This is a genomic window from Maridesulfovibrio sp. (assembly GCF_963678865.1).
Taxonomy (GTDB): Bacteria; Desulfobacterota; Desulfovibrionia; order Desulfovibrionales; family Desulfovibrionaceae; genus Maridesulfovibrio.
The window spans coordinates 786886-844556 of the sequence record NZ_OY787459.1; the positions used below are offsets into that span (position 1 = coordinate 786886).

The following is a 57671-nucleotide window of genomic DNA, read 5'->3' on the forward strand; positions in this document are numbered from 1 at the left end:
GATATTGTGTATCCCTTTGTCCCACCGGTTGAGGATAAAGATAATGACGACCGTTTCATCCTGCGCGAAAAAGACCTTAGCCGTCACCTTGAAAATAACGGCAAGGACAAGAAAAAGAATAATACCAGAGATGACAAAGCCAAAAAAATGCTTGATAGAGATAACCAGCTCAGACTGGCCCTGCAGATGGTAAAACAGCTTCCGCGCCTGAAAGAAATCAAGTAATATCAAGGTCTAGCAAAGTGGATCAGAACAATCCCGAACACAATGAACAACCCGAAATCCCGGCAACAAAGCCGGGATTTCGGGCTTACCTTTCCAAGCCTGCAGCCATTGTCTCCCTGACTGTTGCGGCTGCCGCAAGTATCTGCCTGATAATTGCCCTGCTAATTTCAGATTCTCCGGAAAGCAATGCATCTTTACAGATTGCTGAAAACGAACAACCGGTTTCCGTTTCTACGCAACTTTATGAAGAACCCATGGAAGGAGATCTTGACGATCTGGTTAAGCAGATTGACCTGAGTCTGATCAATACCCTTAAGAAATCCAAAATTTCCATGAGCGAACTGCGACTGGAAGATGTCTCCCTAAAAAAACATCAGGGACGGGATTACCATTTCCAACAGCTCAGCTTTCCTGTTTCAGGTAATAAAGAGAACTTTGTCACTGAGATACAGAAAGGTCTTGATGCCACTCAGCTCAACGCCAGCCTGCATGAGGTCGCTGCAGACAGCTGGCTGATCAGCATCAACGGCGTACCGACCCATAAGTTTTCAATCTTCACTCCGAAGCCGATGAAACTTGAACCTGCTCCGGTTAAACTTGATCCCAATGCCCCTAAAATGGCTATAGTCATTGATGACATGGGCGAGGATCTGGAACTGGCCAAAGGACTGGCTGCGTTAGATGCAAAAATAACCTTTTCCATCTGGCCCAACAGTTCACATGTTAAAAAGACCGTTGCCATTGCCCGGAAAAGCGGAAATGAAATTATGGTCCACCTGCCCATGGAACCCAAGGGCTACCCCAAGGTTAATCCCGGTAAAGATGCTCTTCTGATACAAATGAACGCCGATTCAATCAGCAGGATAACCCTTGCCGCAATCGCAAAAGTGCCCGGAGCAACAGGATTAAACAATCACATGGGTTCCCGCTTTACCGAATTTAAAACCGGCATGAGCGTAGTCATGACCCAATTGCACAAGAAACATCTCTTCTTTCTTGACAGCCGGACCACTCCTGAAAGCGCCGGCCGCAAAGCAGCATCCAAAGCTGGTGTAACCTTTTATGAACGCAATATTTTTCTTGATAACGTAAAAAATGTCGGTGCCATTAAATACCAGCTTTCAAAAGCCGCTAAAATCGCCCGCAAACGAGGACAAGCAATTGCAATAGGACATCCGAATCGAGAGACACTCAAAGCCATCCGCCAATGGGTTGCCGAGAACAAGGGCAAAATAAGAATTGTTCCCGTAAGTTCGTTGCGCCCCAACAGCTAATGAACCGCCGCAGGTATGTCGCTGAATAGAGACAAATACGTTATTTAAATCTGCGGCAAAATCTATAATCGTAAAAAATATTTTTGTTCCTGTCTTGACTTAAAAGTCATTTTAAGGGCAAATTCAATTTAATAAATAATTACTTTAAGAAAGGGTTGTATCAGGATGAAAAAAATCCTCCTATTTCTCGTACTGCTGTTCATGGTTACGGTCCCCGTAATCCATTCAGCCCAGACTTACACAGTCTCTATTTCACAAATTGTTGAACATCCCTCCCTTGATGCCATGCGGGACGGTTTCAAAGACCGTCTCAAAGAAGCCGGATTCGATGTTATTTACAATGAGCACATAGCTCAGGGAAATCAGGCGACCAATATCCAGATTGCCAACCAGATAAAAGGCGAAAATCCCGATCTGGTGCTGACAATCACCACTCCGTCCTCACAAGCCGTAGCCCAGAAGATCAAGGACATTCCCATATTATTCACCGGCGTAACCGATCCCGTGGCAGCCGGACTTGTGAAAAGTCTCATGCAGCCGGGCAAAAACATTTCCGGTATGACAGACATGAGCCCGGTTCTCCGTCAGGTTGAGCTGATCAAGGAATTCATGCCCGAGGTTAAAACAATCGGTACTATTTACAACGCCGGAGAAGCCAATTCCATTGTGTTGACCAATCTGCTTAAAGAAATCTGTAAAGATTTCGGCATTAAGGTTGAGGAAGCCTCCATTGCAAACTCCAGCGGTGTTTATCAGGCCGCCAAGAGCCTCGTAGGTAAATGTGAAGCTATCTATATCCCGCTGGACAACACTGTTGTTTCCGGGCTGGAAGCAGCCATCAAAGTCTGCCGCCAGAACAAGCTGCCCATTTTTTCGGCAGACACCGATTCCGTGAAACGTGGAACCGTGGCCGCACTGGCTGTCGACTATTACCGCATGGGGTTGCAGACCGCTGACATGGCAGCCCGCATTCTCGGGGGTAAAGCCAAAACAGCAGACATGCCTGTTGAAACTCTTCAGAACCTGCGCCTTTTTGTAAACGAAAAGGCAGCAGCCCAAATGGGTGTAAAAATCCCCAGACAAGTCATGGAACGGGCAGATAAGATCATTAAGTAAATATTTGCAAATCTTCCATATAAGAGTTAAAGGCGCAGTACATACTGCGCCTTTTTCTTTTGCCTTCGGCGGCCCTGCCGGTGGCCTTAAACCCTTTTTGTAAAAAAGGTTTAAGAATCCCAAAAACTTTTATTAGTTTTCAACTGTTATACCTTTTAAATATCTCGCTATTTAAAAGAATTGGTTTTATATTTATGATTAGTCTTTATGCTTTCATGGGGGCCATTGAACAAGGTTCTGCCTTTGGTTTGATGGTTTTAGGTGTATATCTCACGTTCCGGGTACTCGACTTTCCCGACCTCACGGTGGACGGAAGCCTGCCCTTAGGAGCTGCGGTCTCGGCAGTGGCAATCAGCAACGGCTATCACCCACTCATAGGAATGGCGATGGCTCTAGCAGCAGGGTTTATTGCCGGAGCGGTTACCGGAATCCTGAACACCAAATTCAAGATACTGCACCTGCTGGCCTCAATCCTGACCATGATTTCCCTTTACTCCATAAATATCCGCATCATGGGCAGGCCGAACATGACCCTGCTCGGAGAAGACACCCTCATTGACCAGTTCATTGAATTGAGCGGACTTGCACCCCACTATTCCACCCCTATACTTTTCGCGCTTATTTCCGGGGTGGCTCTGCTGACCCTGATCTGGTTTTTGAAAACATCCTTCGGGCTGGCAATGCTCGCCACTGGAGATAACCCAAAAATGATCACCAGCCTTGGCGTTAACCGGGATATGATGATCATATTCGGAGTAGGTCTCTCAAACGGCATGGTGGCGCTTTCCGGCGCTCTGGTAGCCCAGAACCAGGGAGCCGCAGATGTGAACATGGGTATCGGAACCATTATTGCCGGACTGGCTTCGGTCATCATCGGGGAAACTCTTTTCGGCAAACCCAACGTAACACGGGCCATGCTTTCCGCCCTGCTGGGATCTGTGGTATACCGCATCGCCATAGCACTGGCACTGGGGGTTCGTTTCGGTGATTTTGCCTTCACTCCCAGCGACCTGAACCTTGTCACCGCCGCACTGGTGGTTGTGGCACTGGTCTCCCCGCAAATTAAGTCAGGACTGCTCAAAAGGAGGGCTGCATAATGCTTAAAGTGGAAAAAGCAGCCAAAACCTTTAACCCGGACAGCGTAAATGAAGTGCAGGCCCTGCGCTGTGTAGACCTTCAGGTTAATGCTGGAGAATTCATTACTGTCATCGGCTCCAACGGGGCCGGAAAATCAACTTTTCTCAATTCCATTGCCGGAACCTTCATGCTCAGCAGCGGTAGCATACATATCGCGGGCAAAGACGTAACCAGATGGCCGGAACACAAACGAGCGGCCAATCTGGGACGCGTATTTCAGGACCCTCTGCTGGGGACCTGCGGATCACTTTCCATAGAACAAAACATGGCTCTGGCCCTCAAACGCGGCAAACGTAGAGGGTTAGGGCTGGGCGTGAAAGCCCGTGACCGAGAACTGTTCAAGGAGCAACTGGAGACACTCGGCCTCGGTCTTGAAGACAGGCTGGAAGACAAGGTTGGATTGTTGTCCGGTGGACAAAGGCAGGCGTTAACGATGCTCATGGCTACAATTACAAGGCCAGACATATTATTACTGGACGAGCATACAGCCGCACTTGACCCCAAGACAGGACGCAAAATTCTTGATATAACCGACGCCGTTGTGCGCCGTGACAACCTGACCACGCTTATGGTTACCCATAACATGAATCAGGCAATCAACATGGGCGGTAGATTAATCATGTTCCATCAGGGCATGATAATTCTGGATATTTCCGGGAAGGAAAAGAAGGGACTGAAAGTAGAAGATCTGCTGGATCGGTTCTACTCCCTTCGAGGCGAGGATGTGGCCACGGACAGGATGCTTTTTTCCTGATTGCGGCTACATAAACTTCCCGTTCAGGGTTAAACCTGAGTAATGCGAAAATCCGCAAAAAAGAATACACTTGGAGGACTTAAACAATGAGCGAACTTACTTTTTCCATCATCAAACCTGATGCAGTTAAAGCCGGCAAAATCGGCGACATCCTGAAAATGATCTCCGATGCAGGTCTTAAGATCAAGGCAACCAAGATGATCCACATGACTCAGACACAGGCTGAAGGTTTCTACGCTGTTCACAAAGAGCGTCCCTTCTTCGGCGAACTGGTCGAGTTCATGATTTCCGGTCCCTGTGTGGTTTCCGTTCTTGAAGGCGAAGACGCTATCAAACGTTACCGTGACCTCATGGGCGCCACTAACCCCAATGAAGCAGCAGAAGGCACCATCCGCAAGGCTTTCGGCGCTGGAATCGAAGCTAATGCTTGCCATGGCTCCGATGCTCCTGAAACCGCAGCCATCGAAGTACCTTACTTCTTCAGCAACCTCGAAATGGTAAACTAAAATGACTACAAAAGTTGGATTTATCGGCACAGGCAATATGGGCGCCGCCATAATCAGAGGATTGGCTGGCAACGACAGCATCAACCTGCTAGGTTCCGACCTTAACAAAACGGCACTTAACGCCCTAGCCGAAGAGACCGGGCTCATTCAATGTGAGACTCCCCGTGACCTTGCCAGGGAATCCGACTTCATCGTGCTGGCGGTCAAACCACAGCACGCTCCCGCTGTTCTGGAAGAAATAGCTCCTGAACTCAACGAGTCCAAATGCATTATCTCCATTGCCGCAGGCCTGACCGTACAGAAGCTCAAAGAATCCTGCGAAAACCGCTGTCCTGTTGTCAGGGTAATGCCCAACACTCCCGCTCTGGTAAATGCGGGTGTGTTTGCAGTCTGCATTGATGACAGCCACCTCAGCGAAGAACAGGCAAACTTCACTCGCGAGATGTTCACCCCTCTTGGAGATGTCTACGTGCTGGCGGAAAACCAGTTCGACACTTTTACCGGTGTTATCGGATCCGGACCGGCCTATGTCTTCTATTTCATTGAAGCCATGATCGAATCCGCGGTTGAGCTGGGATTACCCCGCGAGCAGGCCACAGCTATGGTCCAAAAGTTGTTCGAAGGTTCCACCAAACTGGCGCAGGAAAGTAAATTCCATGTCAGCCAGTTACGTGAAATGGTCACCTCCCCCGGAGGAACAACCGTCAAAGCCCTTGTACATCTGGACCGCACTGCTACCCGCGCAAACATCATTGATGCGGTACGCAAAAGCTATGAGCGGAGTGTGGAACTCGGGAAAAAATAAAAATGCATCCGGCGTCTGGGGAAGGGAACCTTTTAAAAGAGCTTCCCTTCCCCAGACCTATACCTTCAAAACATTTTAATGGTTTTGATCAACAAACCCCGGAACGGCATGTAATATTTACGAAAAAGGAGATTTGAATTATTTCAAATCTCCTTTTTTATTAACATGAAAAAACCGGAATCCCGTATGCACGGAATTCCGGTTCGTTGTCAGCATTATAGCTGATTAATTTTAGTGTACTACCTGAGAAGCCCAGACCATTACAAAGTAAATGTCGAGCAGTACGGCAGTAAAGATTGCGGTGGTCATAACCAGAGAACCGAGTCTCTTCAGCTTCAGGGAAGTCCATTCACCAGCCTCGGGACCGATGACAGGCTTTTCTTTTTCTTCACCGAAATAAACAGCCTTGCCGCCCATGGAAGCACCGAGCAGCCATGCTGCGGGAGCCATGGACCAACCGGCGTTGGGGCTTTCGGTCTTGTTGGCATCATCGATCAGGTTATCATAAGCTGATTCCCAGTCGAACTTCATGATACGACCAGCAGCAAGCATCATGAATCCGGTTATGCGTGCGGGGATGAAAGCAAGAATATCGTCAGCTTTTGCTGCATAGCACCCGAAATCCTTGTATTCTTCATTTTTGTAGCCCCACATGGAATCCATGGTGGAGATAGTCTTGTAAACCCACATGCCCGCAGGGCCGGTTACGACAAGATAAAAGAAAGGAGCAACGAAGCCGTCAGTCAGGTTTTCGCTGGTAGATTCTGCAAGAGCTTTACGCAGACCGTTTTCGTCCAGATCGGAAACATCACGACTGACAAGTTCTGCAATTGCAGAACGAGCGTCTTCAATTTTGCCGCTATCCAGAAGGGAGGCTGCATTCTTATGCTCTTCAAGCAGGGAACCGAGGGCCAGACCTGCGTAAGCAAGGTACAGGGCAATCAACACACCGATAAAGGGGATTGCCAGAAAAATCTTGAGTACGCCCCAGACCACTATTGCGAAAACCAGTACACCCAAGCCGCCCATAATTTTACGGGACATGCCGGTGGAATAAACCCAGTTTTTATACTTGTCCAAAGCCATTCCGATATACCGTACGGGATGGGGGAACCACTTGGGATCTCCTAAAACGAGATCAAGGACAAGTGCGATAACAGGTACAAGAAACAAAACAGTAGAATTGTCCATCAGATATTTATCCTCAAGTCTTAAAGCGTTTCGACCGGAAATATTAATTCCGGCATACAGGGACAGCCGGGGGCAAGAATCTCACTATTCCACCCTTTACAAGGATAATAGAACCCCGCGTCCGATCCTTCCCACAGAACCGGACGTTTGCTGACTCTCCATCATATAAAAAAGCGGCACAGACAACAATCCGTACCGCTCTCTTATTTTAATTTTCGTAGTAGGAACGCAGTAATGCACTCCGAACAGGGTGGCGCAGTTTCCTGAGGGCTTTGGCCTCAATCTGCCTGATACGCTCACGGGTGACGTTAAACAATTTACCGACTTCCTCAAGAGTATGGTCGGATTTTTCTCCAATACCGAACCGCTTACGCAGAACCTGTTCCTCACGGGGAGTCAAGTCTGAAAGAACGGTTGCGATCTGTTCACCTAGTTTGGTGCTGACCACTTCTTCGGCAGGCGCTGCAGCCTTTTTATCTTCAATAAAATCGCCGAGACTCGAATCCTCTTCATCACCGATAGGTGTTTCAAGGGAAATGGGTTCCTTGGCGATCTTGAGAACTTTCTTAACCTTCTCAAGCGGATAATCCATACGCTCGGCAATCTCTTCCGGGGAAGGATCGCGTCCCAGTTCCTGCACAAGGTAACGGGAGGTACGGATGAGCTTGTTGATAGTCTCGATCATATGGACCGGGATACGGATTGTGCGGGCCTGATCCGCAATAGCGCGGGTAATGGCCTGCCTGATCCACCATGTGGCGTATGTGGAAAACTTATACCCACGCTGGTATTCGAATTTATCAACCGCCTTCATCAGACCTATGTTACCTTCCTGAATCAGGTCGAGAAACTGCAGTCCGCGGTTGGTATATTTTTTGGCAATGGAAACAACAAGACGAAGGTTGGCCCGGATAAGTTCCTGCTTAGCACGCATCGCGCTACGGTTACCGTGCTTGATTCGCCAGAGCACTTCCTCAAGATCATGAACATTGTGACAACATTTATCCTGCAGGCGGACCAGAATCTCCATTTTACCGGAAATCATTTCCTTAAAGGAAAAAAGCTCGTCCACAGTAAGCCCCAATTCATCTGAGGCAGCCACAGGATTGATTTCACGAGCATCGATCTGCTTGAAAAGATCCTTGATCTCCTGCTGGGTTTTCCCGGTGGAGAGAATGTAGGCGGAAAGGTCACGCTGGCAGTTATGCATCTGCCTTACGTAGTCACCTACGGTCTCAATGATCTGGTCAATGAGAGTCTTTTCAATCTTGATGTCACGCAGTCTTTCGACAATATCCTGCTTGTAGGCGACAATCTCGTTCTGCTGCTTGGCGACCTTTTTGTCGAGACGGGCGCAGTCGTCGAGCTTGCCGTACAAACTTTTCTTTTTATTGTAGAGCTTCTTGACTTCATCAAGAAGGAAGATGACTCGCTGACGCTGGTTCATCTCATCTTCGCTGGGGTCGTCTTCCTCAATGGTTTTAACGACGTCCTTCAGCTTGATGCGGGATTCGTCAAGATCTTCACCGACGCTGATAAGTTCTTCGATAGCCACAGGGATTTCAACCAGAGCATAAAGAACTTCCATTTCGCCGTTTTCAATTTTCTTGGCGATGACAACTTCGCCCTCACGGTCAAGTAAGCCCACAGCCCCCATCTCGCGCAGATACATGCGGACAGGATCAGTGGAACGGGAAACGTAATCTACGCTTTCCTCTTCACTTTCGGTGAGATCAATTTCATCATCATTGTCCACCCCGGCATCCATAATTTTTTTGCCGTCTTCGGGTGTATTGACGATCGCAATATTCAACTGGTCGAAAATCTTGATAACATCGTCAAGCTGATCGGCCTTGTTGAACTCGGCAGGCAGAGCCTTACCCAGCTGTTCAAAGGTCAGAAACCCCTGTTTCTTACCCTCAGAAATCAGAGTTTTAATCGCCTGAATATCCTTAATGTTGCTCATCATCCCTCCATACAGAGTCGTTCAGGACTTTAAGATACGCGTTTACGCGTTCGGTATCGCCTTGAGCCTGAGCACGGCGCAAGGCATCGGTGAGCTTTTTTCGGCCCATATCGTACCGCCGCCGGGCAATTACCTTACAGACATGTCGCCATTCATCTTCCAGTTCTTCGCCGGACAGAGCTTCCTCCATCCTGCAACCGGCATAGAATCTTTTTTCAGAATCATCGAGTAACGGGATAATGTCCTGCCCGCTGTGAGCCACAATTTTAGACCACAGTGTTTTGCCCCAGTGCGAGGTCAGGACCTGAGCTACTCCCCTTTCCGATAATTCGACAACATATTCTGGATGCTTTACCGCATACCTCAAGAAATATTTATCATCTTTAACCTGGCCCCCCACCGGAGTCGCAGCACTTGGTTGCTGTCTCAGAACAGAATTCTGCTGCTGCGGAACCGGCCCGTTGAGGGCACCGGAAAAAACCGACCTTAACTGCGCTTCAGCCACCCCCAGGCCGGATGCGACCTTGGGCAGATAAAAAGCACGCAAAGACGCACTGGCCATCCCCTTCAGGAACCCCTGCGCCCATTCCATAACTTCACGGGGAGAAGCCCCCGTCTGCAATGTTTCCAGACTGAATTCCAGACCGTCACGGGCCTGATCCAGAAACACTTGAAACCCTTCGGCCCCATCGGCCTGAAGGATACTATCCACATCCTCACCATCAGGGAGGACGACTACACCGCAGGAGACACCCTGCGTAAGAATCATTTCAGTACTGCGCAGGGCCGCTTTCAGCCCGGCTGCATCACCGTCAAAAACAAGGTTGATTTTTGAACAAAACCCCGAGAGCCGTTTTACCTGATCCGGGGTAAGTGCCGTTCCCAGCACCCCGCATGAATTAGTATATCCGAACTGGTGCAGAGAAATTACATCCATGTAACCTTCGGTCAACAAAGCCTGCTTGGTGCGGGCTATAGAGTTCCGGGCCGTTGAAAGGCCATACAGGTGCTCTCCCTTTTTATAGATGGGAGTATCACTGCTGTTTAAATACTTCGGTTCTCCATCAGTAATTATTCTTCCGCCAAAAGCAATAACCCTTCCCGATAAATTTGTTATGGGAAAGATCAACCTTGCACGAAACCGATCATAGGTCCGCCCTTTGGCGTTCTGAGAAAGCAGTCCGGCCTTGACTCCCTGTTCGGTTGTATAACCCTTGGAAATCAAAAACTTTTCCAATCCCTGCCAATCATCGGTACTACACCCCAGACCGAAAGATTCAACCACAGAGGGATCCATCCCCCTGCCTTCGAGATATTTTCGGGCTTCACGCCCTTCCGGAAGCTTGAGCATACGGCTGAAATACTTGGCCGCATGTTCATGCATATCCATGAAAATTTTACGTTCCGAGCTTCTTTTAGCTGCCTGCGGGTCCACTTTGCCCGGGGTGAGCTCCACCCCGGCTTCTGCAGCAAGCTGCTCAAGAGCATCCTTGAATTCAATCCCGTTGATATGGGAATAAAAATCAAAAATATCCCCGGACGCCTGACAACCGAAGCAGTAAAAAAAACCTTCTTCGCCGTTAACACTGAAAGAAGCTGTCTTTTCATTATGAAAAGGACAAAGTCCCATCCAGCGCCCGGAAACAGGTTTCAGTTCTACATACCTGCGCACGATATCGACTATGTCAAGGCGATCTTTGATGGCTTCTATGGCAGCTCTATCCAAAGGTCCCTCCATAACAGCGTCGAAATATTTCGAACCAGCTGAAATAATGCATAATCACTACGCCAGAACATCCATAGCACGGCATGCAATAATTTGCACTATACTAATTCGACCTCAGTCATCCCGTCGCCGCCCCGATCTTCCGGAGCAAGGCTGTACCCGGCAACCGCAGGGTTACCGTCAAGAAAGATATGCACTTCACGGCGCAAAGCACCAGTCCCGCGACCATGAACAATTTCAAGCTCGGTAGCCCCGCGTAATAAAGCCTGATCAAAGAAACGAGCCAGCTCGCTGATAGCCACATCTGCCCGTTTTCCACGCAGGTCAACCTTAAGGGTCATTTCACCTTTAGGTGCTTTTGTGTCATCTTTTTCGATAACCTGACGTACTTTTTCCTGCACAGCCTTTTTCCCGACAGGACCAAGCTGATCAGCGGGAATCCACATAGCTACGCCATCCATATCAACTTTTACCCGCTTTTTGCGATCGTCTTTTTCCAGAACAATGCCTTTACGGTCCCAGCTGATATTCAAAATGGGCTTGCCGACCTTGATATCTTCAAAAGAAAAAGGTTTCACGTCAGGCGTTGCTTTTTCATCGCCACCAATGGAGCCACGGGCCTCAGAAAGTTTTTTCAAAGCCTGCTTACGTCCGATCTTCCCGTCCTGCCACTCTTTAAGCACATTCTGAGCCTGCTTTTTCACATCCGCAAGCACAGCAAGGCGTTCACGCTCAAATTTTTCTTCCAGCTTGGCGCGTTTGGACTCCAACTTGGCCTTGATGCGATCCATTTCTTCAAGCTCTTTCTCGCGAGTGACCGCAAGTTCGTTGAGCCTGTTCATAACTGAACCGGAATCGGAACCTTCCATGAGCAGGTATTGCTCAGCCTTAGCCAGCAAAGACTCAGGAAAGCCGTGCTCTCTGGCAACATCCAAGGCAATGGAAGCCCCGACCTGATCGTATGCAATTGAAAAAAGCGGCTTCTTGGTAGAAGGATCAAAAAGCACACTGGCTGCACGAACACCTTCAGTCACAAGAGCGTAAGTCTTAAGCGCCGGAAAATGCGTTGCCGCGAAACAAGTCACCCCGTTTTCCAGCAGTCCGTCCACCACAGCCTGCGCAAGGGCCGCACCCTGTGCCGGATCAGTACCTGAACCGAATTCATCAAGAATAAACAGAGTTGAAGAATCCATTGCTTCCCAAATACGGCTGATAGACTGAATCTGGGCTGAAAAAGTACTTACGTTATCCTCAAGAGATTGCTCGTCACCCATGATGACAAAAATTTCTTTGAACAGCGGCAGCACGGAACCTTTTTCCACCGGGACAGGAATTCCGCTGAAAGCCATGGCGGAAAGGAGCCCCACAGTCTTCAGGCAGACAGTCTTACCGCCGGCGTTACCACCGCTGATAATGAGTACTTTCTGTTCTGTGGGCAACTCGATATCGAGAGGATGAACCCCGCCTTCAACAGCAGCAAGCAAAGGATGACGAGCACCCTTAAGATCAAAACCGGAACCTGACTGTACATCCACGGCCACAGCTTTCACAGCTGCTGCGAAGTTGATCTTGGCCTGAAGGACGTCATAATCAACCAGAAAACCATACGCAGCCACACACTGGTCATACTCAGACCGGACCAAACCGGTAAGATAAGTCAGAATCTTGAGCTCTTCGGTTCTTTCCTGCTGCTTGAGTTCCTGCATGGTGTTATTCAATTCCACGAGGAACATGGGTTCAAAATAACAGGTTTCGCCGGTATTGGAATAATCGTGAACAATCCCCTGCAGGCGGCCCTTGAAATTTGTTTTCAACGGCAGAACATAGCGGTCATTAGTGATGGTCATGAAATCATCCTGCAGAAAACGGGAAATATCTTCTCCGTGGATGAAATCACGAACTTTCTTGGAGCAACGCTGGTGCAGGGACCGGATTGACTGACGGATATCGTAAAGCTCAGGAGAGCTTTCATCCTTGATGTTACCGTCCTGATCAAGGCAGCGCTTGAGACCGGAAAAAGTCTTTTCAGGCCAGCTTACACCTTCGAGAAATTCAAGAATTGTATCCCACTCTCGCTTCTCGGCAATCTCAAGAGCTTCCTTGAGAGTGCGGGCCTGTCCAAGAGTCTGAACCAGAGCATAAAGGGCATCCGCATCAAGCACATTGCTGGGCTTGACCAGGTACTGGAACAATCCTTCCAAAGGAGGAAAAGTGCCGAGCCTGAATCCGCTTTCTCTAACAAAATTCTGGCCCTGCCTGAAAAATCGTGCTGTAGAATTGATGGAATCTGCATTATCCATAGGCAACAGGGCCAGACAAGCCTCTGCGCCTGATGTGGAAACACAATGGCCGGAAAGGACATTCAGAACTTTCGGAAATTCAAGTAGCTGGAGAGATCTTGGCTCCATGGGATTCCAGTGTAGAAAAGTGTTTAATCATGCATCCCGCTGAACCGGGATACCAATACAGAAAAAACGGCAAACAGCCCCGGAGAAACTCCGGGGCCTGCCGTTAAAATTCAGCTTAAGCTGATATCAGGAGAGACGGGCGCGAACAAGGCCGCTGACGACCTTTCCGTCAACCTGTCCTTTATAAGCTTCAGTGATGGCTTTCATCACCTTGCCCATATCCTGCATGGATGATGCGCCGAGATCGGCAATCGCTTTATCTATGGCAGCGGCAACTTCCTCTTCAGAAAGCTGCTCCGGCATATAGCCGGACAGGGCTTCGACTTCAACAGCCTCTATTTCGGCCAGCTCCGGACGACCGGCAGCATTGTACTGCTCAATCGAGTCCTTACGCTGCTTAATCTGCTTTGCAACAAGATCAAGTACGTCGTCGTCGGAAAGGGCATCCCCTTTCACTTCAACAATGCGATTTTTGATGGCAGTCTTGAGATGCCTCAAAACTGTCTTCTTAACATCATCTTTGGCCTTGTAGGCCGCAATGTAGTCTTTATCAATCTGCTCAATGAGACTCATATACTAACCCATTGACATTTTGCGCATTTTTTTAATGAGCCTTTTGCGGGCAGCAGCTTTTTTCTTCTTGCGCTGTACGCTGGGCTTTTCATAGTGCTGACGCTTCTTGAGTTCAGAAAGAACTCCAGCCTTTTCAACCTGCTTCTTAAAGCGGCGAAGAGCTATTTCAAAGTTATCAGAATCTTCGAGATAAACACCGGGCAATCAAATCACCCCCCTGAATTAATCTCGCACAAAAATGTGCGGAAGAGATTTTTATTAACCCTAAAAACGACTCAACGTCAAGGATATTTCCAAAAAAAATTCAGCATCTACATATGCAGATGCTGAACGAAAAATCACTTGAAAAGTGAAATTAGTGAGCAGCGGTATCCTTTTTGGAATCCATCCATGCCTTTACAGCACAGTAAGCCATTCCGGCACCGAGAATACCGAGAACAACGTAAAGGACGCCGAAGAAAATAAAATGATCGGGCTGCCACCAAGGAAGATCCATCGGAAGAGGACTATGAACAGTTTCACCATGCAACATAATTCAAATCTCCTTGACTACTTTACAGCGTCTTTAAGAAGCTTACCGGGACGAAACTTTACAACCTTGCATGCGGGAATCTTGATTTCTTCACCGGTGCGGGGGTTACGTCCTACGCGTTCTTTTCTTTCATCAACCTGAAATGTTCCGAAACCTGTAAGAGTCAGTTTTCCTTCATTCACGAGAGTTTCTTCCACTGTATCCAGAAAATAATTCAGGCAACGCTCTGCATCAGCTTTGGTCATACCTGCTTTTTCAGCAATTTTAACCACCAGTTCAGCCTTTGTCATCAGTCCTTCCTCCTTGAAACGGAAAATGATTATTGCGGCACGTTATCGTGCCTGGCACTAACCTCGCTAAAAAGCGAGAGTTGGGTTCATAATACTTGCGACGGAAATATTCCCGTTCTGCAATTTGTTTTGCTAACACCCACGGACGTTTAAAACAAGCCCCCTATCCCGCATTTTCCTTGGAAATAAAGCAGAATCGCCAGATCAAACGTCCTTGATGAAAATCTAAAACAAAATTTTAGCCAACAAGTCAAGAGGGAAAATCGTTTTTAACGCATTTATAGAGACTCTGAAATTGCAGTGGTGACAAGGCTTCAGGGCGATCTTTGAGCGTAACCCCCTCAGCTTCAGCCCACTCATGCACAGAGTCAGAAATGAATGATTTCAATATCTTACCCAATTGCTTGCGCCTATACTGAAAACAGTATTTGACCAGCTTGGCAAGCCCTTCAATATCACTGGGTTTTTCCTCTTCAGGCAATGGGAAAAATTTTATTACAGCCGAGTCGACCTTGGGTTTCGGCTTAAAAACCGTGGGAGGAACCTTGAAAAGGTAATCCGTTTTGCAGAAACTCTGCACCCAGACACTGATTGCTCCATATTTTTTCGACCCCGGACCTGCAGTGATGCGCTCCGCAACTTCATGCTGAACCATGAAGACACAAACTGCACTGCATTGTGCCGCAATATCCCACATGATTTTAGATGCCACATTGTATGGCAGATTCCCAACAATCTTCCAGTTTTTTTCAGGATCAAGCCCGGCCCAATCAAATTTCAAGGCGTCCTCAAGCTCAACCGATGCTTGCGGATAATCCTCCTCCAATGCCGGAGCGAGATCGCGGTCTTTTTCAATCAAGGTAAGACTTTCAGGACCTGCTTCAAGAATAAATTTTGTCAAAGCACCCTGCCCCGGACCAATCTCAATAATTGAATCTTTCTCTGTAATCTTGAGGCTATCTACAATTTTACGTGCTATATTGGCATCTTGCAAAAAATTCTGCCCAAGGCTTTTCTTAGCTCTGTGTCTTGTCTGCACAAAAAACTCCACTTATATTTTAAAAAAAACGACCTTAGCTTCTGAATGGTGTATCAGGCAAGTCTGAGGTTGCCCGGACTTCCTGTCAACGGCCTTATTTCTGCAGGCCTATATCCCTAAAAGCCCTAAAGTTTCCTCAAAAACTACCGAACCATATGATACAATTGATTATAACACCTGAAAAAGAGGTTATTTATATGAGTTTTAACTTTCGTATCGGCGCCGACGCGCAACAATCATACGCAGTTTCAACCGCACAGACCAATGCGTTGCAAGAAACGGAAAATGAAAAGACAAGACTGACCATGGGCCAAGACAAAACCGGGGATACTATTTCCATTTCCCAACAGGGCAAAGATAAACTTGCTGCCATGCAGGCAGGATCTCAGTCTTCGGAATCAACCGACAGCAGTTCCGACCCAAGCTCAAACATTGATCAACAGATCGAGAAGGTCAAAGAACAGATTGAAAAAGTCAAGGAAGAGATAGAAGAACTGCAAAAGGACCCGGAAAAGAACAAAGACCAGATTTCCGCCAAGCAGAATGAATTGATGCAGCTGCAAGGCCAGATCGTTGAGCTGCAAGAGCAACAGAACAAAGCATCCGGCACCAGCTCCAAGGGTGGAACCCGCGCTGAAGGCATGGGCAACTCCCTGACATAGACAGTATTTTAAATATTTTTAGCACCCCATCCAGACAAGTTCTTGGTGGGGTTTTTATTTTTAAAATCTACCTATCGCAAAAAAACCTTAAGTCAATATAAAGATGTTACACTTTTAGTCGATATTAATAACATGACCACCCACGCCAAGAGAGGTAATTATGGGATTCGATCTAAAAGTTGGAACAATGACGGCAGACCAAATTGATAACTCAACTTTCAAAATGACCCCAATCAAAACCGAGGAGGACACTACAGCTCCTGATAAATCAACACTTAAAATCAAAACCGGGGACGGGGACTCGGTAAATATATCAGCAGAAGGCCTCAAAAAATCAAATGAGGTCAATGAAAAATCAGCCAAAGAAGTCGCCAGTGAGGTTTCTAAAGAGAACGATACAGAGGAAATGATAAGAAAAAAAATCAAACAACTGGAAAAAGAGCTCAAAGAATTAAGACAGAATCCTGAACAAAATAAAAAAGCAATAGAGATGAAAGAGCAGGAACTGCAACAATATCAAGGAATGCTCTTGGACATCCTCAACAAAAGGAAAGGAGCGGAAAGCTCAGGTGGAGTTGGAGGCGGAACCCCTGCTCAATCAATTGACAGCTCATTAACAGAAGTACCCAAGGGAATGTTGTGCGAAGTACGTTTTTAATCTCATAAACAGGTAACTACTGAATCCTCCACCTTTGACAAAGTGTACAAAAATACATAAGCAAATTTTTTAAATAACCGATGGAGGAAATTCATGAACCTGAGGGATTATATACGCGACGTACCCGACTTCCCCAAGGAAGGAATCGTATACTTTGATATTACCCCGCTTTTGGCTGAGCCTAAAGCTTTTCAATATACTATCGACAAGTTGGCAGAACGTTTTGCCGATTACAAAGTTGATAAAATCGCTGCAGCAGAAGCACGCGGTTTCATCTTCGGAGCACCTCTTGCCAGTAAGCTCGGCATCGGGTTTGTGCCTATCCGTAAGCCCGGCAAACTGCCTTATGAGACAATCTCCGTAAGCTACGATCTTGAATACGGGACAGACAACCTGAGCATGCACATAGATGCAGTTGCCAAGGACGAAAAAGTCCTGCTCATCGACGATGTTCTCGCCACGGGCGGAACAGCAGAAGGGATGGTCAAACTGGTGGAAAAAGCCGGCGGAACAGTTTCCGCCATGGGCTTCATTGCCGAGTTGAGCTTCCTTGACGGGAAAAGCAAACTCAACGGCATTGATACCAGCAGCCTGATCCAGCTCTAATCAAGATAAGTCAGAACTCCTGCCGCAGATCACTGATCGCAGCAGGAGTTTTTCTTTTTTACATTCGCAGACAAGGATAAAACCCATGGCAATAATCGGCATCATCGGCGGCAGCGGTCTGGATAATCCTGATATTCTGAAAGATGCTAAGGATTCGGATGTTTCCAACAAATGGGGCACACCGAGTTCTCCCGTAAAGTCCGGAACCATAGCCGGAAAAGAGGTTCACATTATAGGACGCCACGGACGCGAACACACCATCCCGCCCACTTATGTAAATAACCGGGCCAATATACAAGCCCTTAAAGACCTCGGCTGCGACTGCATCCTTGCAACCACTGCCGTAGGGTCACTGCGTGAGGAAATCGACCGGGGGCATCTGGTTATCATTGACCAGTTCATTGATTTCACCCGCAAACGGGAACTCACCTTTTTTGAGAAGTTTGAACCGCATGCTCCGGCCCACACTCCCATGGCCGAACCGTTTGATGCGGATCTGCGCACTAAAATGTACTCAGCATGCAAGGAACTCGGGGTTACCGTTCACGACAAAGGCACAGTCGTAACCATCGAAGGTCCCCGTTTTTCCACTCGCGCTGAATCACATATGTTTCGCGCATGGGGAGCGGATATCATCAATATGTCCACAGCTCCCGAAGCCATTCTCGCCAACGAAGCCAGAATTCCTTATGCAGCCGTAGCCATGTCCACTGATTACGATTGCTGGAAAGCCGACGAAGCACCAGTCACATGGGATGACATTCTCGCTATTTTCAAGGCTAATGCCGAGAACGTGACTTCCATGCTGATCAAGACTATTGAAATGATTTAATACCTCCGGTAGCCCTTCGGGGACCAAAGAACCCTTTTGAAAAAAGGCTCTCTGGACTCTCCTAAAACTTTTGTCAGGGCTTCGCCGATACTAACGCAAAGATTGTGCGGGGTTACTATGCAGCCTGATAAATGTGATTTGATTATCAAAGGCTCTTACATTCTCACCCAGAATGAGGAGCGCGAACTGATTGAAGACGGGGCTGTTGCCGTCAGCGGCAACTATATTTCCGCTATCGGCAAGCAGGTTGATATTGCCAAAGAATGGATTGCGGATGAGACCATTGACTGCGGAAAATCGGTCATCCTGCCCGGCCTGATCAATTCACATACCCATGTGCCCATGACCCTCATGCGCGGGGTGGCAGATGATCTGCCCCTGCTCGAATGGCTGCACAATTATATGTTTCCCATTGAGTCAGGGCTTACTAAAGATTTAGTTGAACTGGGGGCGCGGCTCGGATGCGCTGAAATGGTTGCCAGCGGAACCACTGCAATTTTTGACGGCTATATGCATGAAGATGTGGTTGGTAAGGCTGTCGATGAAACCGGCATGAAAGCTGTGCTCGGGGAAGGATTTTTCAAATTTCCTTCACCTTTTTTCAAAAAAGCTCAGGATGCATGGGATGCGATCGAAGCCTTGCATGAACAGTTTGCCGGGCATGAACGCATCAAAACCGCAGTTACGCCCCATGCTGTATTCACTACCGATCCGGACCAACTGGCCGAGAGCATGGGGCTTGCAGAACGGCTGGGCCTGCTCTGGCAGATTCATGCAGCGGAATCCGTACCGGAAACAAAGCTGACTCTGGATACATTCGGGAAACGGCCTATCCAAATATTGAAAGAATACGGATTACTTCGGGAACGCACCCGCCTGCACCATTGTGTGGATGTAACTGACGAAGAAATTAGTTGGATCAAAGAGAGCGGGGCCATGATCGCCCACAATCCGCAATCCAACCTCAAGTTGGGCTCAGGCATCTGCCCACTGACAAAATTTGTTGAAGCCGGAATTACTGCCGGGCTGGGAACTGACGGAGCTGCCAGCAATAATAATCTGGACATGCTTGATGAGATGCGCACCGCAGCCATGCTGCAGAAAGGCTTTCTGCAGGACCCGGAAGCAATGCCGGCGCAGGCTGTCCTTGATATGGCAACCCTTTCCGGGGCCGAATTTCTGGGATTTGAAGACATCGGTTCACTTAAAGCAGGAATGAAAGCGGACATCATCGCCTTAGATATGGACAAGATGCACCTTAAACCTGTATACAACCCCCTCTCGCACGTAATTTACTCTGCCGGAGGACAGGATATCTGCCTTACGGTATGTGATGGAGAGGTTATTTTCCGGGATGGACATTTTCTGACCGTAGACGTGGAAACAATTTCACGAGAAGCGGAAAAGGCCGTAGAATGGGCTTTGCAGCGACTTGAAAACCGCTGACCGGATATATTTTTAGAACCCTGAATGCGTTTTTCCCTTGACAACATAGGGTAAGACTGCATATGGATTTGTGCTTTTCCAAGCAAAGCAATTTAAGATAAAACTAACGCTTGTTCGCAAGCGACTTGCCAAACAGGAGGCGCTACATGGCTAAAAAGAATGCAAGAGTACACGCACTCGAAGGTGCAGAAATGACTGCTGAAGGTCTTTCTTACAAAGGCGTAATTCTCGAAACCGTTGTTGAACAGTGTGACGGTTGTGAACGCGCAGTTGAATTCGAAGGTTCCAACTACTGTCCCAGCTACGCTCAGCCCGCTAAAAAGTGGTCCCACAGCGTATGCAACTTCGCCACCCACGTGCGTGCCGGTGTTGACAAAGAAGGTAAAGTCAAAGTTAACCCGCTTAAAGCATCCAAGCGTGCTGCACGCGGTCGCTAGTACAGCATCGACTGAATTTAAATTCTGTTCACATTTTTTTGTGAACACGATGCCAGTTTCAAGCGAACACTGTCTTTTCAGGCAAGTCGTTAACTGCATATTACCTGAAAAATATTCATACGGATATTTTTCAACTGATTCATTTCGTGTATCATGGGAGCCGGACTTGTTCCGGCTCTTCTCTTTGGTTCGCCGAGACACAAACCGATTAACACAAACCTGTATCTAAATGCATAAGCGGAGAAATACCCATGCCCACTCAGCTTCTTTCAAAAATTGACAATATGAAAGACGCAGCCCTCGACCTCCATACCAAGCTGGTTGCCATTCCCGCCATCGGTCCCACCAATAATGGAACCGGTGAAAAAGCAAAAGCTGATTTCCTGACCGAATATCTCAAGGAAAACGGCTTCGGTGAAATAAAATCATATAATGCTCCGGATGATCGAGTCGAGTGCGGATACAGACCGAATCTGGTTACCGTAATCCCCGGACAAGACAGCTCCAGAACACTCTGGATCATATCCCACATGGATGTTGTGCCTGTTGGCGACCTCAGCCTCTGGGACACCGATCCTTTCAAATTGGTACAGGACGGAGACACCCTTTACGGGCGGGGAGTTGAAGACAACCATCAGGGACTGGTCAGCTCCGTAATGGCAGCCAAAGCCCTTATGGACTCAGGCATGACTCCGGGCATCAATCTCGGGCTCATCTTCGTTTCCGATGAAGAAACAGGCTCCCACTACGGGCTTGAGTACATGGTCAAGGAACACGGGGACCTTTTCAAGAAGAATGACCTTTTCCTGGTTCCAGACTCTGGAGAACCGGACTCAAAACTTGTTGAAATAGCAGAAAAATCTTCAATCTGGTTCAAAGTTACCGTTGAGGGCAAGCAGTGTCATGCCTCTACACCGGAACAGGGCGTAAACTCCCTCGTGGCTGCAGCTGCGATGATCATGGAAGTTCCGGACCTGAAATACCATTTTGACGAAGAAGACGAACTTTTCTCCCCGCCCTACTCCACCTTCGAACCGACCAAGAAAGAAGCCAACGTCGAGAATATCAATACCATTCCGGGTAAAGATATATTTTACATCGACTGCCGCATCCTGCCCAGCTACGACCTTCAGGAAGTGATTGACCAGGTCAAAGGAATGGCTCTGTATGTAGCTGAAGAGTACGATGTAAAAGTTTCTGTGGATATTGAAAGTAAAAGTCAGGCTGCTCCGCCCACTCCAGCTGATGCCGAAATAGTGGAAAAAGTAGTTTTCGCAGTCAAAGAAGTTTACGGTGTGGATGCCGAGCCCGGCGGAATCGGTGGCGGTACAGTCGCCAAGCATCTGCGAGTCCTTGGATATCAAACAGTTGTCTGGTCCACCCTGCTTCATCAGGCTCATCAGCCTAACGAAAAAGGATCGATCAGCAATACCCTGAACGACGCAAAAGTAATGGCACTTCTGCCTTTTTAAGGCTTCGGCAAGCCTGCCGACGCCCCCTCCGGGGCGCCAGAGAAACTTTTAATAGTTCTATTGATTACTACCTCCTTAAGTCTTGCCTTAGCAAAGATGAATAGGGAGGTAGGTATTAAGTCCACAACAAATTTAATAAGCCCTCTCAGCGAAGCCCGATAAAAAATTTTGAAGGGAGAGTCCAGAAAGGGAAACTTTTCCAAAAAGTTTCCCTTTCTGGCCGCCGGAGGCATCTCAGACCATGATCAGAAAAGAACCTCCGCCGAGTAAATTCGATCTTATAGTTGCAGGTGCAGGCCATGCCGGTTGTGAAGCTGCCATGGCTGCTGCCAATCTGGGCCTGAAAACCCTGCTTTTGACCATCAATGTGGACCGCATCGGACATTTGTCCTGCAATCCGGCTATCGGCGGACTTGCCAAAGGACACATGGTCAAAGAGATTGATGCATTGGGGGGCTACATGGGGCTCTGGTCCGATAAGGCCGGAATCCAGTTCCGTATTTTAAATACCCGTAAAGGACCGGCGGTTCGTGCCAGCCGTGCCCAGATGGACCGCAATGAATACATGCGTGTGGTTCAAAAGGATATATTCTCGCAGGAAAATCTCTGGGTCCGGCAGGATATTGCCGAATCCCTGATCATTGAGGACGGCAAAGCCGCAGGAGTTGTTACCCGGATCGGCGAACAATTCCATTCCCGTGCCGTGATGCTGACCACCGGAACATTTCTGCAGGGCTTAATCCACATCGGGCTGGAAAATTTCAGCGGCGGACGCATGGGCGACCCAGCTTCTGTCGGCATGTCCAAAAGCCTTAAAGAGGCGGGACTGACTCTGGGACGCCTCAAAACCGGAACAACTCCCCGGTTGCTTAAAGATTCCATTGATTACGACAAGCTGGAAGAACAGCGCGGAGATGATCCGCCACAGCCATTCAGTTTCCGGACAACTGAAATCAAACTGCCGCAGGTAAGCTGCCACATCACTTATACCAACGAAAAAGCCCACGAAGCAATTCGCAGCGGCTTCGAGCGTTCCCCCATGTTCACCGGGGTGATCAAAGGTACCGGAGCACGCTACTGCCCTTCCATTGAAGACAAGGTTGCCAGGTTCCCGGAAAAGGACCGCCACCAGATTTTTCTTGAGCCTGAAGGTTATGAAAGCCCGGAAGTATACCCCAGCGGCATTCCGACCAGCCTCCCGTTGGACGTGCAGAAACGCATGATTCACTCCATTGAAGGGCTTGAACAGGCTCAGATTGTACGTCCGGGATATGCAATCGAATACGATTTCGTACCGCCCACCCAGCTGTTGCCGACCCTTGAGACCAAAGTGCTCCCCGGCCTGTATCTGGCTGGGCAGATCAACGGAACTTCCGGCTATGAAGAAGCTGCTGCACAGGGACTCTGGGCGGCCTGCAACGCATTCTGCAAGCTCACCGGGCGCGACCCCTTCGTGCTTTCCCGCGATCAGGCTTATATTGCCGTTCTGGTCGATGATCTGGTCACCAAAGGGACTCAGGAACCGTACCGCATGTTCACATCCCGTGCGGAATACAGGCTGCTGCTGCGCGAAGGCAACGCAGACCTGCGCCTAACTGAAATAGGACGAAAACTGGGACTGGTCAAAGATGACCATTGGGCGCTCTATTCTGCCAAGAAGAAAGGTTTGGATGAAGTTCTGGAATTGATAAATTCTATCCGCATAAGACCTGATCAGCCCACACGAGAAATCATCGGCAAAATAGGTGGAACCGCTCCCAACAAATCTGTCCCCCTTGCAGCTTTGCTGCGCCAGCCGGAACTTTCCATAGCAGACATGACCCACTTCAAACCTGAAATTGAAGGATATGCGGAAGACATCCTTGCTGAAGCTGAAACCCAGATCAAGTATGAAGGCTACCTTGTACGTCAACAGGAATTAGTTGAAAAATTCCGCAAAATGGAATCGGTAACTATCCCTGATTCCATTGATTATTCTGAAGTAGCCGGACTCACGCGTGAAGGAGTTGAAAAACTGACAGAAGTACGACCCTTGACCCTTGGGCAAGCCAGCAGAATTTCAGGAATTACTCCGGCAGCTGTTTCCTCCATTGAAATTCACCTTAAAAAAATCGGAGCCATATAAACCGAAGCCATCGGGTTAAAGCATTTACTTTTCAAAAGAATAAAAAAAAAGTATCATAAAAAAAATGCTTTAACATTTAGCAAGGCTATAGCAGATGGCGGTAGATCAGGAATTTTTATATAAGACCCTGCGCGGGTTCGGAGATACGGGTCTCCCCCAGCAAACAGTCAACATGCTGATTGTTGTTGGATTTTGTGTCGTAGCTATTGTGGCGGCAGTGCTCTGGTACAACAACAAGGAACTGAAAAAAAGACTGACCTCGGTACCGACAAGCTGGATTACGGACAAAAGTCAGCTTGAAAAAATCTTTGAAACAGCTCTGGTATACCGTTCGAAAATAGATTTAAGTTTCCATTCCACATCAGAAAAAAGACGCACAATTGCTTGCGCCATAGAAGACGTCGCCGACAGCCTTATACTTGAAATACCGGCAACAGGTAAGGTCGGTAAATCATGGGTGGGGCGAGAGGTGACAGGTTTTTTCCATGTACCGGCCAAACAGGCGGGCATGATAATTTTCTATAACTTCAACTCGGTAATAACTGAAATAAAGACCAAAGGTTCTCAATACTACACCCTGATTATCGATTTTCCCAAATATATCGAGCAAACCCAGAAACGCGAATTCCTCAGGGTTTCGCCGCCCTCCCGGAACTATGATTACGTAAACGTAATCCCGGATACCAAACAAGGTATGGCCGCAGGACTGAAATTCATAGCCACCAATGGCGAATACGCCCCCGGTTATATGGGCGGCAAAGACGCGAATGTCTTTCTTGCCGATATTTCCGGTGGAGGACTCTCTCTTGAACTGAGCCAGATGTCCTCAAAAAAAGCCTCCCAATTCAAGTTGAAAAAAGGACAGAATTTTTTAGTCCTGCTAAGTCTTGTTGATTTCGGCAACAAAGGCATTATTCGCTACCTTTTTGTTACCAAAGTCAGAAGGGTCTTCATAGATCCTACTCAGGGTCGGGCACAGCTGGGCCTTTCATATGAAGCACAATTTATGGGTTTTACTGAAGACACTAAAAAGCCCAAATGGGAACGGGTCAGCCAAAACGGGTGCCCGGAAATGGATGACTGGACTTACAACCTGTATCTTGAATTGTATAGAGAAGGTAACGATTAATTAAGCCGGTTGACACCGGCATCACATAATCATTAGATATAAAAGTAAATCTGATTCCCAGTTTAAAACATATGTATCAACCATAAAAAGGAGCATTGAATTGGACGACGGTTCTGAAGGCCGATTGTGGGCCAAAATGGTCAATATTTTCAAAAAAACAGACGCCCCCCTTGAAGAGCACATTCTCGAAGCCAGTGAAGACGGTGAAATCAAGGAAGAAGTCGTTTGCATGCTGCTCAATGTCCTTGAACTCAAAGACACTGAAGCAAGCGAAATCATGATTCCCCGCACGGATATGATCGGTGTTGAGATAGACAGCGGACTTGCTGAAGTTGCAAAACAGATCATTGAACACGGACATTCACGCATCCCTGTCTTTCACGATTCCAAGGATAAAATCGTAGGCATTATTCACGCGAAAGACATTATCGCCCCCCTGCTTCACGGCAAGACCGATACTCCGCTTGACGCAATAATGCGGAAACCTTTCTTCGTGTCCGAAAACATTAAAGTAAAATCCCTGCTCAAGGAATTTCAGACCGGACGGATTCATATGGCTATCCTGCAGGACGAATACGGAGGAACCTCCGGCATGCTGACCATGGAAGACGTGCTGGAAGAAATCGTCGGTGATATTTCTGATGAACATGATGCTGACCGTCCTTCGGACTTCAAAGTGCTGGATAGCGGCAAATTCCTGATTTCAGGCAGAGTTCCCCTGACCGAAGTTTCAGAAAAATTAAACCTTACTCTGGATTCAGAACATGTGGAATCCATAGGCGGTTACATTTCCGAACTGACCGGACGGATCCCTCATGTTGGGGAATTCATTAATATTTCAGGCTACAAATTCACAGTCCACGAAGGAGATGCCAAACAGATTATCTCCATCCTGATAGACCCTCCCACTGGAAATTAGAATGCACCCAGCTGTTCCGATCATTATTGCACTGTTTTCGGCTGGAATCGGTTATGCCAATCCCCTGCTTCATTTACCTGCTGCAATCCTCGCATTTCCGCTGGCTCTCGGCTTCATCGCCATTTCAGCAGAATCACCACGCAAGGCATTGAAAAGAGGCTGGATTGCAGGATCTCTGGCCGCTATGGCCTGCATGTACTGGATAGCATATCCAGTAGGTGTATATGGAGGACTGCCGTGGGCTCTTGCGATACCCTGCCCAGTTCTTGTGGGTATGATTGTGGGTGCATACTACGCACTATACACATACATACTTCACCATGCGGCGAGGACTTTACCGCCTTTTGCGCTCTGTATTTTCAGCGGTCTGCTCTGGACCACCATGGAAACGGCGCAGGGAGTGCTGCTCAGCGGCTACCCCTGGATGACTCTCTCTTCCGCTCTGGCCTTCAGGCCGGAATGGATTCAAGGGGCCGCTTTTATCGGTGCTTACGGACTTTCCGGGCTGCTGGTTTCCGTGGCAACAGCCATTCTGGTCTGGAAAATATCAAACCCGGTCAAAATCTGGGCTGTAGCGGTAGTTGCATTGATCATCATCCTCGGAGGTGTTCGCACTACCCCGCAACAGTTCACCTATCTTGAAAAAACCGGAGAGACATCCATCGGTATAGTTCAAGGCAATATTAATCAGGCCAGAAAATGGGATGCCAAATACAAAAAAACTACCTTTGAAAAATACCTGAACCTGAGCCGAAAGATTACAGACAACAGCGACCTCGTTGTCTGGCCGGAAACAGCCATGCCATTCTATTTACAGGATAGAGGGATCATGCGTGCGGAACTCGTTAATTTCGCAACTGAAACAAAAACTCCGATCCTGACAGGTGCACCCGGTTACGTAATGCACAGCAAGGGAGACTTTTCCCTGTACAACCGGGCCTTTCTTATCTCTCCAGACAAAATAGACATGGACTGGTATGACAAATCGCATCTGGTCCCATTTGGCGAATATATTCCGTTTAAGGAATTCCTGCCCCTGGGGAAACTGGTGCAGGGAGCAGGAGATTTCCTGCCCGGATCAGACGCTTCTCCGCTGCAAAGTGGTGACCTTGCTATGGGTATGCTCATTTGTTATGAAGGTATTTTCCCCGAACTGGCGCAAGAACGGGTGGAAAAAGGAGCAAACCTACTGATAAACATCAGCAATGATGCATGGTACGGCAAAACTTCCGCTCCCCTTCAGCACCTGAATCTGGTTACAATGAGGGCAGTTGAACAGGGGCGTTACATGATCAGGGGGACAAATACCGGCGTTTCAGCGTGCATTGATCCGCTGGGACGGGTCAGCCATGCCACTGGGCTGTTTGTCGATGCGGCAGTAGCAGTGAAAGCCGAACTTATGAACGGTGAGACTTTCTACCATGCAAACTATACAGCTGTAACTAGCACCCCGCTGGTGCTGACCCTGCTCTTTTCAGTATGGATAATCATAACCTGCCGCAAAAATTCGGCAGGAATTAAAATATAAAGGAACTATACCAACACATGCTTCAATTTTCAGACCTCAAATCCAAGGCTTTAACCAGTATTGAAAAATTTCAATCCCTTTGGGGGCGTCTTTGACCACGCACAGAGCAAGGAAAGACTGGAAGAAATAGAACACGACCTGAGCAAGCCCGGAGCATGGGACAAACCGGACGCACTTACTCCGGTTCTGCGCGAAAAAGCCATGCTTGAAGAGAAGGTCTCCTCATACGATGCCCTTTCCGCCAGCAAAAATGATGTTGAAGAGTGGCTTATGATGGCTTCAGAAGAACAGGATCAGGAAATCCTTGAAGCCCTTTTTGAAAATGTTGAAAAACTGGCCAGCCTGGTAGAACAGACCGAACTAGCAGCACTGCTTTCCGGACCGGAAGACAAAAGCACTGCCATTCTTGAAATTCACCCCGGTGCGGGAGGAATAGAATCGCAAGACTGGGCTGAGATGCTCTTACGCATGTATCTGCGCTGGGCAGACAAAAGAAACTGGAAGACCAGCTACCTTGATTACCAGCCTGACGACGAAGCCGGGATTAAAAGTGTAACCCTGCGGGTTGAAGGGCTCTACGCATACGGTTTTCTTAAAGGTGAAGCCGGAATTCATCGCCTGATCCGCATATCTCCTTTTGATGCCTCCGGGAGAAGGCATACCTCTTTCGCCTCTGTGGATGTTTATCCGGAAATTTCACAGGACATTGAGATTGAAGTCAAAGACGACGACATCCGTGTTGATGTGTTCCGGGCAAGCGGTCCCGGTGGGCAGCATGTCAACAAGACCAACTCTGCAGTTCGCATAACCCACCTGCCCACAAATATTGTTGTTCAATGCCAGAATGAAAAATCGCAGCTGAAAAACAAAGAAACCGCAATGAAGGTCCTCAAGTCCCGGCTCTACGAACAGGAACTGAAGAGGCAGGAAGAAAGCAAAAAAGCTGACTACGCCACCAAAGATTCCATCGGATTCGGCAGTCAGATCAGAACATATACTCTGCAACCTTACCGGCTGGTCAAAGATCATCGCTGCGGAGCCGAAGACGGCAACGTCGAGGCGGTTCTTGACGGTGAACTCGACGGGCTGATCAGAAAATTCATGCTTGACGCATACGGCGGAGAAAATGAACGCTGAGTACATCGCTGAAAATGAAGCCAGCCTTCTGGAAGAACTTCTTTCCGTGCGGGATAAATTCTGCAATGAGAAAGAAGTCTGCCACTCACATGAATGTCCAGAAGGACTGGCCGTATTACGGCTCTGTCCGGGCATGACCTTGAAGGCATGGGAAATCCTATCGGAACGGCACGGCCTGAACGACTGGCTGACTATGCCACTTGACCGGAACATGGCTCCACACCTGAGCCATATTCAATCCGTGCTGCAAGAGCTTTCCTACAAAACCGAACACGACCCCCTGACCGGACTTTCCAATCGCAGGGTCTTTGAAAGGACACTAGATCAGGAAATTGAAAGATCCAGACGGAACAAAACACCTGTAAGCCTCGCCATACTTGATCTGGATAATTTCAAGCAGGTCAACGACACATGGGGCCATCTCAAAGGTGACGAAGTTCTCATCGACTTTGCAGACCTGCTGGCCCAGAATTCAAGACGTTACGATCTTGTAGCCCGCATCGGCGGCGAAGAGTTTGCGATAATTTTCTCCGGTGTCGGACTGATTAAATCCCAGCAATTACTGGAAAGGCTTCTAGCCAAAGTCCGGGACCTGAGCTTCTCCATACCGGGAACCACTGAGAGATTTTCAGTGACCTGCTCTGCCGGAGTATCCTGCTTCAAAGGCATGGTGGATATTCAAATGCATGAACTGATAAACAAAGCGGACAAAGCTCTTTACGAGGCAAAAGAATCCGGTAAAGATCGGATTCACACTGCCGATATTCTGGACTTTGAATCTGTGACCAAGGAATCCCTTGTTCATGCCAATGAAAAAAAATTCTTGTTCACAGGCAACTGATTCCTTGCTCTCAATATTTTTTAAATTTTAATATAATTAATTCATCATGTTATACGATGAAGGAAAAGATAAGACATGATCAATGCCAACAAAACATTAAGCCTTGCTATCATGAGCGGTAAGGGCGGAGTCGGAAAAACCAACCTTTCCCTTAATCTTTCCTATGCCCTGAACGCAGGCGGTAACAGCCTGCTGCTTATGGACTGCGACCTCGGGCTGGCTAACCTTGACGTACTGCTGGGGATCTCCCCGGAATCAAACATGCAGGACCTGCTGACCAGCGGAGCCAAACCTTCCGATATCGTAATTCCCATTGAAAAAGGCAAAAATTTTGACATCCTGCCCGCAGCATCCGGCGTTCCCGAACTGGTGGAAATGGATGAAGACATGCAGGATCTGTTGTTCAGTAAAATTACCAAGTTGGTAGGCAGTTACCAGTATCTGGTCCTAGATCTTGGCGCCGGAATTAACGGTACAGTTATGTCTTTTGCTTCCATGACCCAGATGCGGATAGTGGTTATCACTCCTGAACCGACCTCGCTCACTGACAGCTATGCCCTGATTAAAGTTCTGCACTCTAAGCATAATGTCAGTGATTTCAACGTAATAGTAAACCAGGCAACAAATGAAAAAGAAGCGCGGAATACTTTTGAGCGCCTCAATATGGCCTGCGAAAAATTTCTTAATATTAAGTTGAAAAATATGGGGTATGTGCGCTATGATCCCACGGTAACTGAAGCTGTAAGGCGGCAGATTCCTTTTATTAAGTTTGCACCAAAATCTGATGCCAGCCGGGATATCCTGAATATTGCGGTTAAAATTCAGAAGATCAGGATGGAAAATATGGGCAGACTAGGTGAAAGACCTGTCATGAAAAAATTTCCGACACTGGCAGACTAAATATGCTTGACGAAAAGGGTAACTTTTCGGCATAGTTGTATTAGAAGTAGTAAAACACTGACTTGTCACACTCAACACGATTTGGGAGAGGACATGAACAAAAGCGAACTGATCAAGAATCTTGCGGAAGAAAAAGGACTCCATGTAGATGAATCTGCTGAAATTGTAGATGCATTTGTCGATGCCATCAAAGAAGCGCTTGTTCGCGGCGACAGAGTTGAAATCCGAGGATTCGGCAGCTTTAAAATGAAAGAATACAAAGGCTATACCGGCCGCAACCCCAAAACTGGTGCGGTAGTAGATGTAACCCCTAAAAAACTTCCTTTCTTCCGGCCCGGTAAAGAACTGAAGGAATATTTGAACGGTTAATGCGGCTTTTCATACTTGTCTTTTTCATCCTTGCCAGCATGGGAACTTCAATAGCCCATGCTGGCAAGGATGTGCTGTTGTCTATTGCCGACACTGCTAATACATTCGGTACTGTAAACCCCTGCCCTACCTGAGGACACAAAACCCTTGGTGGACTGGCCCGGCGGGCCGGTTATTTTCAGGATTTGCGGGAAGCACAGAAACACGATGTCCTTATTTTAGGCGGTGCATTTGAATTTCTGCCGACCTCCGGCGATAAAATTTCCAATAAAAAACGAATTGCGCTGCCTAGGGCTTTCCAAATCATTAATTATGATTTAGGAATTTTAAGCCCTAATGAAATGGTTTTTCTGCAAAATTCACCTAGTGGAATTCTGAAAAACTGGATCGATTGCAAGGAAGCACAGGTGCAATTCAAGCCTCTTGCTAATGGCAAAAAGGCAGCAATAATCGTACTTCCTTACCTTGAAAAAGGAACCGACACAATTTCCCCTGATCTTATTGATAAATGCGCCACACTGATTAAAGAGAACAGGGAAAAAGCGGATCTGGTAATTGCCATGAGTTCATGGGGTTACTTTAGGGAAAAGAAATTTCTCGCCAACCCGGTTATTGGCGAGACTCCACCGGATATTCTTCTGGGGAGTGGGGACGGACCGGGAATGTCCGGCAATCTTGCCGCTAATGGCAAGACGTTGTGGGTTCGCAGCTACCCGACCGGGAAAGCGGTTAACAGGATTGATATTCTGCAATGGCCGGAAAGATCAAACGACTTTAAATGGTCTTCCGGACAGAATGTGAAGTGGTTCCTGCAAACCCTGACCGACAAGCTCCGTGAAGAGCCTGAGGTCGCAAAGCTGCTCAATGGTATTTCGGACGATAAGTAAATTAAATTTGGAGGCTTAAAAATGACATTCCAAGGAGCATTCACTGCTCTGGTCACTCCGTTCAAGGACGGAGAGATTGATCAGGACGCATTCCGCGAACTGATCGAGTGGCAGATTGAACAGGGGATCGACGGTCTTGTACCCTGCGGTACTACCGGCGAAGCGGCAACAATGACCCATGACGAACAAGGTGAGGTTATTAGAATCTGTGTCGAGCAGGCCAAGGGACGTGTCCCGGTCATCGCCGGCGCGGGTTCCAACAATACTAAAGAAGCCGTAAACCTGACTAAGCTTGCTAAACAGGCAGGCGCTGATGCCGCCCTCCAGATAACCCCTTACTACAACAAACCGACTCCTGCGGGCTTGCTGGCGCATTTCAAAGCCCTTTCCGCTGAGGCTTCAATGCCCTTCATCCTTTACAATGTACCCGGAAGAACAGGCCTTAATGCCCTGCCGGAAACGATCGCCATGATCGCGAATGAAGTTTCCGATGTGATCGGTGTAAAGGAAGCGACAGCAAATCTTGGACAAGTCTCAGATGTAATAGAAATGTGTCCTGAAGGCTTTACAGTTCTGTCAGGTGATGATTTCACGGTACTGCCTTTGCTTTCACTTGGCGGGCACGGCGTAATTTCCGTTGTTTCCAACATTGTACCCAAAATGATGTCCGACATGTGTGCTGCTTTTAAAGCCGGAGAACTGAAAAAGGCTCAGGAACTGCACTTCAAAATGCAGCCCTTGAACCGGGTTATGTTTGTTGAAACCAACCCCATCCCGGTTAAAACAGCACTGGGCATGATGGGCAGATTAGAAACTTCATTCAGGCTGCCGCTGGTTCCGCTTATGGACGGAAGCAAGGTAAAGCTTGAAGCACAGCTCAAAGCAAGCGGCCTGATCTAGACTGCTCTTAGCAATACAATTGTAAAATCCCCGCACGGTTTTCCGTGCGGGGATTTTTTTTTCACACCATACGTTTTGAAATGAATAAACGTTTTCAACAAAATATCAGAAAGCCTCATCCAGCGTATTTATGCCTTTATTTGAATACTTCAGGAGTATACCCTTTCGGAAGATGGGCTGTTCCTTTGGTAACAGGAATACCTGATTCTGCTGCCGCTTTTCCAGCCAACTCATCTATTTTATCGCAGAATCCATTTCCAAGCTTCCAGCCGTCCTGTTCTTTTTTAGAAAAAGAACAAGTAACAACATGTACAGATTCAGCACCTTTGGCTTTTAAAATTTTGACCATATCCGTAAAATTATCTCCCGGACAACGGCAGGTAAAGACTCCCGTCAAATTGCATTCATCATAATTACTAAAGCCCTGCACGGTTTGGTCATGAGATTTAATACAACTAGTCAGCGGGCATTTAGTTTCATTCTTTTCACATCTAATAATTCCGATTTTAGGCATGCGTCACTCTCCCGGACTTAAGATCTGCGGCCCATTCCGCCGCCTCCCATGCCACGGCCTCCACCGCCCATACCACGTCCTCCTCCGCCCATTCCCATTCCACGTCCTGTTCCGCCCATACGGCGGCAACCACCGCCAGAACGGCTCAAGCTTTGCGGAGAACGCTTAAGATCAGCTACCGGCTGCCCTTCACTGCAAAACTCGGATAAATAATTTTCTGCCAATTCACGCACAGTACCCGAATTCACGGTAACCATCTCAATACTGCCAGCCCGTAAAGCCTCTTCAGCCTTAGGACCAAAAGTACCGGAAATTGCGACATTCACACCTTGATCGGCAAGCAATTGCGCGGTCTGTATACCAGCGCCCTGTGAAAGTTGGCTGTTCCCGCCATTATCAACAAAATGATTTTCCCCGGTTTCACTGTTAAAAACAACAAAACCTGAGGCCCTGCCAAAACGAGGTTCAAACGGGCTATCCAAATTAGAATTATTTGCACTTACAGCGATAAGCATAATGCCTCCTGTTCTGAAATTAATTATTCTTTTCAATTATAACTGCATAAAAGAGGCCAACATAATCAGTACTGTAATATCAATCAATTAAGCAAAAACAACAAAATCCTTTGGCTAGAATCGAGCCTAAAGCGCAACAAAAAAGGACGCATTTTGCGCCCTACAAAAACAGATCAATTGCCATTGGAACTGACTGTTATAAAATTACGCCACCTCTATGTGGCAGCTTAAATGGGAATGAGGTTAATGTTTTTTATGAATGAAAAAAATCAACAGGGAAGGGAGCCCTTATGACGTAAGTACATGGGGTTCCCTTCCCTGAGGTCGTCAAAAACGACTAAAGATTCTTAATAACGGCTTCGCCCATTTCAGTGCAGCCTACAAGCTTGCCACCCTCATCCATAATATCTCCGGTGCGGAGACCTTCGGAAAGGGTCTTTTCAACTGCGGCTTCAATACAATCAGCTTCTTCAGCCATGTTAAAGGAGTAACGCAGCATCATGGCGATGGACAGAATGGTAGCCAGCGGGTTGGCCTTGTTTTCGCCAGCGATGTCCGGTGCGGAACCGTGGATGGGCTCGAACAGTCCGGGGTTCGATGCTCCGAGAGATGCGGAAGGAAGCATGCCGATGGAACCGGTGATAACGGAAGCTTCGTCGGAAAGGATATCGCCGAACAGGTTTCCAGTTACAATAACATCAAACTGGGAAGGATCGCGCACCAGCTGCATAGCGGCGTTATCCACATACATGTGGCTCAGTTCAACATCGGGGTAATCTTTGGATACTTCAATTACGATTTCACGCCATACACGAGAGACATCAAGCACGTTAGCCTTGTCTACAGAGCAAAGACGCTTTTTACGTTTCTGGGCAGCTTCGAAAGCAACTTTGGCGATACGTCTTACTTCGTGTTCGTAGTAAACCATGGTGTTGTAGCCCATGCGTTCACCGTCTTCTTCTTTGGTGCCGCGGGGTTCACCGAAATAGATACCACCGGTAAGTTCACGGACAACCATGATGTCGATACCGTTAGCAACAATATCGGGACGCAGAAAACAGGCATCCTTCAGCTGCGGAAACAACGCTGCAGGACGAAGGTTTGCGAACAGGGAAAGTTCCTTACGGATGCCGAGCAAACCTCTCTCAGGACGGATTGCAGGATCAATGGTATCCCATTTGGGACCGCCGACCGCACCGAGAAGTACTGCGTCAGACTCCTTACAAGCCTTTACGGTCTCATCAGGAAGCGGAACACCGGTAGCGTCGATAGCTGCACCGCCGATCAGGGCTTCGGTTGTTTCAAATTTATGACCGAACTTTTCGCCGATGATGTTCAGGACCTTAACGCCCTGAGCCATGATTTCCGGCCCGATACCATCACCGGGCATTACGCATATTTTCATTTTTAAAATCCTATTTGGATGCGCTTCGCGCTATTTTAAAATTATTTAACCCGCGGCCATAGAAATTTTTTAAAATTTCTATGGCCGTTTCAAAAACTTTTATTAAGTTCAACTGCCGGGACGCTAGGGGTAAGACCTAACACAACGGCCTAACTTACATCGAAGAAATTGACTATTTTGCGAGACGATCTTTAACGTATTCTACCAGTCCACCACAATCGAGGATACCCTTCATGAACGGAGGAACCGGGGCACAGGTAATAGTTTCACCTGTGGTTACATTCTTGATTTCGCCTTTTTCTGCGTCAACTTCAAGCTGGTCACCATCACCCAGTTTTGCAAAATCATCCCCTACTTCGAGGAGAATGAGGCCCATATTGAAACCGTTACGGTAGAATATACGTGCGAAGCTCTTGGCTACTACGACCGGAATTCCGGCACCGAGAATAGAGATAGGTGCGTGTTCACGGGAAGAACCGCAACCGAAGTTCTCATCAGCGACCATGATATCGTTCTTTTTAACACGTTTGATCCAGCCTTCTTCAAGACCTTCCATGCAATTCGCACCGAGTTCATCAGGGTCGGTGGTGACCAAAAAACGGGCCGGGATAATGGCATCAGTATCAATGTGCGCCCCGACTCTATGTGCAGTACCTTTGATAGACATATTTAAATTCTCCTTGGGGAAAAACACTCCCCGCTAGAAACATGAATTAACTAATTTTGCACAATTCAATAAATATCTCGGCGAAACCTTACTAAAAAGTTTTAGGATTCTTAAACCCTTTTTCAAAAGGGTTTAAGCCGCCGGCGGCAAAATCAAATCATTCTTCAACACGCGTAGCGCATCAACTTAAAGAGCTTCAGGATCAGTGATGATACCAGTGATAGCAGAAGCTGCTGCTACTGCGGGGTTGGAGAGAAAAACTTCACTCTCAAGACTGCCCATACGACCCTTGAAGTTACGGTTGGTGGTAGCTATTGCTCTTTCACCACCTGCGAGGATACCCATATGTCCGCCGAGACAAGGACCACAGGTTGCGGGTCCAACAATTGCGCCGGAATCCATAAAGATTTCAATCAAACCTTCGCGCAGAGCCTGCTTCCAGATATTCGGGGTAGCGGGCAGAACGATAAGACGCACATTCTTGTCAGCTTTGCGGCCTTTAAGTACTGCGGCAGCTTCGCGAAGATCTTCGATACGTCCATTAGTACAGGAACCGATGACGGCCTGATGAATCTTCATATCTTTTACTTCGTCAACGGGCTTAACGTTATCTGGCAGATGCGGGCAGGCAACCTGCGGTTTCATGCCGGTTACATCGATTTTGACTACGCGCTCATAATTTGCGCCTTCATCAGCACGCAATTCAACGTCGCCGGTACGGCCTGCTGCCTTGCAATATTCGAGTGTCTTGGCATCAACCGGGAACAGACCGACCTTACCGCCTGCTTCAATAGCCATATTGGCCATAGTCATACGGCCTTCGATGGAAAGGTTATCCACAACGGAACCGCTGAACTCGAGAGCTTTATAGAGAGCACCGGAAACACCGATAGTACCGATGAGATTGAGGATGTAATCCTTGGCACCCAGAAATTTACCGGGAGTACCTTCGATTTCAACTTTAATGGTCGGAGGGACTTTGAACCAAGTTTCACCGAGGGCCATACCGCCGGCAATGTCAGTGGAGCCCATTCCGGTGGCAAATGCACCGAGGCCGCCGTAAGTACAGGTATGGGAATCGGCACCGATTACGATATCGGAAGGGCCAACGAGTCCCAGCTCAGGCAGAAGTGCGTGCTCAACACCGACTTCGCCGCCTTCATAATAATGAGTGATGTTCTTTTCATGAGCAAATTCGCGGACAACTTTTACCTGCTCAGCAGAATCAATATCCTTGTTGGGGGTAAAGTGGTCACAGACGAGTGCAACTTTATCCTTATCAAAGACCTGATCAGCACCCATGGCCCTAAAAGATTTAATGGCGAGCGGAGCGGTGATATCGTTGGCCAGCACCATGGAAACATTGCAGCGGACAATCTGGCCCGGCTCATTGACTGTTTCATCAGTATGAGCCTGTAAAATTTTCTCAGCTAAAGTTTTAGGCATTATTTTTCTCCTGTTTCATGCGTTCAACCCGGTTAATGGCGTTGATATAAGCTTTGGCACTGGCGACGATGATATCTTCGTCAGAACCTCGCCCGATTGATTTCACACCGTTATCGGTAATATGGACCGTAACCGCACCCTGCGCATCAGTTCCGCCGGTTACCGCGTTTACGGAATAAAGTTCCAGTTTAGGCTCTCTGCTAACCATTTTATTGATGGTTGAGAATACGGCATTGATCGGACCGTCCCCAAAACCTACTTCCTGCATGGTTTCCGGATTTTCGCTATCCTTGCTGTAGTCCTCCAGCACGATTGCAGCATGCGGAGAGACTCCGGCAGTACCGGAAAATACGGAAAGAGCCTTAACCCGGTAGAGGTCATGGATACGATAAGCCTCTTCCAAGACGAGAGCTTCAACGTCCTCATCAAAAATTTCTTCTTTCTTATCAGCCAGAGCTTTAACCGCCGCAAATACGCGTGCGATCTGATCTTCATCCAGCTGATACCCCATTTCCTTGAGTTTGGCGCCCAACGCGTTACGGCCAGAATGCTTGCCGATAACAATTGAAGTACCCTTCTTACCGATGGATTCAGGGGTCATGATCTCATAGGTCTGGCGGTTCTTGAGCATGCCATCCTGATGGATACCTGATTCATGAGCAAAGGCGTTGGCACCGACAATTGCCTTATACGGAGATATGGGCTGGCCGATGGTGTTTGCCAATCTTCGGCAGGAAGGGAACAGTTCCTCGGTAACGATGGAAGTCTCGACATCATAGTAATCCTTGCGGGTATGCAGGGCCATGATCACTTCTTCCAAAGCGGCATTACCTGCCCGTTCACCGATACCGGAGAGGGTTACTTCCGCCTGACGCGCCCCTGCTCTGATGGCGGCCAAAGAGTTGGCACAAGCCAGGCCGAGGTCATTATGGCAGTGAACACTGAATATCGCTTTATCGCTGTTAGGAACTTCCTTGATCAGGTACTCAATCAATTTTCCGAATTCTTCAGGCTGGGCATAACCAACAGTATCAGGGATGTTGATGGTGGTAGCACCTTCATCAATTACGGCTTCGACAACCTGTGCGAGAAAGTCCCAGCGGGAACGGGAAGCATCCTCAGCGGAAAACTCAACGTTGGGGGTCAGGGATACGGCATGGCGCACAGCCTTGCGTGCCATTTCAAGAATTTCTTCCGGCTCCTTGTTGAACTTATGCTTCATATGGATATCGGAAGTAGCAATAAAAGTATGAATCCTTGGATTCTTAGCATATTTGACTGCTTCATAAGCACGGTCAATATCTGCTTTCAGAGCCCGGCAAAGCCCGGCAACCTGAATATCACCAACTGATTTTGCTATTGCGGACACCGCCTCAAAATCACCCTGACTTGCAGCGGGGAATCCGGCTTCAATAATGTCCACGCCGAGTTTTTCCAGCTGCCGGGCCATGGTAATTTTCTCAGCCATGTTCATGGTTGCACCGGGGGATTGTTCGCCATCACGCAAAGTAGTATCAAAAATATAAACTTTATCAGACATTTATTTATCTCCTGAAAGGAACTGCAGAAACAGAACATTCGCAGTTTATAATAATTCTTGGGAATAAAACAGTGAAACAGGTTAAACTACCGAGTAATTTACCGTCCCCTAAAGAATTTTGGTACCGTATAAGCTTTTCCGGATGTAGCTGTAGGGCTACCTTAAAAAAAGCTTATGACAATTCTTTGGAGGACTTTCCTAGTAGCTTATTGCTTCTGCGGGATAGAACGAAAATGGTGTAAATAGGACCGGAAATAATATATCCGGCAAAGATCATGAAGCCCAAAAACTTGGGCTGAGAGGCAACCATAGTAAAAAGCGCAATTACGGTTACCATAGAGCTGAAAGGATGAGCTTTGAACATTCCGATTTCTTTGAAAGAATTATAACGAATGTTGCTCACCATCAGAAAAGCGAGGCAATATACAAGCACCAGAGTGAACATAGGCAGAACACTCTGTGCAATATTTTCAGGAAGATAAGGGGTAAACAGGATCAACGTTGCCAAGGTACAGCCTGCCGCAGGGATGGGCAGACCTATAAAATGGGCTTTAGAAGTAGTTCCTGCCTGAACATTGAAACGGGCGAGCCTGAGCGCACCGCAAGCCATCAACAAGAAGGCCGCAAGCATGCCCAGTCTTCCGAACTGGTGGAGTTGCCAATGATAAACCATGAACGCAGGAGTAACACCGAAGGCGACCACATCCGCAAGAGAATCGAGCTGCACGCCGAATTCACTGCTGGTACCGGTCAACCGAGCCACTTTCCCGTCGAGACCGTCAAAGAGACAGCTGACCAGAATGGCTACAGCACTCAGTTCGTAAGCACCTTCCACAACCCAGTTCATCGCGAGAAAGCCGCAAAACAGGCTCGACACGGTGAGGAGGTTGGGCAGAATGTATACGCCCTTGTGCTTCGGTATTCTTTTTTCCTTTGCCATGAAAACCACTTAAACCGATTCGGAAATAAATTCCAGTAGAATCGTATTAAATTTTAAACTTAATTTAACCCTGACGGGCGAAAATATTCGAAAAGAAACATATATGTTTCCGTGTTCTGAAGTCAGGTAATACCCCCCTGTCCGGTAAAGGTCAACCCGCGAAATATACTTTTTTTATACGGCGGTATCATGACTCTATGTCTCTTCAATGCCCGCACCGCATAACCTGCCTTAGGATTAATTGAATGCCCACCCAACCAGTTTTCTAATAAGTCCGCAATGAACATAATCCATTGCCCCTCTCACTAGGGCAGGAAATTGATTTGAAAGATCCAACTGATACAGGCCTCACCGCGCAGGGAGTCAGCTATCTGAGTCTCGAAAAAACACGGCGCAATCTCCCGGGTTATTCCCGGATAATACCACCTCCGAGCACAGCTCCCTCTTCTGTATATACAGCCACAATCTGCCCCGGTGTAGGCCGGGAATGCGGCTCAATAAAATCAAATTTTATACTGCTGCCAACCTGCGCGGCCCTTGCGGGTTTTGATCGCTGTCGGTAGCGGGTCTGGATAAAAACAGTTTCAGGCCAACTGTCAAAGCCGACCAGAAAATTAAAACTGTCGGCAACACAGCCTTGGGCATCAAGCTCGTCTCGGGTTCCCACGATGAGCAGGTTGTTCTTCATGTCCTTATCCAGAACATAAAGCGGAGCCTTCCACGCTATCCCCAATCCTCGTCGCTGCCCCTGAGTATACCGCCAGAGTCCTTTATGTTTTCCGACCTTTGAACCATCGGAAAGAATCGCATTTCCCGATCCGGGAAGCTTCACCTTCCGGTCAATCAGGAATTGACGGTAATCATCGTTAGGAACAAAACATATTTCCTGACTTTCCGAGGGCAACGGGATTTCCATCCCGCGCTTCTCCAACTCGGCATAAGTCTGGTCCTTGCTGTGTCTGCCAAGGGGAAAAATCGCATTCAAAACAAAATCCCGCGGCACAAGAGAAAGAAAATAACTTTGATCCTTTCCCATGTCGGCTCCACGGGCCAGAACACGGCCGTATCGTGCATCTTCAGCAATACGCACGTAATGCCCGGTTCCAAGCAATTCCGTACCAAATTCACGTGCCGCATTATTCAGCACGCCGAACTTTATCTCAGGGTTGCAAAGAGCGCATGGATTAGGGGTATTTCCCTTAAGATATTCCTGAACAAACGGCTCAACCACCAAACGGTCAAACTCGGCGGTAAGATCAAAAACATGCAGGGGTACATCCAGCTTCGTGCATGTTTTCTCCAGTCCGGAAACTGCGGCTTCAGCTTTCTTTCTACCTAGAAAACAACCGTGTACCGCCACGATATCCGCCCCACTCTCCTTGAGCAGGACCAGCGAGAGCAGGCTGTCAGCGCCGCCACTTACCGCCATGGCAACCTTGCGCCCGGCAGTAAGTTCCTTCAGTTCAGGATATTCAAACCCTGTTTCCATTACATTCTCCGCGAATTACTTTTTATTTGTAATAGCATCTCAACTGTAATTCTTCTTTCCGATTACAAACTACAGAGCAGCCCTTTAGCCAGCAAGCAAAAAATGAGAAATGCCCGGACACCCCCAACGGGCCTCCGGACAAGTCTCTCACAAGTCAAACCTAATATACAAATCCGGCATCAACCGGAGATTTGTCAATCTTCTTTTTTCGGCTGCGGCAGCACAAGATTCAGAAACACACCGAGGATACCGGCAAGACCGATTCCACCGAGCCTGAACTCATCACCGAGAGGAGTGGGGACAGACATGCCGCCTACCCCGAAAATAACAATCAGAGCCACAATGGAGAGGTTACGCGCTTCCATGAGGTCATCGCCTGCACGAACAAGAGTGTTCATACCCACAACCATGATAGCACCAAAGAGCAGAACCATAATCCCACCCATTACAGGTACGGGGATGGTTGCCAAAAACGCACCGACCTTACCGCAAAAGGCTAAAGCAATAGCGACTATTGAAGCCCAAGTCATAATTGCAGGGTTAAAAGCCTTGGTCAAAGCAACGGCACCGGTAACTTCAGAATAAGTTGTATTCGGCGGTCCACCGACCATTGCAGCCAGAGAAGTGGCCAGCCCGTCGCCCAGCATGGTGTTATGGATACCGGGATCTTTAACGTAGTCCTTATTGGCCACGGAGCTGATTGCCAGAACATCGCCGAAGTGCTCAATTGCAGGTGCAATCGCTACCGGAACAATGAAGAGCACGGCTTCGAGGTTCCACTCAGGAAAAGTAAAGTTGGGCATTGAGAACCATGGAGCAGCCGCCACAGCATCAAAATTAACCAATCCAAGAAACAAAGATACCGCGTACCCTGCTGCAATACCGCATAAGATAGGAATAAGCTTGAGCCAGCCCTTGCCAAGCAGAGAAACCGCAACTGTCACGGCGAGGGAAATCATAGATACAATAAGCGCTGTATCTTCAGGAACCAGAACAGCAGAACCGTCACCAGTTTTACCAACTGCCATAAAAACAGCAACAGGGGCCAGAATAAGACCGATTGTCATAATGACCGGACCGGTAACGACGGGAGGCAGAATCTTTTTCAAAACATCGGTACCACGCCAGCGGATCAGGAAGCTGAGCACGACATAGAAAAGACCTGCAGCGGCAAGACCGCAGAGGGTGGAAGGGATACCCCAAGTCTGCACACCGTAAATGATGGGTGCGATGAAGGCAAAGGAAGAAGCCAGAAACACGGGGATCTTACCTTTTGTTATTACCTGAAAAACCAGTGTACCGGCACCGGCTGTAAAAAGTGCTACGTTGGGATCTAGCCCGGTCAGCAGCGGAACAAGGACTAGAGCGCCGAATGCCACGAAAAGCATCTGCGCTCCGAGGATAACATCTTTTGCCCTGAAGTTATATTCAGTACTGGATATGCTCATTTGTATTCTCCGTAAAAATTTTCCAAAAAAAAGGCACCGTTTGTGGTGCCCTTAAAAACATTTACTTGGTGCCGAATATCTTATCACCCGCGTCTCCGAGACCGGGGAGAATGTATCCTACATCGTTAAGTTTTTCATCAATTGACGCGACATAGATATCAACATCAGGATGAGCGGTGACAATTCTCTCAATCCCTTCGGGAGCTGCAACGAGGAACAGACCTTTAATACTGGTGCAACCGGACTTCTTGAGAAGATCAATTGTTGCCATCAGGGTTCCGCCGGTAGCGAGCATGGGGTCAAGAATAAGAGCTATACGCTCATCAATGTTGCTTGCAAGCTTGACGTAATATTCGACAGGCTGCAAACTCTCTTCGTCACGGTAAAAGCCGACAACACTGACACGGGCACCCGGAACCATGTCCAGAACTCCGTCCATCATACCGAGGCCGGCCCTGAGAATAGGAACTACGGTTATTTTTTTACCCTTGATTTCCTCAACTTCGACTTCACCTGCCCAACCATTAATAGTTTTGGCTTCTGTAGCGAGGTCTTTGGTTGCCTCGTAAGTGAGAAGTCTGGAAATTTCCTGTGCCAGAGCGCGAAAACGGCTGGTGCTGATGCCGTCTTCACGGAGAATGCCGAGCTTGTGTCTTACCAAAGGATGGTCTACCACATGTACCGCCACGGTGCCTCCTTGATCCCATGTTATTTGTTATAAAAATCCGAAAAGTCAAAACTTCGTGTTTTTATAAGACACAGCTTTGACAGTCAAGACAAAAGACAATTATTTTTCATTTAAACCGTAACAACATGGTATTATTGAAAATTATTTAAATGAATCCAACTTCTGAACACGAATATAACCCAATATGGAATAAATTACATGTGTAATAACGAAGATTTTAACGAAAATGAGACACAGCTGCTCTGGACCAGATCAGCAAGTTTTTCTGACCGAAATACCCGGCTGGACAAATTCTGGGGCAGCATGCTGGAAGAAGAAGGAATATCACGGGGCAAGGTAAAGGACTGGATCAAAGCCGGGTTTGCCGAGATCAACGGCAAAGTCTGCAAAAAGCCCAACCAGAAATTAATGGGGAATGAGGAACTTACCCTGAAAGGGGAAGCTGAATTAACCACACTCGTGCCTGAAAAGCTGCCGCTGGATATCATCCATAATGACGGCAGGATTGCTGTAATCAACAAGCCGGCAGGATTGACCACCCACCCTGCCCCGAGCTGCCCTACCGGAACTCTGGTGCACCGGCTTATCCACCACTTTCCGGAAATCCGGGATATGGATGAGTGGCGTCCCGGCATTGTTCATCGTCTGGACAAATTCACTTCCGGCCTGATTGCTGTGGCCCTCAATGAACATGACCGTCTGGCCATGTCTGCGGCTTTTGCTGAACGCGAAATCAACAAAACCTATCTGGCAATCGTACATGGAATACCTGAAAGGGAATTCGGTGAAATTGACGCGCCAATGGGACGTCATCCGATCCACAAGACAAAAATGGCCGTAGTGCTCAAAGGCGGACGTGAAGCCCGATCTGAGTACAAAACACTCTGGTCTGACCCTGCCGGGCTTGCCAGTTTGATAAAAGTAAAAATCCATACCGGACGCACCCATCAGATCAGGGTACATATGGCCCACATCGGACATCCATTGGTGGGAGATCTGGTCTACGGCTCCATGCCTCATGCCCGCTGGGAGCAGGAACATCCTCAATTGGCCGAACTTGCCCAGCGCCAGATGCTGCATGCATATTCTCTAGCCTTTACCCACCCTGAATCAGGCGAAGAACTCAGTTTTACTCAAACTCCGCCGAAAGATTTCATCGACATGCTTAAAAAACTGAATAAATCTGTACAGCGTGTCGGGCTGATAGGCATGCCTTGCGGCGGAAAATCAGCTGTTCTCAAAATTTTGGCAAAGAATAAAATTCCCACTTTCAGCGCAGATGAATCAGTAGCCCGTTCTTATGAAAAAGACGGTGCAGGGTGGGAGCTTCTTCGTCAGAGATTTGGAAACAGATTTATCGACCCCGATACCGGGAGCATAGATAAGTCCGCTCTATTCGTCGCCATGCGCGAGAATGAAGACCTGCGCCGGGAAATCATGAATATAATACACCCTATTGTGCAGCATGACGCTGAAGAGTTTTTCAAGGCTCACAACAACGAACCGTTGGCTGTGGCTGAAGTTCCCCTGCTGCTGGAAGGCGGATGGCATGACAAAAAGCTGGTAGATGCAGTCATCGGTGTACGCACACCGGAGGAAAAACGCACAGGGGAGCTGCGCAAGAAACGCGGTCTTGATCTGGAAACCCTGGCAGTATTTGATTCATGGCAGTGGGATGAAAAGACCAAAATGGACTGCTGCACAACTATAATTGAAAATGACGGAGATCTTTCCAAACTTGATTCGGAAACAGACCGGATTCTCGAAGTTCTGGCAACACTCCGCAAGGATAAGGAAATTGCATTCGAAAATCATATCGAAGAGCTGTTTTCACCAGACAAAGACTAGGTTTTCGCGAGTGTAAGTATTGACTTACCCGACCAGTGTGTTATTTTATAAGTGAGACCTGAGGCGAGAGGTCAGGACCGTAGTCGGAAGAATGAACATAATTTAATTGTTAGGATGCAAGTCCATTTTACATAAAAGAATTCTACGCAAGGTCCAGCCCCGCTTTCGGCATCAGGTTCGGTTAGGGAGTGAGTAACCCTAGTTTACCTACCAACTCAATCTCGTCACGCCCCCGCGGCTTTGCTGCGGGGGTCGTTTTTTTATAGGGCAACCCGTGGAAATCACCGCCCTTTTCTGCTAGAGTATAGTTGATGTAAAATTTAAATCAAAACATAAGGCTACCGCATGATCCCTATCCGTGATAACGTTCCCTGCCTAACCACTCCATACGTGCTGCGCGGAATAATGCTTGCCAACATTGCGGTCTTTGCTTTTGAACAGCTGCTGACTCCGCAGGCGCGCCTTGCACTCTTTCATCTGCTGGGTGTGGTCCCGGCAAGATTCTTCCATCCCGAATGGGCCGTTAACGCCGGATACCCAGATACGGGGGTGCTACCGCTATTCAGCTACATGTTTCTGCACAGCGGCTGGCTCCATATAATATTAAACATGTGGATGTTATGGATTTTTGCCGATAACATAGAAGATGCCATGGGCCATGGAAGGTTTATCCTGTTCTATATGACCTGCGGATTAATAGCTATCGGCATACAAATGATCATCACCCCTTCATCCAGCGCCCCGGTAATAGGAGCATCAGGCGCAGTTGCCGGAATCATGGGCGCATACATGCTGCTCTATCCGCACGGACAGGTTCTGACCCTTTTTCCTGTAATCATCATCCCGTTTTTCTTTAAGATACCATCTTCATTATTCTTAGGGCTGTGGTTCCTGATTCAAGTCTTCTCCGGCGTATCGAGCCATTTTGCCGAAGGCACGCAGAAAGTGGCGTGGGCCGCACATGTCGGAGGATTTGTAGCCGGAATGATTTTGATTCGTTTTTTCGTAAAGAAGGACCGGTGTGTTTATTGTTATGCTCCTGAGAAGAAAGATTATGAGTTGCCGGATGATTTTTGAGCAGCATTCAGCAGTATTGCCCTTCTTTCAGGCTATTGAACTGCTCAACTAATCCAGCTCAAACATATTTTCCCAATCAACTTCTTCGTTCCACTCGGGCTGATCTTTTTTGTCAAAAATAAAATTACCCACAACAAGATAATCCATATCGGTACGCATGAAACATGCATAAGCATCGTTTGGGGTGCATACGATCGGCTCACCGCGGACATTAAAACTGGTATTGACGATGACAGCGCAACCGGTCTGCTCCCGGAATGAGTTTATCAACTCCCAGTAACGGGGGTTCACATCCTTATTGACCGACTGGATCCTTGCAGAGTTATCTACATGAGTGATGGCGGGGATTTCTGAACGGTTGACATATAAACGGTCATACATCTCCATCTGCCCATACCCCTCAGGCAGCGGAAAGCATTTTTCTTCTGTAACCGGAGCAACCAGCAACATATAAGGAGACGGGGATTCAATATCAAAATAATTTGAAATCTCTTCTTCCATGACTGAGGGAGCAAAAGGTCGAAAGCCTTCTCTAAATTTAATCTTTAAATTCAGCTTCTTTTGCATCTCAGGATTTCTGGGGTCACCGATAATAGAGCGGTTACCCAAAGCACGTGGTCCGAACTCCATGCGCCCCTGAAACCAGCCGATCACTTTTCCATCATCAAGAAGGCCACCGACTTCACTACAAAGCTGTTTGAAATCTTCAATCCTGCGGAAAGGAGCTTGATATTTACGGACAACACGCATGGTATCAATATCAGAAAATTCCGGTCCCAGATACGATCCCTGCATAGTGTCAGAAGCGGAAACCGTCCGCTCTTCCTCATAACCGATATGCCATGCAGCCAAGGCCGCACCAAGAGCCCCTCCGGCATCCCCTGCAGCCGGTTGAATCCAGATATTATCGAAAACATTCTCTTTAAGCAGTTTGCCGTTGGCAACGCAGTTCAAAGCCACACCTCCGGCCATGACCAGATTTTCACATCCGGTCAACTTACGGGTGGTTTTGGCCAGCTTAGAAACAATTTCTTCGGTAATACTCTGCACTGTCCACGCAAAATCCATATATTCCTGTGCAATGTCTGACTCAGGAGTACGCGGAGGAAGATCAAGAAGCTTCTCCCACTTCTTGGCATGAAACATGGTTAGTCCGGTAGCGAAATTAAAGTAATCCATATTAAGCAGCATGGAACCGTCAGGCCGGACATCAATCAGAGTTTCATAAATTGCATCCTTCCATTTTTTTACGGAAGGATTCTCCGGGTTGCCATAGGGAGCAAGGCCCATCAACTTGTATTCACCGGAATTGACCTTGAAACCGCAAAAAGCTGTAACTGCAGAATAAAAAAGTCCCAGCGAATGAGGGAAGTGGAGTTCTCTCAGAATTTCAATATCTTTTCCGCTTCCTTTGGAAATTGTCGTAGTAGCCCATTCACCTACACCGTCAACGGTAAGGATTGCCGATTCCTGAAAAGGAGAAGGATAGAAAGCACTTGCAGCATGAGAAAGATGGTGTTCAGGAAAAAAGAGTTTATATTTTCCCTTACCGAACTTCGCCAGTTCTTTTTTGAGCATATGGCGCATGAAGAGTTTTTCTTTAATCCATACCGGCATGGAAGTAACAAAACTCTTCAACCCTGAGGGAGCAACACCGTTATAGGTTTCCAGCAGTCTCTCAAATTTCAGAAACGGTTTATCATAGAAAGCCACAACATCAATATCGGCCAAGGTAAGCCCCGCTTCCTTAAGCACATACTTCATAGCCTTTTCCGGAAACGAATCATCATGCTTTTTGCGTGTAAAACGCTCTTCCTGAGCGGCGGCAACAACTTTGCCATCCACAAGAAGAACGGCAGCGGAATCATGATAGAAGGCGGATATCCCGATAATTGCTTTTTTCATAACTGACTAGAAAACAGTGTAAATAAACGGGGCAATAGCTGATCCACTGGTAAAGACAACCAGAAAACCAAACAGCAGCAAAACAATAACGATCGGCAACAACCAAAACTTTTTACGCTCTTTAAAAAAACCGAGCATATCTGACAAAAAATTCATCTAATAAATCCTTAAAATGGGTATTCTATATCTTTAGGCTGGTATTTATGGTCACGTTGAATAAAAACGGAACCAGCATCTTTTTTCCATTTACGGGCAGCCATGGGATCGTGTCCGAAAAGCTTCAAAACCAGAGCCAGGGGAGTAAGAATCAAGTAGTACAAGACACTGAGAATTACTTTAGACATGACCGCACCTAACAGAGCGGAAAATCCCAGCCAGATCTTAGCTGGTAAAACATAAACTTTAGGCACAGTCATATCCAAAAGCAACAACCCCATTGCTGCGAACAGATAGACATCCTGCCTGAGAATCAAGTACGCGATAAGAGAAATCAGGACAAAGGCCATTCCTGTATCTGCGCACTCTTTGGTGGACAATTGTTTATTCAGAATCATTTAACAACCTGCTTTTATATCAAAAACAACAAAGCGTTAAACATTTAAATCATATGATCTGCAAAAACAACTCTTTTTTGCCCTCAACATTTAAACGCCCCCCCCGCTGGGTTTAGTTTTTATCTAACGCAAACGGATTACGCTTTCTCCGTAAATCAGGATCACGTGCGAAGAGGGAATATGGGGCCAAGAATCGATAAGGCTTGAGCAAAACAGAAAAGACGAGGATATTCGGATTAGTTCAAAGCCAAGGCACATCCAGAATAAATCCGGGGAGTAAAAGCGCTGGCCTAGTCGGCTGCGAAGTACAAAAGTACATCCCAACCAGATACATACGCGGAAAAGGCTGTAACGTAAAAATGCCGCAGATATTTTCCAGTGAGGGGAAGGTCAGGAACTAATACAGATTAACCGCGCTTTTATCATAGGAGATCGGTCGGCTGTAAGTCTCCATAATATCCAGCGCACTTCTCAATTGCTGCGCAGTGGCAAGATCGTTGCGTTGCGTGGCTGCCTCCAGTCCCGACTGAGCTTTCTCTATAAAATCCACAGGCGTCTCATCATGTTCCAGCCCGACAGATTGCCCTGTTTTAACCGACACTTTAAGCGTCATAGCCATAAACGGAGAACTTTCATCCAGTGACATTCTTCCGGCGCGTATCTCGTCGTTCATCCAGTTGAACAGTCCTTGCCGGGTTGTATTAGTAAAATCTATAGCTGCAGAATTTTCTGCATATGGTTCAGTCTTCTCAGATTGAATAGTTCCTGCATTTGCCGTTTGTTCCTGGACTACTTTTCCTTCAGTCTGTCTAGACGGTGGCACTGAAGACCCTATAGTCATAATAAATGAGTTGGCAAAATCTTTACCGAAAAGCTGGTCACCGTATTGGGCAACTGCCGCATATGGATTTTTTTCATATTGATTTGCAAATTCAACATACTCGTGTCCTGCCGTCACCAGGCTGGACATACCGGAAACCTTTCTGAACTCATTTTCAATATCCGGATTGTCACTAAACAACTTTTCTATCTGATCTAATTGCGGATGGTCTCCTTCAACCCGCACATGTCCATTTTCATCAGAGGTCAATTGCACTTCCGGGGGAACATCTATGCCGTTTTTAAGAAACATGGATTTGATATCGTCATCCAACTTCTGCTGTTGTTGCTGCGCCCCTTTTTCCAACTCATTCAGGGAGATTTTTTTACCGGGTGTAAAATCAATGCCCAATCCTGAAAAAAAACTGGACATAAGTTTTCCTGCACCGGAGAGAGTCACTGTATCCTGTGCTCTCGTTTGCTGTTGTTGTTTGGCAGTATAAGTATTGTTCGGCGTCTGGTCGATTTGATGATTACCGTAGCCTGCACCAATGGAATTTATCATACAATCCTCCTGAGAGAACTTTTTTCCTATCAAAAACAACAAGCAATTTGTATTCCGCCCAAAAAACCAAACCTATTAATACAGTCTAATAACATTTGAGCGTGCGAACTGTCTGGGTTTATCATTTCAGCACCCTTTCGAAGGAATAATTCCTTATTCTAAGGCGAAGACTTGGACAGCAAAATATAAACGGAAATTTATAAATTATTTTTGCCTATCTGCCCATCCGATAAGTGCGGCAATCCCTCCCAGATGGTAGGCCGTGCCGGCAGCAAAGGCCTTTAGAATCAACTCTTCGTCTTTAAAGTGTTCCAGAGAGGAGACAATTCCTCTGACTGAATCAGCAAGGGCTTTCTCCAGCATAAAGCGTAGCAGTGGACTTATTTCTACTTGCGGAGACTGCTCACAAATTAGCTCTATGGCCTGAGTCGTCATATCCTGCACATATTTTCTTCCAAAATCTTCATATTCGGTACCCGCTGACCGTGCCAGCAGGATAATCACCTTCAGTTTATTCTCGATCAAAAAATGCAGGAATTCCCCAGCCTCATCCTCCATGTATGAAGGAGTATGAGAATTGCTTTGCGATAGAGCAAATGCATTGATTCTGTTGCGTGTTAAACGTGAAAATTCTTCAACAAACTCAGGTGTTATAACAGCCTTATAAAGAGTCATTTTGTTCGGATAGTATGTATAAACATTACCTGTAGCGATATTTGCTTCTTGTGCGATTGCTTTAATCGTGGCCTTACGGAAACCTGATTGCGCAAAAAGGGCCTCAGCAGCAATTTCAATTCGTACCCTTACGTTTTCTTTACGAATCTGGACCATATACGAACCTCCTTGACGCCCAAAAAAGAACGATGTATTCATTTTTAAAAATGAACACATCATTCTTTTTTTATAATGTCAACTTTAGCTTAAGCACCAAAACAATTTTATGTCATCTATCTAAGGAGTTAACATGACCCAAAAATGTATACCCATTCCTCTGCAGGATACGGAAATTACGCACAACATGTACGATTCTCCTGTCACCATCGCTTCTATCTTCAAAGGAAAGCCGCCAGTCAATTTTCTCAAGGAACGTGCCCAACAAATATTGGCCGCAAACCCATGGCTTGCGGCCAGATTGGAAGATGACGAAAAGGACGGTAAACCATGTCTAATCCATGCGGAAGCTCCGCCTCTATACCCTTTTTATGATCATGTAGATATCGCTGATATTTGCACAACCGGGACTACGGTGGATTCGATATTGGCTGAAACGTACTCAATGCCACTCTCTCAATCCTTAGCTCAAATTTTTACGAAACATGGTTTTAACAACCTAAATACCGATGAACCGCTATACAAAATACGACTCTGCACAGGAAGTGACGACCGGTTCATGCTTGTGGTCTCAATGAGCCACATTCTTGGAGATGGTTTTACCATATACAGTATTTACCGGATGCTTGACCGTTCAGAACCTGTCGTTTCACTGAATCCGCAAAGGATAAAAGATTTTCAGGCTGTTCTGGATATGACGGGAGGACTTCCGGGAAGCATGTGGATCCCAAGAAATGGGACTCACCCTTCATCCAATAACAAACTGGACTGGTTGCTAAAATCAAAGGCCATGTGGTGCACTAAAGAATCACGAGAAGCTATAGGCATGCAAAACGGAGAAGAGGAAGATATCCCGGGAAAAGAACATCCAACAAGCGGAGGACTTTTCCGTGTTAATATGGATTGGATCGAAAACCAAAAACGTGATTTCAAAGGAAACGATATAACTCCCTGGATTTCGACCAATGATATAATGGCATCATGGTTTCTGACCAGAAGCAAAGCAAGCATGGGAGCCATAGCAATTAATTCCCGTAATAGATCTCCTAAAATAGGAATGTACCATGCCGGTAATTACCAGCTTGGTTTCCTGCTCTACCCAGATGAGTATGAATGCCCGTCAGCAATACGTGAATCCGTCTCAGCATTTTCAGCTTTCACCAAACCGGACAGTAATGCAGGACCCGGAAACAGCTTGGCACTCATCAGCAATTGGACTCAAAGCTATATTGACCTTGATTTCGGGCCGGAGTGCCACCAGCTCATTCACCTGCCTCTTGCACCTGTAGAGCTTGCCCCTCCAACCTCAATGGACTCAATCATGATTCTATTTTGTTGTGGAAATGGAGGACTCGGTGCGGCAATAAGATCGACCAATCTCTCAAATTATCTAGACGATACAGCACTGCACGGTCCGCTACTGGGATGACAGTATTTTACATTTTCACCCGATCATAAAAGTCAGAGACTTTGCTTTTTGGAAAAGCCCACAGAAATGAACAAGGGAAACAAGCCTGATTGTGAAATAAATCCCAATGATTTTCAAATCTGCTACAAAAAAAGAGTCTCACCAAGATATATTTTGTGAACAATTTTAAGAGGAGCTGAAAGTCCAAAAAAATATTGTCCACACTTTTGGCACATGGTAATGTCAAAAGAGTGTTAATTTATTTGCTTGGGAGAGAAAATGAAATTAAATACAAAACTAATTTTGCCACAACTTTTTGTCGTTGTTTTGCTGGGATGCTTAAGTTTCTACATAATAGATAATTCTTTTACTCAACTAAAAGAAATGTATGTTAAATCGAAAGTAAGCAATGCATTTACAACAGTAAAGAACAGCATCGCAGACTCAGCAAAAGCGGCGCAACACCTTGCTGCATTATTTTCACAACGTCCTGATGTGATTGAAGCTTTTAAAATAGCTCATTCCGGCGATATTGATGACGAGCGCTCACCAGAAGCGCAAAGAGCACGCGAACATATCAGAAATGAACTCAAAGCAGAACTCAAAGGATATAAAGAATTAGGAGATGGCAAGTTACGACTCCATTTCCATTTGCCTAATGGGAGAAGTCTTGTCCGGTTATGGCGTGAAAAACAGGCAAAAAGGAACGGAAAATGGTTAGACATATCTGATGATATATCTAGTTTCCGCCAAACAGTTCTGGACGTTAATCAAAACGGTAAAGCCGTCGGCGGCATTGAACTGGGACGAGGCGGTTTCGCTATTAGAGGGCTTGTTCCTGTCAAAGACGCATCTGGTGAAACGATTGGCTCTGTGGAAATTCTTAAAAGCTTTAACCCGATCCTACACGACGTTGAAAATGCTGGAATATCCACGATGCTTTTCATGAACAAAGATTTACTGAGCACCTCGACTTCTTTGCAAGATGAATCCAAATACCCAATCATTAAAGACTACGTGCTGGTCAGTGCCACCGACAAATCTAAATATACCGATCTGCTTGAAAAAAAGCTGCTGGATGAAGGCAAAACCAAACAGATTATTAAAACTATGGACAATATAGCGATAGCCACATTGCCCATAACTGATTATCGCGGAAAACAGGTCGGCGTTCTCATTGGCGTCTTAAACATCGAAAAACTGGCTGTACTTTCCAGTAACGCGAACACATGGCTTTTGCTTTGCCTTGCTGCAATATTAATTATCCCGTTAATTTTCATATACTTTAGTTTAAATATTCAAGTTCTAAAACCGGTTCAAGCCATATCTGATAAAATAAAAGACATTAACGAAGATCGGGCTGATCTTGATAGCATAATGCAAATCAGATTCAATGACGAGATCGGGAATCTATGCAACATGTTCAATAACATGCTCGGGAAATTGTCGGAAATGGTTAACAACATGCAAGTGTATGTCGATGTTGTAAATGCCGTTCCAGATCCCATTTTTGTAGTGGATAAGAAATTTAATCTTTTGCTGACAAACAAAGCAACAGAAAATTTTTCCGGTTTAGGTATCGACGAAATAAAACAAAGCAAATGTTCAAACATTTTCAAAACCAAAATATGCTCAACAGAAAAATGTCCTATATCAATGAGCATGAAAACAGGAATTGAAAATAAAGCGGAAATACTCTCACTCACGGACAGACATGGCAATGATATACACATACAGCCTGTTGCAACCCCGCTCCACAACTCAAACGGCGAAACCTTCGGTTACCTTGAAGTAGCCAGAAATGTGAGCGACCTTGTGGAAAAAGAGAATGCAATCAATATCCAGCTCGAAAAAATAAACAAGGTCAACACTTCTACAAAAGAAGCATCATCAAGGGTCTTCAGCAGCTGCAACGATTTAGGCGAAGAAATGAAAGCAGTAGATAAATCCGTTGTCGACCAACAAAGACTATTATCCGAAACAGTTGCAGCTATGGGTCAGATGAATGCAAGTGTACTTGATGTTGCAGAAAATGCCGGACGGGCTTCAGAAAAATCACAAGAAACCCGTGACCGGGCTAAAAATGGTGCTGAAACAGTTCTAAACGCTACCGCAGCTATCACAGAAGTAAAACACCACACAGAACTCATGAGCGAGATAATGCTCAAAATGGAAGATCGTGCTGAAAGCATCGGTACTGTTCTTAACGTGATCAACGACATTGCCGACCAAACCAACCTTCTTGCTCTAAATGCGGCAATCGAAGCAGCCAGAGCAGGAGATGCGGGGCGTGGGTTCGCTGTAGTCGCAGACGAGGTTCGAAAACTCGCAGAAAAAACAGTAGATGCCACTAAAGAAGTTGAAACAGTTATCACCGAATTACGTAGTCAGACAAGTAAATCGAAAACTATAACTGATGAAACACAAGCTCTCGCTGTAAGAGCTGCAGAATATGCTGAAGAATCGGGAAATCAGTTGAAAGACATCGTAACGTTTGTCCAGGAATCTGCAACTGACATAACAAACATTGCCGCTGCTGTAGAAGAGCAATCAGCCGGTTCAGAGGAAATCAATCGTTCTATAGGCGAAGTAAACGAGCTCGCCAGCACGATCAGTGACAGGGTTCAGGTTTCAACCGAAGCTTTAAATAATCTTGTGCAGCTGTCAGAGGAACTTGAAAACATCTCTGGAAAATAGAACTTCTTCTGTTTCAAGAGGAAATGTCAGATCAAGTCGGAACTAATACATTTGAAGCATTCTCGGTACTTCATCGGCTTCGCTTAACCGAAGCCGATGAAGAGCTTCGCCTAAGGCAGCAAAATATCACTAATTTCTTTACGGTTATGATCTTGATCCGGAGTTTCGGAGGGATATCCAACTGCAAGCAGTCCAACAATTCTCAACTCCGGATCAATGTTCGCCAATTCCTTAACTTCAGGTTCATTATACATTCCTACCCAACAAGTTCCCAGACCAAGTTCAACTGCTCTAAGCATCATAAAAGAGATTGAAATTCCGACATTCATAGCAGATGAACCAAATTTAGCATAAGCGTCTGCTGAGGATTCTCTCTCGACGTATTCATCTATTCCGTCCATGGTATCACCAGTTATCAGATCATTTTCGCGATAGAAAAAAGCACTGGCCTGAGAATCCTTGACATAACCAGATATATCCGCACAACAAACAATTATAGCCCCGGCTTCAGCCAACCAAGATTGAGTTCTGGATATATTCTTCTCCCCGAACCTTTTCAGTATTTCTTTATCCTTCACAACCTTAAAACGCCAAGGTTGTGAATTAAGGCTTGAAGGGGCAAGTCGTGCCGCTTCAATTAAGGCTTCAATTTTTTCATTACTCACAGCCTCTGAAGTGAAGGAACGCACACTATGTCTTTGTAGAATTGCATCTTTAACACCCAGAATTGCATTCGTTTTCATAATATTCTCCTAATTTTTAATTGAGCTTATTTCGATACATTGCGCAGCAAAAAATTTTATAATTTTTTCTTATTTTAGTTACAAACTCATGTGTAAAAACTCCAAATGAGAACCTGATTCATCGAATTATATGAAAACATTTCAGGTAAGACAATAGGACAGGCGCAGCATGAAACTATCCACTGCTTACAAACTCGAAGATAGCCAAAGACTCAACATGGAAGTCGGTACTGACAAACACAAAATATGAATCACAACTAAGCATTCTTTTCTACATGCCGGTTGACCTAAAATTACAGAAGCCGTAAGATTAAAGGTAGAATCATAAAAAGCACAAAATGTTACTGACAGTGATACTTTTTAAGGAGATCATTCAATGGATAAATCATGTGAAAATTGTATTTACTACCTTCCAAGCCAAATGGACTACAAGGAAGACGGAATATGCAGGTTCTCGCCTCCAACAGTTTCTCCAACCTCAAATAAATCCATGGGAATTTGGCCAAGAGTAAAAAAGACAGATTGGTGCGGCAAATACTCTCCCAAAGAGAATCAGCCCCCTAATTTAAAAAGGATGGATATTTCCTGAGGTTTTGCTGCTGCAATATTTAATATGACCCTGTTAGAAGAGTGTGTACACAAACAATCTTCGCAGTTACTTCGATTTCATTACATGACCGAAGATAGCAAAAGATTATGTTCCCTCCACAAATTCGGGAATTGAAATTATAAACGGCTCAAAGAAGATTCAAGAACCGCCCGGCTTTCATATATTTATTTGCAAACATCATTTGTGGCTGTTACAAATCAGTTCATATAACAGACCACAGTTAAATGCAGTGTATTCTTTAACTATACGGTCAGAATATCTTTGCTTTTCCAACTCCTCAATCAAGACTTGGAATAATCCTGCAAAGGCAAGGTAGCCATGCGTTTATATGAACTCCTGACTGTTATCAAACCCAAGACAATACAGCATTATCTTGCGTACATGGTTGCCGGGCTCGTTCTGATCCAACTGGGTATTACATGGTTTCTGATTTCCGACCTCACATCCAATCTGCTCAAAGAACAGATAGGGCTGCGCGCTCTCCAGACAGCGCAATCCATAGCCCATATGCCGATGATCCGTGATGAACTCCTGCGCAACGACCCGGAAGGAAGAATTCAGATCCTTGCCGAAAACATCCGCCAAAAGACCGGAGCCACCTTCATCGTAGTCGGCGATGTTGATAACAAGCGCTTTTCTCATCCGGTTCCGGAAAGGATCGGACAGACCTTTGTTGGAGGCGATACCGGCCCGGTTATCAAAGAAGGCAGATCCTACGTCTCGGAGGCTGTCGGTACTCTGGGCCGGTCCATCCGATCATTTGTTCCCATTTTCTCTCAGGACGGGGAAATCATCGGCTTTGTTTCGGTGGGTTACCTTTCGACCAGCGTAAAGAAGAGCATTGCCGAACACATGAACCGACCGCTTATCTTCATAATCCTTCTAACCCTGTTCGGATTTGTGATAACGGCCTGCATCACCCGCCACCTAAAAAAAATCACGCTCAACCTTGAGCCTGCTGAAATAACCAACCTCTACCTTGAAAGAGGAGCCGTGCTCGAAACCATCAGGGAAGGCGTCATCGCCACAGACCACAAGGGGGAAATCCGCCTGGCCAATAACGCGGCACTTAAATACACCTGCTTCTACTCCGCGGAACTGGTAGGGAAACATATTGACGATGTGATCCCCTGCGCCGGACTCAAGCATGCCCTGACCACAGGAGAAAGCGAATTCGACCAGGAACGCATCGTCAACGGACAGGAACTGATCTTCAACATTGTGCCGGTCCTCAAAGACGGGGCCATCAAGGGGCTGGTAGCAAGCTTCCGGCGTAAGGATGAACTGGACCGCATTTCCCATGAGCTTTCCAGCATTCAGGAATATTCCGAACTGCTGCGTGGACAGACCCACGAATACTCGAACAAACTCCACACGATAGCAGGACTGATCCAGATCGAAGCTTATCAGGAAGCACTGGATTTAGTGGCCCGGGAATCATCCGGCTACGAAGACATCATCAGGTTCCTGAACAAAGCCGTACCCCATCCGGTAATAGCTGCCATAGTGCTCGGGAAATACAATCGGGCCAAGGAATTGAAAATAAACTTCCATGTTGACCGGGAAAGCACA

General features: G+C 46.9%; 56 protein-coding genes (2 of these 56 only partly in view). 31 read left to right on the top strand and 25 right to left on the bottom strand.

All coding sequences use genetic code 11. The annotated features are described in order from the left end of the window. From ACKU41_RS03535 to proC, 7 genes are all read left to right on the top strand, one after another. Window positions 1-225 carry the 3' end of a S41 family peptidase gene (locus ACKU41_RS03535; protein WP_319779800.1) on the top strand. The gene continues 1053 nt to the left of window position 1, outside the view, so the window shows 225 of its 1278 coding nt (coding positions 1054-1278); its start codon lies beyond the left edge, outside the window; it ends in the stop codon at window positions 223-225. A gap of 17 nt (window positions 226-242) precedes the next feature. After that, window positions 243-1499, top strand: a complete 1257-nt coding sequence (locus ACKU41_RS03540) for a divergent polysaccharide deacetylase family protein (RefSeq protein WP_321404188.1) — start codon at window positions 243-245, stop codon at window positions 1497-1499. 165 nt (window positions 1500-1664) lie between these two features. After that, window positions 1665-2615, top strand: coding sequence for an ABC transporter substrate-binding protein (locus ACKU41_RS03545; protein ID WP_319779802.1), 951 nt, complete (start codon window positions 1665-1667; stop codon window positions 2613-2615). Between the two features lie 194 nt (window positions 2616-2809). Continuing rightward, window positions 2810-3712: an ABC transporter permease subunit gene (locus ACKU41_RS03550; protein ID WP_319779803.1), complete on the top strand. Its 903-nt coding sequence runs from the start codon at window positions 2810-2812 to the stop codon at window positions 3710-3712. Then, entirely contained in the window at window positions 3712-4506 is a 795-nt protein-coding gene (locus ACKU41_RS03555) for an ATP-binding cassette domain-containing protein (RefSeq protein WP_321404190.1), read from the top strand. The genes ACKU41_RS03550 and ACKU41_RS03555 overlap by 1 nt, the downstream gene beginning before the upstream one ends. 86 nt (window positions 4507-4592) lie before the next feature. Then, the gene (gene ndk / locus ACKU41_RS03560; RefSeq protein WP_319779806.1) at window positions 4593-5012 is read left to right on the top strand and encodes a nucleoside-diphosphate kinase; all 420 of its coding nucleotides are present in this window, start codon (window positions 4593-4595) and stop codon (window positions 5010-5012) included. Between the two features lies 1 nt (window position 5013). Beyond that, window positions 5014-5817: a pyrroline-5-carboxylate reductase gene (gene proC, locus ACKU41_RS03565; protein ID WP_319779808.1), complete on the top strand. Its 804-nt coding sequence runs from the start codon at window positions 5014-5016 to the stop codon at window positions 5815-5817. 231 nt (window positions 5818-6048) lie between these two features. Here proC and cbiB read toward each other — a convergent pair whose 3' ends face one another. The 9 genes from cbiB to rsmA all read right to left on the bottom strand — a co-directional run bounded on the left by cbiB (window position 6049) and on the right by rsmA (window position 15542). Then, window positions 6049-7008: an adenosylcobinamide-phosphate synthase CbiB gene (gene cbiB, locus ACKU41_RS03570; RefSeq protein ID WP_321404192.1), complete on the bottom strand. Its 960-nt coding sequence runs from the start codon at window positions 7006-7008 to the stop codon at window positions 6049-6051. A gap of 208 nt (window positions 7009-7216) precedes the next feature. Continuing rightward, window positions 7217-8974 carry an RNA polymerase sigma factor RpoD gene (rpoD, locus tag ACKU41_RS03575; RefSeq protein ID WP_319779810.1) on the bottom strand — a complete coding sequence of 586 codons (1758 nt, stop codon included), beginning with the start codon at window positions 8972-8974 and terminating at the stop codon, window positions 7217-7219. Then, window positions 8961-10700, bottom strand: coding sequence for a DNA primase (dnaG, locus tag ACKU41_RS03580; RefSeq protein WP_321404193.1), 1740 nt, complete (start codon window positions 10698-10700; stop codon window positions 8961-8963). The genes rpoD and dnaG overlap by 14 nt, the downstream gene beginning before the upstream one ends. Window positions 10701-10798: 98 nt before the next feature. Beyond that, a complete protein-coding gene (locus ACKU41_RS03585; RefSeq protein WP_319779812.1) occupies window positions 10799-13108 on the bottom strand; it encodes an endonuclease MutS2 in 2310 nt (769 codons plus the stop codon). A 126-nt stretch (window positions 13109-13234) separates the two neighbouring features. After that, window positions 13235-13681 (bottom strand): GatB/YqeY domain-containing protein, encoded by a 447-nt coding sequence (locus tag ACKU41_RS03590; RefSeq protein WP_319779814.1) that lies wholly within the window; start codon window positions 13679-13681, stop codon window positions 13235-13237. 3 nt (window positions 13682-13684) lie between these two features. After that, window positions 13685-13885 (bottom strand): 30S ribosomal protein S21, encoded by a 201-nt coding sequence (gene rpsU, locus ACKU41_RS03595; RefSeq protein WP_015336888.1) that lies wholly within the window; start codon window positions 13883-13885, stop codon window positions 13685-13687. Between the two features lie 151 nt (window positions 13886-14036). Beyond that, entirely contained in the window at window positions 14037-14213 is a 177-nt protein-coding gene (locus tag ACKU41_RS03600; RefSeq protein ID WP_319779815.1) for a hypothetical protein, read from the bottom strand. 17 nt (window positions 14214-14230) lie between these two features. After that, window positions 14231-14503 carry an HU family DNA-binding protein gene (locus ACKU41_RS03605; protein ID WP_015336886.1) on the bottom strand — a complete coding sequence of 91 codons (273 nt, stop codon included), beginning with the start codon at window positions 14501-14503 and terminating at the stop codon, window positions 14231-14233. A gap of 250 nt (window positions 14504-14753) precedes the next feature. After that, a complete protein-coding gene (gene rsmA / locus ACKU41_RS03610; protein WP_321404201.1) occupies window positions 14754-15542 on the bottom strand; it encodes a 16S rRNA (adenine(1518)-N(6)/adenine(1519)-N(6))-dimethyltransferase RsmA in 789 nt (262 codons plus the stop codon). Window positions 15543-15739: 197 nt separating this feature from the next. On the opposite strand from rsmA, the gene ACKU41_RS03615 reads away from it, so the two are divergent. From ACKU41_RS03615 to dapA, 18 genes are all read left to right on the top strand, one after another. Then, window positions 15740-16204 (top strand): hypothetical protein, encoded by a 465-nt coding sequence (locus ACKU41_RS03615; RefSeq protein WP_319779818.1) that lies wholly within the window; start codon window positions 15740-15742, stop codon window positions 16202-16204. Between the two features lie 160 nt (window positions 16205-16364). Then, the gene (locus ACKU41_RS03620) at window positions 16365-16862 is read left to right on the top strand and encodes a hypothetical protein (RefSeq protein WP_321404202.1); all 498 of its coding nucleotides are present in this window, start codon (window positions 16365-16367) and stop codon (window positions 16860-16862) included. A gap of 93 nt (window positions 16863-16955) precedes the next feature. Continuing rightward, window positions 16956-17468: an adenine phosphoribosyltransferase gene (locus ACKU41_RS03625; RefSeq protein ID WP_319779821.1), complete on the top strand. Its 513-nt coding sequence runs from the start codon at window positions 16956-16958 to the stop codon at window positions 17466-17468. Window positions 17469-17553: 85 nt separating this feature from the next. Further along, window positions 17554-18300: an S-methyl-5'-thioadenosine phosphorylase gene (mtnP, locus tag ACKU41_RS03630; protein WP_321404204.1), complete on the top strand. Its 747-nt coding sequence runs from the start codon at window positions 17554-17556 to the stop codon at window positions 18298-18300. A gap of 117 nt (window positions 18301-18417) precedes the next feature. Then, window positions 18418-19746: an amidohydrolase gene (locus ACKU41_RS03635; RefSeq protein WP_321404206.1), complete on the top strand. Its 1329-nt coding sequence runs from the start codon at window positions 18418-18420 to the stop codon at window positions 19744-19746. Window positions 19747-19892: 146 nt separating this feature from the next. Continuing rightward, complete coding sequence (locus ACKU41_RS03640; protein ID WP_319779825.1) at window positions 19893-20183, top strand: PxxKW family cysteine-rich protein; 291 nt, start codon at window positions 19893-19895, stop codon at window positions 20181-20183. Window positions 20184-20434: 251 nt separating this feature from the next. Then, window positions 20435-21655 (top strand): M20 family metallo-hydrolase, encoded by a 1221-nt coding sequence (locus tag ACKU41_RS03645; RefSeq protein WP_321404208.1) that lies wholly within the window; start codon window positions 20435-20437, stop codon window positions 21653-21655. A gap of 241 nt (window positions 21656-21896) precedes the next feature. Further along, the gene (mnmG, locus tag ACKU41_RS03650) at window positions 21897-23780 is read left to right on the top strand and encodes a tRNA uridine-5-carboxymethylaminomethyl(34) synthesis enzyme MnmG (RefSeq protein WP_319779828.1); all 1884 of its coding nucleotides are present in this window, start codon (window positions 21897-21899) and stop codon (window positions 23778-23780) included. 94 nt (window positions 23781-23874) lie between these two features. Then, window positions 23875-24909, top strand: a complete 1035-nt coding sequence (locus ACKU41_RS03655; protein WP_321404210.1) for a hypothetical protein — start codon at window positions 23875-23877, stop codon at window positions 24907-24909. Window positions 24910-25009: 100 nt separating this feature from the next. Further along, window positions 25010-25828 (top strand): hemolysin family protein, encoded by an 819-nt coding sequence (locus ACKU41_RS03660; protein WP_321404212.1) that lies wholly within the window; start codon window positions 25010-25012, stop codon window positions 25826-25828. Window position 25829: 1 nt separating this feature from the next. Further along, a complete protein-coding gene (lnt, locus tag ACKU41_RS03665) occupies window positions 25830-27356 on the top strand; it encodes an apolipoprotein N-acyltransferase (RefSeq protein WP_321404214.1) in 1527 nt (508 codons plus the stop codon). 17 nt (window positions 27357-27373) lie between these two features. Continuing rightward, window positions 27374-28493, top strand: a protein-coding gene (prfB, locus tag ACKU41_RS03670; RefSeq protein ID WP_319779835.1) for a peptide chain release factor 2 whose coding sequence is annotated in 2 segments (ribosomal slippage) — window positions 27374-27448 and window positions 27450-28493 — 1119 coding nt in all. Because the reading frame shifts where the segments join, the coding sequence is not laid out codon by codon here. Continuing rightward, window positions 28483-29334, top strand: a complete 852-nt coding sequence (locus ACKU41_RS03675; protein ID WP_321404216.1) for a GGDEF domain-containing protein — start codon at window positions 28483-28485, stop codon at window positions 29332-29334. Before prfB ends, ACKU41_RS03675 begins: the two co-directional genes overlap by 11 nt. A gap of 75 nt (window positions 29335-29409) precedes the next feature. Next, entirely contained in the window at window positions 29410-30234 is an 825-nt protein-coding gene (locus tag ACKU41_RS03680; protein ID WP_319779838.1) for a MinD/ParA family protein, read from the top strand. A 93-nt stretch (window positions 30235-30327) separates the two neighbouring features. Further along, window positions 30328-30603 (top strand): HU family DNA-binding protein, encoded by a 276-nt coding sequence (locus tag ACKU41_RS03685; protein ID WP_321404218.1) that lies wholly within the window; start codon window positions 30328-30330, stop codon window positions 30601-30603. Then, window positions 30603-30737 carry a hypothetical protein gene (locus ACKU41_RS03690; protein ID WP_319779839.1) on the top strand — a complete coding sequence of 45 codons (135 nt, stop codon included), beginning with the start codon at window positions 30603-30605 and terminating at the stop codon, window positions 30735-30737. The genes ACKU41_RS03685 and ACKU41_RS03690 overlap by 1 nt, the downstream gene beginning before the upstream one ends. Before the next feature lie 273 nt (window positions 30738-31010). Then, window positions 31011-31490 carry a hypothetical protein gene (locus ACKU41_RS03695; RefSeq protein ID WP_321404219.1) on the top strand — a complete coding sequence of 160 codons (480 nt, stop codon included), beginning with the start codon at window positions 31011-31013 and terminating at the stop codon, window positions 31488-31490. 21 nt (window positions 31491-31511) lie between these two features. Further along, window positions 31512-32390, top strand: a complete 879-nt coding sequence (gene dapA / locus ACKU41_RS03700) for a 4-hydroxy-tetrahydrodipicolinate synthase (protein ID WP_321404220.1) — start codon at window positions 31512-31514, stop codon at window positions 32388-32390. A gap of 136 nt (window positions 32391-32526) precedes the next feature. On the opposite strand, the gene ACKU41_RS03705 is transcribed toward dapA, so the two are convergent. The 10 genes from ACKU41_RS03705 to upp all read right to left on the bottom strand — a co-directional run bounded on the left by ACKU41_RS03705 (window position 32527) and on the right by upp (window position 43042). Then, on the bottom strand, window positions 32527-32904 hold the full coding sequence (locus tag ACKU41_RS03705; protein WP_319779843.1) for a CGGC domain-containing protein: 378 nt from the start codon (window positions 32902-32904) through the stop codon (window positions 32527-32529). A gap of 17 nt (window positions 32905-32921) precedes the next feature. Further along, the gene (locus ACKU41_RS03710; RefSeq protein ID WP_319779845.1) at window positions 32922-33419 is read right to left on the bottom strand and encodes a NifB/NifX family molybdenum-iron cluster-binding protein; all 498 of its coding nucleotides are present in this window, start codon (window positions 33417-33419) and stop codon (window positions 32922-32924) included. Window positions 33420-33756: 337 nt separating this feature from the next. Next, complete coding sequence (leuB, locus tag ACKU41_RS03715; protein ID WP_319779846.1) at window positions 33757-34824, bottom strand: 3-isopropylmalate dehydrogenase; 1068 nt, start codon at window positions 34822-34824, stop codon at window positions 33757-33759. 172 nt (window positions 34825-34996) lie between these two features. Next, window positions 34997-35491, bottom strand: coding sequence for a 3-isopropylmalate dehydratase small subunit (gene leuD, locus ACKU41_RS03720; protein WP_319779847.1), 495 nt, complete (start codon window positions 35489-35491; stop codon window positions 34997-34999). Window positions 35492-35677: 186 nt separating this feature from the next. Then, the gene (gene leuC / locus ACKU41_RS03725) at window positions 35678-36937 is read right to left on the bottom strand and encodes a 3-isopropylmalate dehydratase large subunit (protein WP_319779848.1); all 1260 of its coding nucleotides are present in this window, start codon (window positions 36935-36937) and stop codon (window positions 35678-35680) included. Beyond that, entirely contained in the window at window positions 36930-38477 is a 1548-nt protein-coding gene (locus tag ACKU41_RS03730; RefSeq protein ID WP_321404222.1) for a 2-isopropylmalate synthase, read from the bottom strand. The genes leuC and ACKU41_RS03730 overlap by 8 nt, the downstream gene beginning before the upstream one ends. A 172-nt stretch (window positions 38478-38649) precedes the next feature. Further along, complete coding sequence (pssA, locus tag ACKU41_RS03735; RefSeq protein WP_319779850.1) at window positions 38650-39417, bottom strand: CDP-diacylglycerol--serine O-phosphatidyltransferase; 768 nt, start codon at window positions 39415-39417, stop codon at window positions 38650-38652. A 406-nt stretch (window positions 39418-39823) separates the two neighbouring features. Further along, window positions 39824-40906, bottom strand: a complete 1083-nt coding sequence (gene mnmA / locus ACKU41_RS03740; protein WP_321404223.1) for a tRNA 2-thiouridine(34) synthase MnmA — start codon at window positions 40904-40906, stop codon at window positions 39824-39826. A gap of 194 nt (window positions 40907-41100) precedes the next feature. After that, a complete protein-coding gene (locus ACKU41_RS03745; RefSeq protein ID WP_319779852.1) occupies window positions 41101-42354 on the bottom strand; it encodes a uracil-xanthine permease family protein in 1254 nt (417 codons plus the stop codon). 61 nt (window positions 42355-42415) lie between these two features. Continuing rightward, on the bottom strand, window positions 42416-43042 hold the full coding sequence (gene upp / locus ACKU41_RS03750; RefSeq protein WP_319779853.1) for a uracil phosphoribosyltransferase: 627 nt from the start codon (window positions 43040-43042) through the stop codon (window positions 42416-42418). A 198-nt stretch (window positions 43043-43240) separates the two neighbouring features. On the opposite strand from upp, the gene coaE reads away from it, so the two are divergent. Beyond that, the gene (coaE, locus tag ACKU41_RS03755; protein WP_321404226.1) at window positions 43241-44890 is read left to right on the top strand and encodes a dephospho-CoA kinase; all 1650 of its coding nucleotides are present in this window, start codon (window positions 43241-43243) and stop codon (window positions 44888-44890) included. 345 nt (window positions 44891-45235) lie between these two features. Continuing rightward, on the top strand, window positions 45236-45967 hold the full coding sequence (locus ACKU41_RS03760) for a rhomboid family intramembrane serine protease (RefSeq protein WP_319779855.1): 732 nt from the start codon (window positions 45236-45238) through the stop codon (window positions 45965-45967). Between the two features lie 48 nt (window positions 45968-46015). Here ACKU41_RS03760 and ACKU41_RS03765 read toward each other — a convergent pair whose 3' ends face one another. From ACKU41_RS03765 to ACKU41_RS03785, 5 genes are all read right to left on the bottom strand, one after another. Next, window positions 46016-47872, bottom strand: coding sequence for a carbamoyltransferase (locus ACKU41_RS03765; RefSeq protein WP_319779856.1), 1857 nt, complete (start codon window positions 47870-47872; stop codon window positions 46016-46018). A 6-nt stretch (window positions 47873-47878) separates the two neighbouring features. Further along, window positions 47879-48028 carry a DUF5989 family protein gene (locus ACKU41_RS03770; protein ID WP_319779857.1) on the bottom strand — a complete coding sequence of 50 codons (150 nt, stop codon included), beginning with the start codon at window positions 48026-48028 and terminating at the stop codon, window positions 47879-47881. An 11-nt stretch (window positions 48029-48039) separates the two neighbouring features. Beyond that, on the bottom strand, window positions 48040-48426 hold the full coding sequence (locus ACKU41_RS03775; protein WP_319779858.1) for an SxtJ family membrane protein: 387 nt from the start codon (window positions 48424-48426) through the stop codon (window positions 48040-48042). Between the two features lie 397 nt (window positions 48427-48823). Then, window positions 48824-49810, bottom strand: coding sequence for a hypothetical protein (locus ACKU41_RS03780; RefSeq protein WP_321404229.1), 987 nt, complete (start codon window positions 49808-49810; stop codon window positions 48824-48826). Between the two features lie 204 nt (window positions 49811-50014). Further along, window positions 50015-50641, bottom strand: coding sequence for a TetR/AcrR family transcriptional regulator (locus tag ACKU41_RS03785; RefSeq protein ID WP_321404230.1), 627 nt, complete (start codon window positions 50639-50641; stop codon window positions 50015-50017). A gap of 133 nt (window positions 50642-50774) precedes the next feature. On the opposite strand from ACKU41_RS03785, the gene ACKU41_RS03790 reads away from it, so the two are divergent. Beyond that, on the top strand, window positions 50775-52070 hold the full coding sequence (locus tag ACKU41_RS03790) for a hypothetical protein (RefSeq protein ID WP_321404232.1): 1296 nt from the start codon (window positions 50775-50777) through the stop codon (window positions 52068-52070). A gap of 258 nt (window positions 52071-52328) precedes the next feature. Further along, the gene (locus tag ACKU41_RS03795; RefSeq protein ID WP_321404233.1) at window positions 52329-54746 is read left to right on the top strand and encodes a methyl-accepting chemotaxis protein; all 2418 of its coding nucleotides are present in this window, start codon (window positions 52329-52331) and stop codon (window positions 54744-54746) included. Between the two features lie 110 nt (window positions 54747-54856). On the opposite strand, the gene ACKU41_RS03800 is transcribed toward ACKU41_RS03795, so the two are convergent. Further along, entirely contained in the window at window positions 54857-55489 is a 633-nt protein-coding gene (locus ACKU41_RS03800) for a nitroreductase family protein (protein WP_321404234.1), read from the bottom strand. 376 nt (window positions 55490-55865) lie between these two features. On the opposite strand from ACKU41_RS03800, the gene ACKU41_RS03805 reads away from it, so the two are divergent. Together ACKU41_RS03805 and ACKU41_RS03810 are read left to right on the top strand one after the other, a co-directional pair. Beyond that, complete coding sequence (locus ACKU41_RS03805; RefSeq protein ID WP_321404235.1) at window positions 55866-56078, top strand: hypothetical protein; 213 nt, start codon at window positions 55866-55868, stop codon at window positions 56076-56078. A gap of 339 nt (window positions 56079-56417) precedes the next feature. Next, window positions 56418-57671: the 5' portion of a sensor histidine kinase gene (locus ACKU41_RS03810; RefSeq protein ID WP_321404236.1), read on the top strand. Its footprint extends 372 nt past the window's final position; only the first 1254 of its 1626 coding nucleotides appear in the window; it begins with the start codon at window positions 56418-56420; the stop codon falls past the right edge of the window.

Coding starts and splice junctions, on each gene's coding strand:
- ACKU41_RS03545 (WP_319779802.1), top strand. CDS start 1,665: ATGAAAAAAATCCTCCTATTTCTCGTACTGCTGTTCATGGTTACGGTC.
- ACKU41_RS03550 (WP_319779803.1), top strand. CDS start 2,810: ATGATTAGTCTTTATGCTTTCATGGGGGCCATTGAACAAGGTTCTGCC.
- ACKU41_RS03555 (WP_321404190.1), top strand. CDS start 3,712: ATGCTTAAAGTGGAAAAAGCAGCCAAAACCTTTAACCCGGACAGCGTA.
- ndk (WP_319779806.1), top strand. CDS start 4,593: ATGAGCGAACTTACTTTTTCCATCATCAAACCTGATGCAGTTAAAGCC.
- proC (WP_319779808.1), top strand. CDS start 5,014: ATGACTACAAAAGTTGGATTTATCGGCACAGGCAATATGGGCGCCGCC.
- cbiB (WP_321404192.1), bottom strand. CDS start 7,008: ATGGACAATTCTACTGTTTTGTTTCTTGTACCTGTTATCGCACTTGTC.
- rpoD (WP_319779810.1), bottom strand. CDS start 8,974: ATGAGCAACATTAAGGATATTCAGGCGATTAAAACTCTGATTTCTGAG.
- ACKU41_RS03585 (WP_319779812.1), bottom strand. CDS start 13,108: ATGGAGCCAAGATCTCTCCAGCTACTTGAATTTCCGAAAGTTCTGAAT.
- ACKU41_RS03590 (WP_319779814.1), bottom strand. CDS start 13,681: ATGAGTCTCATTGAGCAGATTGATAAAGACTACATTGCGGCCTACAAG.
- ACKU41_RS03600 (WP_319779815.1), bottom strand. CDS start 14,213: ATGTTGCATGGTGAAACTGTTCATAGTCCTCTTCCGATGGATCTTCCT.
- ACKU41_RS03605 (WP_015336886.1), bottom strand. CDS start 14,503: ATGACAAAGGCTGAACTGGTGGTTAAAATTGCTGAAAAAGCAGGTATG.
- ACKU41_RS03615 (WP_319779818.1), top strand. CDS start 15,740: ATGAGTTTTAACTTTCGTATCGGCGCCGACGCGCAACAATCATACGCA.
- ACKU41_RS03620 (WP_321404202.1), top strand. CDS start 16,365: ATGGGATTCGATCTAAAAGTTGGAACAATGACGGCAGACCAAATTGAT.
- ACKU41_RS03625 (WP_319779821.1), top strand. CDS start 16,956: ATGAACCTGAGGGATTATATACGCGACGTACCCGACTTCCCCAAGGAA.
- mtnP (WP_321404204.1), top strand. CDS start 17,554: ATGGCAATAATCGGCATCATCGGCGGCAGCGGTCTGGATAATCCTGAT.
- ACKU41_RS03635 (WP_321404206.1), top strand. CDS start 18,418: ATGCAGCCTGATAAATGTGATTTGATTATCAAAGGCTCTTACATTCTC.
- ACKU41_RS03640 (WP_319779825.1), top strand. CDS start 19,893: ATGGCTAAAAAGAATGCAAGAGTACACGCACTCGAAGGTGCAGAAATG.
- ACKU41_RS03645 (WP_321404208.1), top strand. CDS start 20,435: ATGCCCACTCAGCTTCTTTCAAAAATTGACAATATGAAAGACGCAGCC.
- mnmG (WP_319779828.1), top strand. CDS start 21,897: ATGATCAGAAAAGAACCTCCGCCGAGTAAATTCGATCTTATAGTTGCA.
- ACKU41_RS03655 (WP_321404210.1), top strand. CDS start 23,875: ATGGCGGTAGATCAGGAATTTTTATATAAGACCCTGCGCGGGTTCGGA.
- lnt (WP_321404214.1), top strand. CDS start 25,830: ATGCACCCAGCTGTTCCGATCATTATTGCACTGTTTTCGGCTGGAATC.
- ACKU41_RS03675 (WP_321404216.1), top strand. CDS start 28,483: ATGAACGCTGAGTACATCGCTGAAAATGAAGCCAGCCTTCTGGAAGAA.
- ACKU41_RS03680 (WP_319779838.1), top strand. CDS start 29,410: ATGATCAATGCCAACAAAACATTAAGCCTTGCTATCATGAGCGGTAAG.
- ACKU41_RS03685 (WP_321404218.1), top strand. CDS start 30,328: ATGAACAAAAGCGAACTGATCAAGAATCTTGCGGAAGAAAAAGGACTC.
- ACKU41_RS03690 (WP_319779839.1), top strand. CDS start 30,603: ATGCGGCTTTTCATACTTGTCTTTTTCATCCTTGCCAGCATGGGAACT.
- dapA (WP_321404220.1), top strand. CDS start 31,512: ATGACATTCCAAGGAGCATTCACTGCTCTGGTCACTCCGTTCAAGGAC.
- ACKU41_RS03705 (WP_319779843.1), bottom strand. CDS start 32,904: ATGCCTAAAATCGGAATTATTAGATGTGAAAAGAATGAAACTAAATGC.
- ACKU41_RS03710 (WP_319779845.1), bottom strand. CDS start 33,419: ATGCTTATCGCTGTAAGTGCAAATAATTCTAATTTGGATAGCCCGTTT.
- leuB (WP_319779846.1), bottom strand. CDS start 34,824: ATGAAAATATGCGTAATGCCCGGTGATGGTATCGGGCCGGAAATCATG.
- leuD (WP_319779847.1), bottom strand. CDS start 35,491: ATGTCTATCAAAGGTACTGCACATAGAGTCGGGGCGCACATTGATACT.
- leuC (WP_319779848.1), bottom strand. CDS start 36,937: ATGCCTAAAACTTTAGCTGAGAAAATTTTACAGGCTCATACTGATGAA.
- ACKU41_RS03730 (WP_321404222.1), bottom strand. CDS start 38,477: ATGTCTGATAAAGTTTATATTTTTGATACTACTTTGCGTGATGGCGAA.
- pssA (WP_319779850.1), bottom strand. CDS start 39,417: ATGGCAAAGGAAAAAAGAATACCGAAGCACAAGGGCGTATACATTCTG.
- mnmA (WP_321404223.1), bottom strand. CDS start 40,906: ATGGAAACAGGGTTTGAATATCCTGAACTGAAGGAACTTACTGCCGGG.
- ACKU41_RS03745 (WP_319779852.1), bottom strand. CDS start 42,354: ATGAGCATATCCAGTACTGAATATAACTTCAGGGCAAAAGATGTTATC.
- coaE (WP_321404226.1), top strand. CDS start 43,241: ATGTGTAATAACGAAGATTTTAACGAAAATGAGACACAGCTGCTCTGG.
- ACKU41_RS03760 (WP_319779855.1), top strand. CDS start 45,236: ATGATCCCTATCCGTGATAACGTTCCCTGCCTAACCACTCCATACGTG.
- ACKU41_RS03765 (WP_319779856.1), bottom strand. CDS start 47,872: ATGAAAAAAGCAATTATCGGGATATCCGCCTTCTATCATGATTCCGCT.
- ACKU41_RS03770 (WP_319779857.1), bottom strand. CDS start 48,028: ATGAATTTTTTGTCAGATATGCTCGGTTTTTTTAAAGAGCGTAAAAAG.
- ACKU41_RS03775 (WP_319779858.1), bottom strand. CDS start 48,426: ATGATTCTGAATAAACAATTGTCCACCAAAGAGTGCGCAGATACAGGA.
- ACKU41_RS03780 (WP_321404229.1), bottom strand. CDS start 49,810: ATGATAAATTCCATTGGTGCAGGCTACGGTAATCATCAAATCGACCAG.
- ACKU41_RS03785 (WP_321404230.1), bottom strand. CDS start 50,641: ATGGTCCAGATTCGTAAAGAAAACGTAAGGGTACGAATTGAAATTGCT.
- ACKU41_RS03790 (WP_321404232.1), top strand. CDS start 50,775: ATGACCCAAAAATGTATACCCATTCCTCTGCAGGATACGGAAATTACG.
- ACKU41_RS03795 (WP_321404233.1), top strand. CDS start 52,329: ATGAAATTAAATACAAAACTAATTTTGCCACAACTTTTTGTCGTTGTT.
- ACKU41_RS03800 (WP_321404234.1), bottom strand. CDS start 55,489: ATGAAAACGAATGCAATTCTGGGTGTTAAAGATGCAATTCTACAAAGA.
- ACKU41_RS03805 (WP_321404235.1), top strand. CDS start 55,866: ATGGATAAATCATGTGAAAATTGTATTTACTACCTTCCAAGCCAAATG.